This is a genomic window from Microbacterium paludicola (genome assembly GCF_015235415.1).
GTDB lineage: Bacteria > Actinomycetota > Actinomycetes > Actinomycetales > Microbacteriaceae > Microbacterium > Microbacterium paludicola.
The window spans coordinates 1-55435 of record NZ_JADGLL010000014.1; the positions used below are offsets into that span (position 1 = coordinate 1).

The window sequence follows — 55435 nt, forward strand, 5'->3', positions numbered from 1 at the left end:
CCGGCGAGGCGGACCACGTGGAACGGGTCCATGACGGGGACGGCGTCGGGGAGTTCCTCGGCGGCAGCGGTCTTGAACCCGGCGAAGCCGTCCATCGCGACCACCTCGATCCGCTTCGCCCAGTCCGGAGCAGTGCGGAGACCGGCAAGGCCGATGCCGATCGAACCGGGCCCCGCCTTTCGGGTGATCTTGTCGAGCGTGGCGCCGAGCTCGCGCGCTTTCGGGGACGGTTCGAACAGGTCGAGCATCGGCTGGACCGCGACCGGTTGAAGCCCGGTGAGCATCACGCCGGCGCGCACGTATCGGTAGCCGGGGATCATCCTCGGCGGCAGCACGGCGATCGCGGCTTTGGCAATCAGCAGCGGGTTGTCGGTCGGTTCCGGGAACGTGACCGTGGCCACTGGGGAATGGTGCTGCTGCCCGAATGGCGACGTCGACGCGAAGACGGTCATCGTCTTGGCGACCGATCCTTGCCGGCGCAGACGGCCCGAGGCATGCTGTGCGTAGATGCTCATGACCTGCGTCATCCGGTCGGCGGTGGTGACCGGTTCGGAGAAGGTGCGGGAGAACATCAGCTGCTGCTTGGTGTGGTGCAGCGGGTCCGGCGGGATACAGGGGATGCCGCGCAGCTCAAGGACCGTGCGCTCGAGCACGATCGAGAATCGCTTGCGGATCATCTTGGTGTCCGCGTCCCGGAGATCTCGCATGGAGTGGATCCCGAGGGCGGCGAGCTTCTTCCCCGTGCGGCCGGCCACGCCCCACAGGTCGGTGACGGGGTGCGCTGCCAGGTGGGCGTCCAGCCATCCGGCCGGGGCATCGTCGAGGGAGACCACTCCCCCGTGCGCGGGGACTCGCTTGGCCACGTGCTTGTTGACCAGCTTGGCGAGGGTCTTGGTCGGCGCGATGCCGATCGACACCGGGATGCCGAGGTTCTGCAGCAGGGTCGCGCGCAGCTGCCGGCCGATCCCGACCGCATCAGAACGAGGCCCGAGGAAGGCCCACGCTTCGTCCACGGAGTACGGCTCGACCGCCGCGGCCGCCTGGCCGATGATCGCGTGCATCCGGTTCGAGATCACGCCGTAGTTCTCATAGGCCGAGCTCTTCGCCACGACGCCGTGCCGCGCGGCGCGCCCGGCGACTTTGAACCAGGCGGTGCCGGTCTCGAAGCCGAGCGCCTTCGCCTCCGAGCTCGCGGCGACGATCGCGCCCTCCCCGTTGGAGAGCACCACGACGGGACGATCGGCCAGCGCAGGGTCGAGAGATTTCTCCGCGGAAGCGTAGAACGAGTTTGCGTCGACCAGCGCGATGCGGCGGCTACCGGCTGGTGAAGACATGGAGGCTCGTTCTCACGACGCCGTAGATCGACAGCGCGGACAGCTCACCGACATGCAGGTCCGGGTAGCGCGGGTTGTCGGCGTGAAGGGTGACGCCGCGAGGCGAGATCCAGAGCCGCTTGACCGTGAGCTCGCCGTCGAGGACGGCGATCACGATGTCGTCGTGCACGGGGCGGAGGGAGCGGTCGACGATCAGGACGTCGCCGTGGCTGATCCCGGCCGGCTCCATGCTGTCCCCCGAGACACGAACGAACATCGTTGCCGTTCGGTCCTTCACCAGGTGCTCGTTCAAGTCGAGCTCATCGGTGATCCATCCCTCGGCCGGGCTGGGGAACCCCGCCGGCACGGCCACCGGCGCCAACGGCAGCGGGCGCAGCGGCGCCAGCAGCGCGGCTCTGCCCACCACGACGACGCGAGACATCCGCCACCCCCGTGCCAGCTTCGAAGATTTGTTCAGTGGACGACTGTAACCCCGGGCGATGACGTCGACCAATCCCCCCGGCGTGGCGACCGGCGGCCACTTGGGGTTGTGCGCTGCCACGGTCGCGCGTATATTTGTATCTGTCAGAGATATCTATATGCGCTTACGCATGATCGGAGGCTCGCATGACCTCTCTTCCTGCCGGCACCCGTCACGGCCGCGCCGTGGTGTTCTGGGCCGGATACCTGCTCGCCCTGGCCGCGTTGATCGTCGGAGCCGTCGTCCTCGGCACTCGCCTGTGGCACGTGCTGCTGATGACCTTCCTCGCGATCCTGCTCCTCGTTCTGTGCGCCGTGCTCGTCTGGGCGGGCGGCGCCCTGTTCCGCGACCTGGAGCCATGACCCGTTACCGCGTCGATCTGTCCAGCGCAGTCCGGGTGGCTGCGCAGGTCGACGTCGAACTCGGGACGGTCGCCGCGTGGCTGGTGCGGTCCGGACGCGCCCGGACATTGGTCGAGGGCCTGCCGCGCCCGGCCGCGGATCAGGCGGCGGTGCAGCAGGCCCTCGAGAGGAACCCGCATCTGCGTGAGGTGGCGCTGCAGCTGTGGGCTGCAGACCAGCTGCGCAGGCGGCCGGCTTAGAGCCGGGCCACGAGCTCGTCGATCTTGTCTGGGCGGAACCCGGACCAGTGCTCCTCGTCGGTGACGACGACGGGCGCCTGCATGTATCCGAGCGCCTTGACCTGCTCGAGCGCAGCGGGGTCCTGGGAGAGGTCGTGGACCTCGTAGTCGATGCCTTTCGAGTCGAGAGCGCGGTGCGTGGCCGTGCACTGGACGCAGGCGGGTTTCGTGTAGACGGTGATCGTCATCGGTTTCTCCTTTGTGTGGTGGTCAGAGGTGGACGGTGGACGGTTTCTTCTCCTCTCGTTCCTCGAGGGTCAGCGCTTCTTGTCGAGGCGCCGGTGGATGAGCGTGCCGCCGAGCACGAGCAGCAGGGCCAGACCGCCGCCGAGGATGAGCAGCTGCGGCAGGCCGAGGCCGACGCCGTCGACGATGGGCACGATCACCGCATCGCCGAGGGCGAGCAGCCCGTGCTGGACGGCCCAATCGCGGGCGGGTTCGAGGAACATCCCCGCGAACATGCCGCTGCTGACAGCGCCGGAGAGCAGCATGAAGAGGGTGATCAGGTCGTCGTCGTTGTCGCGCATGCGCTCTCTCCTGTCTCAGTCGCGGGTGGGTCGGCGGACGGTGACGGCGGCTGAGTCGGGCAGCGAGACGCCGCCCGGTTCGCCGGTTTCGAAGTGGCGGTAGTCGATGCAGAGGTAGTCGTCCTCGACGATGTCCTCCTCGATGGACTCGACCACGCCCCACATCTCGAGGTCCTCGTCGACGACGATGAGATCGCCGATCCGGATCTGGCCGATCGGCTCCTCCAGCGCGGGCCCGTACCCCTCGAACAGGTCTGCCTCGGTTGCAGGCTCGGCGTCATCGACGTCGGGCTCGCTGGGCTCGAAGCGGATCTTGGCGGGGATCGGCACGACGTTCGACGGCAGACCGTGTCGTGAGGCCGGCGTGGCCGGGAGGTCCGGCAGCTCGTCGGTGAGGCTCGGTGTCCAGTCGACGATCGGAGCCGAGACCCACTCGGTGTAGGACGGCATGGCGAGCTCCTCGCCCTCGTCGTCGTAGACGGGCTCGGGCGGGCGGATCGCCTTCCGGGTGTAGGTGACGATCGTTGCTTCTCGGATCCGGGCCAGGTGCGCAAGATCCTCGGTGTCGTCGGCACCAACCTTCTGCGGATCCGGCGTGTAGAACGCCTGCGCCTCGACCGGCAGCGACTCGGCATTGAGCGTGACACCGCGCCCCTGCTTGTTGCGCGGGATCGCGACGCCGACGGCGAAGCTGTCCCACATCATGTTCGCGCCCTGCGGGGAGAGGCGGCCGAGCGAGTAGCGGGCTCCGAAGTTGTCTCGCATCTCACCGCCGACGAACTCGACGTCGGGGCGCTGCAGGCCGAGCACCAGGTGGATCTTCGCGGAGCGCGCCAGGCGGGCCAGGTCCGGCAGCAGATCCAGCACGGGCGGCTGAGTCGGGTCACCCTTCTGCTTGACGGTCTTGTACCAGCGGATCACGCGGGCCTTGAACGTGGCGTACTCGTCGATGATCACCGCGAGGGGCTCGAAGTCAGCGACGGTGGCCTTGCCCTCCTCGATCAGCGAGTACCGCTCCTCCATGAGCTCGTGCGCCGCGTGCAGCATGCGCACCTGGTCCTCGATGCGGGAGGCGACCAGCTCGACGTTCGGCCAGTCCCGGAACCCGGCGAACTCGATTCGCTTGCCGTCCAGCACCCAAATCCGCCATCGGGCGTTGGCGAGGTGGGTCAGGATCGTGTGCTCGAGCGACGTCTTTCCTGAGCCGGTACCGCCGGCAATGAGGAAGTGCGGCGAGACGGACGGCTGCCAGCACTGCGTGCGTCCGTCCTCGTCGACGCCGATGGGGATCTTGAACGCCTTGTAGACGGCGTGGGTCTGCTTCTCCTGCGGGCCGTCGACCTCGTGACGGACCATGTCCGGCAGCTCGGGCCGGATCTCGAACATCACGGTGTCGGCCTCGAGGTCCCAGCGCGCGCGCCACCGGCCGGGGAGCATCTGGCTGAGGGTGCGTTCGATCTGGCTGCGGCGGGCGCCCTGCGAGATCCGCGGGCCCACGTTGTGCTTGACGTCGATGCGCTGCAGCTGCCCGAACGAGTCGAGCGTGATCTTGGTGGAGGCACTCTCCCCCAGCAGCGCCGCGACGACCTTCTCGGCCCGCTCGTGCGTCTTGGTCTTCTTCTCGCTGGTGGTCAGCTCGAGCTCGAGGAGGCACCGGCGCACGTTGTGCCGGCGCACCTTGTACGAAAGGCCCATCCGGCGCGAGAAGCTCTCGACCACCCGTGGGACGAACCGCTCCTCGTCGTCGTCGATGTCCGCTGCGTACCGGATCAGCACCCGCTGCGGGTTGCCGACCCATCCCCGCGTCCATCGACGCACCTTGACGAGATCCCGACTGGGGACGCGGGCGCCGAGCATCGGCATGACCGCCTGGATGCCCGGCTCGATCCGGCTGCCGCGCATGAAGGTGCGCACCGCTGAACTCACCATCGCCGCCGCGAGCACGCCGGCGCAGATCCAGATCGGCACGATCCACTCGGTGTGCTCGTCGATCAGCAGCAGAACGCCGTGAGCGACGACGGCGAGAGCGAGAAGGACAGCCACACTGCCCAGGCCGGCGATCCGCCGCGGCGGGAGCACGCTCAACGGCTGCGCCTTCGGCGCGCGCGGGCGGGACGCGGTGAGGCTCATGCTCGGGCCCTCGGAGGAATGACCGGCTCCGGATCCAGCAGCTCGGCGATCTCCGCTCGCACGGACGCGAGGTCCTCCTCGAGCTGCGCCCACTCCGCGATCCTGCGCGCGGTGACGGTGACGGCTCGCTCGCGCTCACGACGCGCGATGTCGCATTCGACACGGAGCGAGCGCTCCCGCATGGCCAGGCCGGCAGCCTCCCAGATCGCCTCCGGGGAGGCATCCGGGCTGATGAAGTAGTCGCGAAGCAGTTCCGGGTCACGGAGCCAGGTGTCATCGCGGAGGCGTTCCTCGACGGGCTGGTCGACCTCGTCGACGCGGCGGCGGAGCCACCAGAGATACAGGGCCCCGGCGACCCACAGCATGAGGATTGCGCTCGCGACGGTCTCCAGCGCTGACCACGCACCCGAGGCGATGGACGTCAGGAGCGCCACGGCCGCGAGCAGAGCAGCCCCGTTCGCCAGTGGCGAGATCTCGCGTAGGCGCGCGTAGGGTCGTTCGAACCTGGCCCGGATCTTCGAGTACCTCGCCAGCAGCATCCGCAGATGCTTCTCGACGTCGGGGTTGCGGATCGCGGTCTCGGCCCGCTCCACCAGACTCGCCCGCAGCGGCGGGGCGCTCAGCGGGGCGGTGTACTCCTGGCGTCGACGCGACGTCGGCTTGAGCTCGTCCATCGAAGATCCTCCTGTTCGCTCACCCCTATAGGTGAGCCCGGAGGCCCCCGTCTGACAGCCGTTCAGAGATCCAGGCCTCGCCGCGCGCCGCGCTGTGATCAGGTGACGCAGGGGCGATGCAGGGTGGGCATCGGCCCTGCATCGCCCCTGCATCCGCCCGGCACCGGTGTCCCTTCTCACGGTAGTTGTCAGAATGTGAGACGGACGTCATGCGGGATTACGCGAGTGCGGTGACTGCCGTACGGGTCGATCCGTCTCACGAAAGTTGTCAGTAAACGATCGGACACGCGAGCGAGAACATCCAGGCGCTCACTCCATCGGCGATGCTGGGGCACTGACCATCGCGCGCGGGGACGCAGTCGCACCTTCGGAGTCGACGCATGGCCCGTGGCCGGTTGGGATGGAACTGACCTTGAGGCCGGCCACGTCTACGTCGCCATCGGCTCGGAAGCCAACGAGATCGGCTCTCAGCCGCCCGACCAGTACGTTCGGACGCTGGAAGAGCCCGGTGACGGATAGAAGCAGCGCTTCACCCCCCGCGCACGTGATCTCGTTGCCGCGGTGGCCACGCCATTGACTCAGTGAGTGACCACCCTGGCGCCGTTTCCTTGACGCGGCATCCATCGATGTGTCTGGAAACAGTTAGTATCTGTTGCATGTCAGTGTTGGACCGCGCTTCTCCCGACGATCTCGTCGGCTTGGATGCAGAGGACTTGGCCGAGCTGGGCAGGCGACTCAAGCGTGAGCACCTCCGTCGCCGCATGTCGTTTCGTACGTGTGAGCACTGCGGCCGCACATGGCTGGCGCGCGCAGATGCGCGCTACTGCCAGGCAAAGTGCCGCCTGGCTGCCTTTAGGGCGAGGAAGAAGGCCGTCGATGACTGAGGCCGTGAAAATACGTGCTTCACGCCGATACGGCACCCTCTCCCCCTTGCGCTACCCAGGGGGCAAGGCCGCTCTCGCTGGCCTCTTCGCAGACCTCATCTCTGACCTCGGAATCGTGAACGCGACCTATGTCGAACCGTACGCAGGGGGCGCCGGCGCCGGGATTGCGCTGCTGCGCGAAGACCTAATCGAGCACCTCGTCGTCAACGACTTCGATCCGGCTGTGCACGCCTTCTGGCAGAGCGTGACCACACGTACGGCGGATTTCGTGGATCGGATTGCCTCGGCACCGCTCACAATCGACGAGTGGCTGCGCCAGCGCGAGATCTACCGTGCCGCCCGAACAGCCGATCCGCTCGAGCTCGGCTTCGCCTTCTTCTACCTCAACCGAACCAATCGATCCGGCGTCCTCACCGGCGGAGTGATCGGCGGTCTCGCCCAGACCGGCAACTACAAAATCGATGCGCGCTTCAACCGCGACACGCTCATCGACCGCGTCAGTAGCATCGGCGCTCTGCGCGACCGGATCACTGTGCTCTCGCGAGACGGTCGATCAGTGATCCGCGACTACTCAGAGCGCTCCAACGCGTTCATGTACATCGACCCGCCGTACGTCCGAGCTGGCTCCCGGCTCTACCTCAACTCCTTCGAGCACCGTGATCACGCTGCTCTCGCGGACATCGTCAACGCGATTCAGTCCGCGCACTGGCTGATGACTTACGACGTGGCACCGCTCATCGAGAAGCTGTATGCTGCCCACTTCGTCTGCCGATACGAGCTGAACTACTCGGCGCGCTATTACGGGGCTGCCGACGAGCTTCTCATCGCATCCCCCGACGTTGCGGCTTCACTCATGAAGGGTCTGGCGAGGGTGCCGGCGTCAGCATGAAGCCGACGAAATGCTCGACACTCTGCCAAGCGTCGCGGACCGCTTGGTGGTCCACAACATGGTGCGCATCATGTGCCGCCATGTTGAACCAGTAGAGCGAACCGGCCCGGACGTTCTTGCCTGAACCATCCATCAGCAAGTCGATCACGTTCCTCAGCCGCTGCTCAGACTGATAATACGTCTCGCGCACAACCCTCATCACCGGACCCAGCTCACCGCTGGCGGTCTTCCCCAGTGGGCGGGTGGCGAAGTGCCACTTCACGCTTGCTTCGATCACACTGCGCATCAACACCGCGGCGGCGATCGGCCGATCTGCGAGTTCAAGGCCCCGAAGCTCGTTCAAGCGCTTCCGAATACCAATCGGAGCATGCTCGTAGGACAGACTCACGTGCAGGGTCTTAAGCGTGTCGGTGCCGTTCGGGCCGCGCCCTTGACGAGCCCCGTCTTCCCGACCACTAGCGGGGGGCGAATCGGGTGCTAGCCCACCGAAGCGGTCGTCGCGCGCAGAGCCCGTCGGGTTGCCGATGGACTCGTCGCTTTCCTGGCCCCGCGAAGGATCGTCGTCCGTCGACCCCGGTGATGCGGGCGACGCGGCGCTGCGCGGGGGGCGGTCGCCGGTCAGGTCGTAGAGGAGCGCCTCCATCTGCTCATCGAAGTCCACAGCGGTGCGCTTGGGGAACTTGCGTGAACTCAACTCGTTGCGGAAGTACTTCTCGACGAGGCGCTCGAGGGCCGCGACCTCCGCGGGGCTCGTCGGTGTTGAAACAGCTGCTCCGCTCTTGTCGAAGGCCAGACCAAGCACTCGTTGAATCTCCGGGCTCCCGTAGGCGTACTCGAACGCCGTCATCTTCAGTCTCGCGCTGGCGGCGTACTCCGCAAGCTTTGGATCGGAGAACGCGGCATCCTTGAGGATCCGGCGCACGTGGAATTGACGGACGAATGTCGACGGGTTCTTGATGCCCGGAAGCTCGCGCCGGATGTCGTCGATCGTATTGCCTGCTTCAAGCTGCGCGATGACGAACCGTGCTTGCTCATCGCGCCCCCATCCGCTCTTGGAGCGGCCGATATGCAAACGCGCCAGCAGCATCGCGGTCGACGGACGGTCAGGAGCCACCATCACTCGAACTCGCTCAGGCAGATCCTCAGCCTCGATCTCGTTGCGAAGCAGCAACCGCTCCAGATACTCGCGGGACTCACCAGGAGCGATGCTGGGATCGCGCAGAGCCTTCAGAGCCGTAACGCGGCGGTTGCCTTCCAAGACCACGTAAGCACCGTCCTCCTCCACCGCCAGGATGAGTTCGTTGTCGACATACCGCTCGATGAGGATCTGTCGCGCAAGCGCTGCAACATCATGCTCTGCGAACAGGTACGTGATCGCGGCGGACTCCGTCGGCAGGTCACCGTCGATTCGATAGTTCTGTCGATCGAGCCTGAGCTCCGAGATCGCAACTTCAACGATCGGGAACGGCGTGTACGGCATAAACCACTCCTGCAGATGGATGGATAGATCGAGTTCAGTATGTCTTGACCGAGCGACATCGGCATGTCAGCAGCGTGCCACCGGGCAGAGCCCAGTGAAGTCAGCGGTGATGCCTCGTCGCATCCATGCCGGCTTGGCTGAGCCCGCTTACGAGTGATGCTAGAGCTCCGGGCCCGCACCCCCTCGCCTACGGCCACGAACTCATTCCGAGCGCAGAAGCTCCAGAGGTTGCACGCGACTGGCCACCCACGCCGGCACGAGGCCGCCCACGCCGCCCACGACGAGCCCAATCAGGGGAGTGGCGAGGACGGAAGCCGGAAGCAGCATCTCCCACCCGGCGACCATCGTCACCGCACGCGCGACGAGCGCACCGAACAGAGTTCCTGTCACGGCGCCCACAAAGCCGAGAATGGATGCTTCCAGGAAGAACTGACTTCCGACACTGCCGGCCGATACGCCGAAGGCGCGTGAGACACCGATCTCCTTGCGACGCTCACCGATCGCGATCTGCATGGTGTTGCCGACCACGAAGATGCTCACCCCGACCATCACCCATGTCACAGCTGCAATGAGGCCCTGCGTCTCGGTCTCTAACCGCCCGCGCAGCTGCTGCGGGTCAGCCGGAGCAGCTGCCGATACGGCCGATGGATCCTGCGGCCAGAGCATCAGCGGCGCTTGCTGGGCAATCCACACGCTCAGATCGGTGCGGACGTTTGCTTCGATCACACGGACCGGAAGATTCGGAGTCAGGCTGGGCAATAGTTGAGGAGGAACGATCACTGCCGTTGTCAGCAGCGCGCTGTCGCCGTTCTCAGTGATCACACCGGTGACGGTGGCTTGGCGCCCATTGAGTGTGACGCTGTTGTCGCCGGGCCGGGCGGAGACTCCCAGCGCCTCCGCGATACGTCTACCCAGAACCACCTGAGCTGGGTCCTTTTCCAGCACGGTCACCGACGGGAACCCTCCTCCGTCGATCAACGCGATGTCGCGACTGAGGAGGCCCTGTTCCGTTGCGACCGCGATTGACGTCGTTACGGGGGCGGCACTTGCGCTCGACGTCAGCGTTGCTGACACTCCGGTGCTGTCGGAACTCGTTATCGTGCCCCCGCCGAGCACGCCCTCGGTCGAGAGCAGGCGGCTCATGAGGTCCAGTTCTGGGATGCTCCACGATGACGGCGGCAGAGCCAGTTGCACCCGGCTAACGTCTCCGTTCCCAAGTGACCGCAGGATGGCGTTGCTCGAGCCAAGTGAGAGGGCGAGCATCACAACAAAGCTGGCAGCGCTGAGAGCCACCGCCACAACGACCAGCAAGTTCCTTCGCCACCGCCCCCGGACGCCGTTCAAGGCCCGTTCGATGATGAAGATCATCGGATGCGCTCAATCGTGCAGCCGTCACTCACGGTGATCACTCTGGAGCATGACGCCGCGACGTCCGGGTCATGAGTGACGATGATCATCGCGCCTTCGGGTGTGCGTTCCTCGGTCAGGAGCGCAAGGACGGAGGCGCTGTTCCGTGAGTCGAGATTCCCCGTGGGTTCGTCGCACAGAAGCAAAGCTGGACGAACGGCAGTCGCCCGCGCTATGGCAACGCGTTGTTGCTCTCCACCAGACAGTGTCGATGGATACGCGTCACTCCTGTGATGCAATCCGACTCGGGAGAGAGCCCTTTCCGCTCGTTCCGCCGCCACGAGCTTGCCCATGCCACGCGCCCGGAGACCGAGCTCGACATTCTGACGAGCAGTGAGGTGCGGCACAAGGTGAAACGCTTGGAATACGAAGCCGATCGCGGTCCTGCGCAAGGCCGTCTGCTGGGACGGAGCCATCCGGCGAACATCATGCCCCATGAAGACGTGCTCGCCGGATGATGCCGAGTCGAGCAGGCCGATCAGCGACAGCAATGTCGACTTGCCCGCTCCACTCGGCCCGACCAAAGCGAGCGTTTCACCCCGCCCAAGCTCAAGAGAAGCGTCCCGTAGCGCAACGATGCCATGGGGAAATGACCTGCTCAACGAGCGTATAGACAGCAACGCGTCACTCACGGGCGCTCATCCGTCCGTCGGGAGGCGCCCCGACAGTACGACCTTGGTTCCTTCGGTCACACTGTCGGACAAGAAGGTGCAGTATCCCGAGGCACAGATGTCCAGATCGATCTCGACTTCTGCCCCGGTGTCGAGCAAGAGCACTGGCCGCCCATCTCCCTCAGGGTCCCTGACGGCCGCACCTTCGATGCGAAGCGCACCGGGAGCGGACGCTGCGATGATGACTCGTCCAGTTCCGTCGGTGCCCGGGGCCGGATCGGTCGCATCGCCGATGTCAACCGCGAACCGCGCGAGGGACGCCACTTCCGACTCGCCTTCTTCCCCCTGCTCCTCGGCTTGAAGCCTCGGTCCCAGAGTGGCGGTGGGAATGCCTTCGATGTCGGTCTCAACCCGCATCCCTGTCTCGAGACGCTCAGCATCGACCAAGGCAACCTCTAGGGTCACCGAGCTGGGCTGCGCGGCGAGCATGCACAGAGGCCCGTCTATGACTTCGCCGACGGCCCCACATTGGTCCATGGGCACGGCTGGGAAACCAGGAACGAAGACGAACTGGCCTCGTGGCACAGTTGTCCTCGCCGGATCCACATCAACGGCGCCGCCGGCGTCGTCTACGGGCGTGGCGTCATGATCGACGAGGAAGGCATAAACTCCCTCAGCCGTCGCGTCTCCGTACACGCCATCCAACGGCCCTACGTTATAGCCCATCGCGTTCAGTGCCGTCTGAAGCTGCAACACGTCGGCGCCCACCGAATCGTGCGCGATGTGCCGGTAGATGGGCACATCGCCCTCTAACGCGAAGATTGGGGACTCGTCCACCGTCGCCAGCACGGCCCCGTTCTCCACAACTGGGACTCCCGCCTTGCTCCCTGCCCTTGTCACGACGCCTGAAGCGGTGACGCTGATCATCGAATCAGCTTGCACGTCGACTCGCCCGCTCACCTCATCGGCCAGAACATCGCTTGTGACCGCAGCCATGACGAGGGCTTCCTCGCGATCCGCCGGCTCCTGTGCGGCACGAGCCTGAAGCGCGAGCCCGACAACGAGCACGCTGACCACCGCGACGACAACGATTGCCGCTCCGGCCAATGCCGTCAGGAAGACTCGCGCGCGGCTCATGTCAACCCTCACCTCGAATGACCGCTTGCGCGTTCTCGACACTTTGCTTGACGAGCTCCTGCAACTCCAGGATTCGGGCCTCATTCTCGAGTAGCCAAGAGCCGATGGACCGTGCCGCCTCACGACGTATCGCATCGGCAAGTCCACTGTCGACCTGGCAGCGGTAATCGGCGACAGCCAAGTTGCGCTCAGGCGTGTCAGGCGCCTGACCGTACTGGCGGTACTGGCCGAACTCCTGCTCAGCGAGCAACTCGGCCCCCAAGCCCTCCACTTCGTAGCCCTGCCCGACCATGCAGGCCTCATATTCAGTGGTCTCCGCCTGAACCGGTAGATCGGCCACCTTCTCCGCCATGACCGCGTTCACCTCGTTGACGAACAGCTCCGCTTCCATCGCGCGTTCGAGGGAACCAAAGATATGCTCGTCGCTCTGCGCCTCGCATCCCGTGTCCGAGCGCGAAAAGGTTGCCCCGTTGGCGGTGGTGTACTCGGCCAGGGAGGTGCCGTCGCCCCGGAGGACTTCGTAGAAGCGATCTGCCGCCGAGTCACTGAGCGTCGCGGCGTACGCATCAAGAGGATGTTGCACGTCGGGGGCGTACGTCGATGCGTAGCCGCTGGATCTGGCCTGCTCCTCGCTACCCCAGACGCCGACCACGGAGCCGTATTGCGCGCGTGAGCTCATAGTGGTGACCGCGCCGCGGGGCATCTCGAACCCGGCGTCACGGACGCATTGCTCCCGAAGGATCGTGCGGGCGGCGGTGATGTCGCCAGGGAGCGCGGAGAGCGTTCCTACGGCGGACACCACTCGATCCGGGGGCTCGGGCTGGGCGGCGCCGCAACCAGACAGCAGAAGGCCAATGGCCAGTGCCGACACTGACGCACCGGCGGTCACAACCCGATTCATGTTGCCCATCGTCGCGCACGCTCGAAGGAATTACAACATGGTGTGTATTGACTGGGAATCGGCTGATCGCAATACTCAGCCTTGGGTGGCTCCCCCGAGCCTCCTGACCACCCAACGAGAAGGAATCAACTCATGAAGAACATCAAGACCAGGGCCTCCCTCGGCCTGCTCCTCGCCGCCGGGCTCACGCTCGGCGGCGGCGTGGCCGCGAACGCGGGCGTCCTGGACGTCTGGGACCGCCCCAACTTCACGGGCACGCTGATCGGCAGCGGCACGACGGCGGTCGTCGACGTGCCCGACGACCGTACGCGTTCGGCGCGCAACGGGTCCGGCTTCGGGTACTCGGCGCGCAAGTGGGTCGTGGCGCCGATCTCGTCGACGGAGTTCACGTACATCCCGCACGGCTACCAGCTGTCGGACTTCGGCTCCGGGAACTCGGTCGATCACTTCGACCGTGTGATCTGAGCCGGCACACCGAGCCTGCCAGTGGGGCCTGAGACGGAGTCGTCTCAGGCCCCTCCAGCGCCTTACAGACGGGGAGCTATCGACGCCGCGTTGCCGCACACGACGCCATCCTGTAGCGCTCCGTCCTCGATCTCTTCCTTGGCATCCCCGTCAAGGAACTCCTCCGCCACGACCCGGAGAACCACGTTCTTGGTCACCGCGGGGTCAATGGCTGGAGTGTCGGCACAGATCGCCACGATGATCCAGCCAGTCTCGTCAGGGCGCACCTGGTTGGCGTCGCGGGGCAGTTCCCCCAGTCGATCGTCCTGCGTGAGGCTCAGCGTGTAGACCTCGTCCTTCACAGCTGGGAATGTCTCGAGCGGCGTGCCCAAGTGGGTCGCGAGGGTGTTCTCGACGGGCGCGCAGGCGCTGACAGTCACCAGCGTTGCGGCACCGAGAAGCATTACAGCAGTCACCCGAAACTTATTCATGCGGCCATGATGCCATCTGAGCAGGGATGAGCCAATGGGCCAGCGCTGCGCCGATCACAACAACCGTCAGCGCGGCGCGATACCAGGCTGTGCGATGATGTCCCGCAACGAGATCTTCGACGATCGGGGACGCGCCCCTAGCGTGCTACCCCCGGTTACGTCCAGCGCCGTTCCTGTGGTCCGCCCAGCGTGAGGCGAGAGCAGGAAGGCCACCGCGTCCGCGACGGGAGCCGGTGATGCGATCCCTCCGAGCAGCGCGTAAGTGCTGACATACTCGCGCACTCCGGGCACAGCCAAAGCCGGATGTCCGTTATCCGTGAAGCCCGGGATCACCGTATTGATGCGGATGCCTCGAGGAGCGAGCGCCTCGGCGGCGTTGCGTGTGAGTGACTCCAGCGCAGCCTTGCTCATCGCATACACGATGTCGCCAGCACTTGAGAAGTGGGCGCCCGCAGAGGACACATTCACGATCGAACCGCCAGAGGACATGCGCGCGGACAGTTGTTGTGTCAGGAACAGCGGCGCCCGGGTGTTGAGTGCGAAGTAGAGATCGAATTGTTCCGGTGAGGCGTCGTCGAAAGACGGCCCCAAGAGCCGGGCTGCGTTGTTCACCAGCCCGTGAAGGCTTAGTCCGGGAGTAGCCTCGAGGATCTGGTCGACATGCGCGACGAGGTCGCCGACTCCAGATGGTTCTGTCAAGTCCGCCTGTGCGATGAACGCTCGCGCACCCCCCGCTCCGATCTCCTCCGCGAGGGTGCGCGCTGCGGACTCGTTGCGGTGGTAGTGAAGCACGACTGCGTGGCCGGAGGCGACAAGTCCGCGTACGATCGCCCGCCCAATACCACCGGACGCGCCGGTAATGACGACAAGATCCTGAACTCCGTGATCGCGTCCAGTTGGGGTTGTCACGCGAACTCCACGACGAGTTCGAGGATGTCTGATGCCGTCTGCGCCAGCATCTCGGGCGCGGAGTCCCAGTCGCCACTGAACGCGATCAGGTCCTTCGTTCCCATCCCGGAGGCGACGATCAACCACGTGCCGCGTTCGATTCCAATCGCGAGGCGGCGCCCCGCAGCCAACTCCTCCTCAAGTTGTCCTCGTACGAACGATTGCCAGGTCTGGAAGGGATCAATTCTCCGATCGGGGAACTGCTCGCGCGACTCGCTGGCGATTCTCACTCCAGCTCGCACCACGATGTCTGCGGCGAGGTTTTCCCCTACGAGGCGGAACGCCGCGACTATCCGACGAACCGGGCTGTGCTCCAGCTCGGCACGACGCTGGACGTCGCGCATGCTGGCCCGCTCGTGATCGAGAACGTCAGCCGCCAGTCGGCGGATTGAGGGGTAGTCGTTCGCGACCTCCTCCAGCGTGACATCTGCGGCCTTGGCGACGTCGGAGAGCTGAACTGAGTTCAGCGGATGGCGCGCCAACAGATCGGCACCGGCTGTGAGCACCGCCATCCGCGGGGTCGATTCAGTCGACACGTCAGTAGTCACCGCTCTCGCTCGGTGTATGCCAACGTCGCGCCGGCGACGACGCCTGTAGATGCGACGGATTCCACGCGCACGTCGTGGATGCGCCGATCACCCCGCGAGACGACCGTGTCGCGGACCAAAGTGGTCGCTGTGCGGTATGCCGAGGGAAGGGGCTCGGGGCGTGCCGGGAGATCGATCGACATCGTTCGCATCCAAAGGTTGTCGATGCTGGCTCGGGAGCGGCGGCCGGCCTCGTATATCACCGCCTGAGTGAGTTGCCCCATCGTGACGAGATAGTCAATCGCAGTAAGGGACGGCCAGAAGGCGCCCTCGATGCCGGCAGCGACACTGCTCGCAAGTTCGGAAAGCTGCGCTTGGTGCTCACCCTTGAGCGTGAGGCCGACCGCGTCCCAGGACACCAGGGTCGATTCGGTTTCGATCGACTGGTAGAGGTCGCCGTACACCGATTCAGAGATTGGAGCGTCGGCGGCTTCAGAGATTGGAGCGTCGGCGGCCGGGAGCGAAGCGTCCCCGGGGGCGAGCCCCAGCGATGCGCGGATGTTCCCCACGAGGGCGTGGACGGTGGGTTCGCGAGGACCGATCTCCAAGCTGATCGGCACGTGCTCGAGTTGGGTCCAGGGCTCAGCGCCAGCCCGCAAGCGCACGCTCCGCAAGACAGCACGTCCTTGCGACGCACGAACCGCCTCCTGCCGCGCGAGGAGAGGCAGGATGATCGCATCCACGGAACTCAGGTGCGGCTGACGCGGCGTTCCCTTGCCGTCGACCGACCAGCCTTTCGGATACACAACCTGCCCGATCGCCGACAGGTGTTGGAGCGGCGCGAGGGGAAGTCCGATCTCGCGGATCCGGTGACGCACTCCTCTGTAGCCTGCGGCGAAATAGCGTCCACGAGCGGGGCCCAGTGCTCCCTCGAGGGTGAGCTGTCGGAACCCAACGTCTGACCTGTTCGGCACCATGGCGCTCACATTACAGACCCAACTGTATGTGTGGACAGTTCCAGTCGAGACAGACGCCTCGCTGATACGGTTGCGGGATGGCGACCAAGACAGTGGGACGTCCTCCGCTTCCCGAGATCACGGATGCGCTTCTGCGCGCGGCCGAGCGGATTATGGAGTCGGAAGGATTCTCGAAGCTCACTGTCGACCGGCTTGTCACCGAGGTAAGGACGACCCGCCCGACCTTCTATCGCCGCTACCCGAGCATCGCGCACGTCGCTTTCGACGTCATCAAGATGCGCTTCGGCACGGGAACGCCCGTGGGCACCGGCACCCTGCGGGGCGATCTCCTCAAGTTGCAGCGGGAGGACGTCGCGATGTTCTCGTCCCCGCTGCTCCGCAACAACCTACCGGGGCTGCTCGAATCCGTCCGCACGGACCCGGACGTCCGCGACCTGTACCGCGACAGCTTCATCATGCCGCGCCGCGCGAATGTCGGGGACGTGATCGCGGAGGCCGCGCAACGTGGCGAGTTAGACGCATCCGTCTCGCATGACGTCGAACTTGTCTGCGACACCCTGCTCGGGCCAGTGCTCGCGCGGGCCGTCCTGCCCATCGGCCAGCCCCTGGACGACTATCTCGCGCGTGAGACTGTTGATCAGGCACTCCGCTACCTGAATCGAACCGACGTCTGAGCAGGCCGACCGACTCTCCGACCGCACGACACCAACACGGACAACAATCCGACACAGTTCGAGCCGGTGACAGGGACATGCGCCTCGGCGCGCGGCATCTACACGCGGCTCCGCCGGTTGCCTCGCTCGAACGCACCGGAATGTCACGCAGGCCGCATCTCCAACATGGTGTCAGTAGGAGGTTCCGATGACGCCGGAGAGTGATGCAGATGCCGTCGGTAGCTTGCGCGCCGGCGACGCGCATGCATTCGACCATCTGATGCGCAAGCACCTTTCGACGGTCTACAAGTACGCGTGGGCGATTGCCGATTCACCGGATCAGGTCGATGACGCGGTGCAGGACACGTTCATGACGCTCTGGCGGCGCCGGAGGCGTGTTGTCGTCCATGGAGAGACGCTGTTGCCTTGGCTGCTGACGACGTGTCGTTACACGCTGTTCAACGCAAACAGGGCGCGGCGGCGGCACGCTTCGATTCCGCTAGATGCGGTCTCGTGGATCGCCGCTGAAGGATCGGATCCCCAGAGCAGCCAGCTGCGGTGGATTCGTGACGAGATTGCCTCGCTGCCCGAGCCAGATCAACGGCTGATCGAGGCGTGTGTTCTGCGCGGCGAGTCCTACGACCAGGCCGCCATTGCACTCGGGATCACCGCACCCGCTGCACGAAAGCGAATGCAACGGATTCGAGCAAGACTCCGCACAGCTGAACTGGAGGGATGACGATGGACAGCCTGCCGAGCTCGCTCGAGATCGGGCACCGAACGGATACTGTCCGAGGGCGAGCCATGAAGCACGTCGCACGGGCGCGTAGCGCGAAGCGCGCAGGTATCGGTGCCGCCGCAATAGCGGCCATCAGCATTGCCGGCATCGGCGGCGCCAGCGTGGCGACCGCGTTCTACCCGACGAGCGTCGCCATGCAGGGCGTGGTCAAGAGCCAGTATGTCGACGCGTTCATCGTGTGCAGCGAGGACGCGGGCGTTGAAACGGTCATCCTCACAGGGCGGTCGGCGACCGATGTTCTTGCCGGCTGGCCGGGCGCGGATGATGCTACTTACAAAGTCGTCGAATCCCGCATGGACAGTCGGGATCAGGGCCGACTCGGCCGGGCGATCACAGGATGCCAAGCAGAACTTGAAGCACGGTTCGGCGAGCCGATCTCCTAGTGCAGACGGAGTGCAGCATCGCATTTGACCGCGGGCCAGAGACTCTTCGGGGGACAGACATAGGTTCGCGGCGTAGTGGGTGCGGCAACAATGCCAAGCCGCTCCGGGCAGGTTCGCCGCGATCGCCTCGTCCAGCCCGGCGTGCGCGTCGGAGGTGACGAGACGGACCCCCGGACAGGCCGCGGGCGACGAGGTCGGCGAAGAACCCGCGGTGTCCGTGTCGCACGGCAGACTGACCGCATGAACGAGCAACTGCCGCCGGAGATCGAAGCGATCAGGGACCGGATCCCCGAGGCGTGGGGAAAGTGGATCGATGCCGGCCCCGGGTGGTTCCCGCTGCTCGCCGGTCTCGACCGCGAGCTCGCTCGGATCGCACCGGACTACGAGGTTCATCAGTGCAAGGCGAAGTTCGGCTCGCTGCGCTTCTATGCGTCCGCGGAGTTCACGAGCGACGACGATGCCGAGCGGTTCCATGGGCTGATCCGCACCGCCGAGACGGCCAGCGCCGGAATCTGCGAGGAGTGCGGGGAAGAGGGCAGGCTCGTGGACGTGAAGGGCTGGATGTGGGCGCTGTGCGAGCGGCACGAAGAGGCCAAGCGCAAGGGCGGCCATCGATGACCGAGTCGGAGCCGGAGCTGTCGTTCGATGAGCTGCTGGCGGAGTCGCGCGAGCTGATCGAAGACTTCGACAGCGTCCCGTGGCCGCAGATGACGGCGATGTTCTATCAGCACGCTTACGAGGAGCTGCGGCTTCACCTCGGGATGATCCTCGATGCGCTCGAGTCGGATCGCCCAGCGTCCTGACGATTCAGCGCGACTTGAATGCGTCGGCTGACCGTTCGCGATCCCGACGGGTGCTTCACGTCCGTCACCGCGGGCGCGTGCACGCGCACCTCGTCGACGTGCCGCAGCAGCGGCGCGTCGTGACGGTAGGCGGCTTCGATCATCGCCTTGGGGCGCGGTGCTCGGCGCACTCTGGCTCGTTTCGACGAGGGCATCGAGAATGCCTCCTGCAGTGCGGCGCGCGTCCGCTCGATCTGGTCGACCGCGAGACCGGCGAGCTCCGAAGTGGGGGCGCCGTCGCAGGCGCCCGCCGTGAGGCCGATCAGCATCTCGACCTGCCTCTCCTGCGACTCCCGGTGAGTGCACAGGGCACTCGCGACGGCCCGGTCGGTGAGAGCGCAGGCGAGGTGCATGATCTCGGGGTAGTACAGGAGCAGCGGCGTCGCGGCGGGGTCGCCGTCGTCGAGTCCGAGTTGTGCGAGCCGGTGTTGACGGCGGTGGCCGTCGTCGTCGGTGAGGGCTGAGGTCACGAGCGTGGTGGCCAGGTCGATTTCGCCGGTGTGCAGTGTCACGCCGTGGAACCATAACCAGCCGGATGCCATGGCCTCCGCGTGTGCGTAGGCGGGCAGGTGTGAGACGCCGATGTCATTGCCGTCGTGTCGCCAGCGACGGTGACGCACGCACACCGCGCCGCCGCGGGTGAAGATCGTCGTCGGCGCATCGGGAGCGCAGCGGCGACATCCGCTGCGCGGGGAGTCGACCAGGTCGCAGGTCCCGCAGCGCCCGCGCGACCAGCCGTAGTGGTGGCAGACCGTGAACAGAAGATGTCGGCGGCGGGCGACTTGGAAGTGGCTCGGCCGGAGCCCGGCGGCGCGTTCGAGCCCGCGGATCATCAGCGGACGCCGGAGCGTCCTGACCTCCGCGGGTGTGAAGGAGGCCTTGAGCTCCGGCCAGGTCATCGCGTTCGCAGTGGCGAGGCGCCCGGCGAAACCTTCCGGTGTCTCACCGCTGAGCGGCGTGAGGCGCACCGGCAGCGCAGCCCCGGGAGGCAGCGCGACATCGGCTGACGCGCCGCGCCGCCGCCGTGGCATTTCACCACTCCAGGAGAGATGTGCCGCTCGGGCGCACCGCGGGCGAATCACCGGCCCGGTCGCGTTTGGCGTGCTCACGCCGCAGTGCCTCGAGGTAGCGACGCACGCGGCGTCTGGGTTCGTTGATCGCCCTGAGCGGATCGCCGCTGACCCAGTCGCTCTGCTGCAGGACGGCGGCTCGGATGGTGGGGAGGCGGTGCCGCAGCCGCACGGTCGCCTCGTCGGGCTCCGCGACGCGGACCGAGCGGATGCGCTCGATCCGCTCGCCGGCGGGCATCCCGTCTGCGCTGGTACCGATGAGCGCCGCGAGCGCGTCGGATGCGTCGCCGCCGACGCGCACTGCCGATGCAGTGCCTTGCAGGAGTGTGGCGATCGTGAGGGAGTTGAGTGACCGGTCGGCGAGGATCCCCGCGAACGTGGGAGAGGTCAGTTGCAGCAGCAGTGCCACCAGAAGCGGCAGCTCTTCGATCTGCTGCTCGAGGCTCAGCTGCGCATCCGAGTCCCTCGCCGGTTCGTGCCAGCCGTGCAGCAGGTCTCGTGCGCATGCGGCCGCGTTCGACCGGTACGCGACCGACCGCATCCGCAAAGTGCCGTTCAGGCGCCGCTGCGCCGCGAGTTGAGGCTCCAAGCCGCTGATGTCGATGTCGGCGCCGCCCGCGTGCCAACGCTGGTGCTTGACGCAGATCGGCCCGACCCGCTGGTAGAGCTCAACGGTCTCGCCACGGGCGCATCGCCGGCACATCGACGACGCACCGTTCCCGCTGCGGCAGCCCGCGCAGCGACGCACCCACACCGCCGGATCGTGCGCGCAGGGCCGATCGGTGCCGTCCGTGTCCAAGTAACGCGCGGGCAGCCCGCCGAGGGCGGACAGAACGTTCGGCGCGGCTCTCGGCGACACCGCGAGCGGCAGGCTCGGATCGTCATGCCGCAGCTGCAACCAGAGATCCCGCTCCGAGATGCCGTTGGCGGCGCACAACCGCCGATAGAAGCTCGTGACCGTCTCCGCGGGGAACGGCAGTACCCGCACCGGCAGTCGCCGCACCCGCTTCATACCGTCGCCCGCGGCTTCCGCGCGCCTTGACGGGCGGCCACTTCGCGGGAGAAGTCGGCGAGGTCGAGCATCTCGGTGCCGTCGTCGATCGCGTGCAACGCGGCGAGCTGCAACACGTCTTTCAACAGGCCGATCTCCCCACCCGTGAGCCGGTGCAGGTCTTTCGCCGCGTCGAGGATCGCGCCGGAGCGCTGGTTGAGCAGGCACAGCGAGTCCTCGAGTGCGAGCAGCAGGTCGCCCCAGTCTGCGCGGCCCTCCTTGCTGGTGATCTGGAACGGGTGCGCCGTGTGCAGTTCGAATCGTTTGCTGACCTGACCGCCGCGGCTTCCCGACAGCAGCCCGCTGTCCTCGACCGCGATGCCCGCGTACACGAACGTGCCCCCGCACCGCTCCGACAGCTGCTTGAGCATGTCGGACGCTTCGATGTTATGCCGGTACTGCAGGTCCAGATGGTGCACGTCGTCCAGCAGGATCAGTTCGGTCGAGCAGCTGCGCAGCGCGTTGGCCACCATGGTCAGAAGGTTCCCGAACGTCATCCGCGTGAGCACCGGCAGCCCCACGAACCGCGCGAACTCCTGCAGCAGCGCCTTCGCCGAGCACTGCGCCGGCACCGCGACGTACACGACGGGGAGCTTCCCCTTGCCCGCCGAGGCATGGCCCGTCTCGCGGCGACGCAGCTCGTGCTCCTTGCCGATCTGCAGCAGCGTCGTCGTCTTCCCCTGCCCCGGTTCGCCCGAGACGATCACGCCGAGCTTGCCTACCTGCCGGTAGCGGTTCAGCATCACCCGGTCCCGCACCACGGCCTGCACGGTGCGGAACTGCGGGGTCTTCACGAACGCGCCAGCCTGCGTGTACTGGGCCCTCGCCTGGTTGTACAGCGCGCGGTCCCCGAACGACATCGCCGCGAGCTCCTCGGTCGCGACCGGGATCGGGCGCTCGTACGCCTCGTCGACGTACTCGCGCCATCCCTCCTTGGTGCCGATCTCCATCAGCCTTCCAACCTCTCCCTGATCTCGTCCCACTGCTCACCGATGAACCCGAACCCGCCACGGTGCGGCCACGCCTCGTCCTCATCGACCTCGACCACCACCGCTTCGGCGACGGCCGTGGCCTCCTGCTCCAGATCGCCGCGTGCGGCACTCGTCGGATTCATCGGGTCTGCGGCGACCGCGCTCGCCCGGGCTCGCTGCCGGGCTGCCTTCGCATCGTTGCCTCGCGCCGCGAACCCGCGCATCGCTCCCACGAGATCGTCACGCCCCGCCGCGTCGTCCGGGCCCTTCTGCCGGTACTCATCGCGGGCGTGCCGCCACACGTCGCCGAGCATCGGCATCTCGTGCACATCGTTGGCCCAGCGCAGCGGGATGAACTCACCGTCCGCTTCCAGCCACACCACGTGCAGGTTGTACGGGTCCACGCGGATCGGCCACCGACCCTGCTTCGCCTTCTCCGGAGACTGCCGGCGGCGATACTCACCCAGCCGATTCGAGTCGTACTCGCGGTGATCGATCGTGACCCCGTACCGGTTGATGCGCCGATGCACGACCGGCAGCAACGCGATGAAATCGTCGCGCGTCAACGGGACATGCAGCTCCGGGGCGACATGACGGAACGCCCGGCACATCTCGTTCGGTGAGAGCGCGATCGTCGGATGCAGCGGATCACGCAGGCTGTCGTGGCTGCGATTCTGCCACTCCACCGCGATCCAGTCCTCCAGCAGCTCCTGCATCTGCCCGATCGTCAGCAACTGCTCCGACTGGTTCAGCACGTCCTTCCCGCGATGCTCGACGCTGCGCCCCACGTACCCCTTCGCGTACTGCAGGAACAGCGACGCGATCGACTCGAACGTGCGCTCCACATGCGGCTTGTCGGTCGGGGTATGCGGCGCCGCGGTGATCAACGAGATCCCGAGCGTCTCGCACGCGCCCCGGAAATGCTTCGACAGATACGTCCGGCCGCGATCGGTGGTGATCGTCTCCGGGAAGATGAACGGCTGCGCTTCCCGCAGCCGCTCATACCTCGCTTGATCGATCAGCATCTCGTCCGCCCACGCCGTCGAGATGAGCTGCCGTGTCTCCCGCGCCCCGTCGGGACGGCGCGCGTAGGGCACGAGCGCGCGGGCCAGCACGACCACCAGATCCATGCTCTTGGTGCCCTCCGGACGCAGGACTGCGGCGAGGATCGAACGCGTCGCCACGTCGAGCATGATCGTCAACTCCGGGCGGCCGATCGTCGCCTCGTCGATGCGGACCATGACGTCGAGGCGGGTCGTGTCGATCTGCACCTGCTCGCCAGGACGCAGCGCAGTGCGGCGCCCGAACGCCCTGTCGGGTGCCAGCGCGAGCGATTCCCGGGTCTTCGCCGACCCGAACGAGAACCTGCCGCGGTCGGCGGAGTCGAAGAGTCGATAGAACGTCGCCCGGCTCGGCAACGGCACCTCATCACCGAACTGGGTGCGAACAAGACGCGTGACCTGCTCAAGCACGACCGCTTTGCTTGTGGTGGATGCACGGGAACGACTGCCGAGAATCTGGTTGATCGCCTCGACCACGCGCGGGTCGACGCCGGTCCCGGCCCGGCCGCGCAGCTCCGCCGCCCGACGATCCATCAGCCCCGGGGCACCCTGCTCCTGAAAAGCCTGGAACCGGCGATAGACCGTGCGCACACCGATCGGGCGCCCCAGCTGACGGGAGAGCCGCTCGGCTTCGTCCGCCACCACCTTCGACTTGCTGCCATACGTTGCGCCTGCGGCGACGATCCGTTCGATCGCTTCCCGCCATGCGGAGATCTCAGAGGTGGCCTCGTCGCCACGTGCGATGAGGGCCACCACGCGTCCGCGCAACATCGGCTCGACGGGCTCTGCCCCATGGTTCAGCTCTTCGAGCGAGACCTCGAGCTCCGCACCGCTCTCGTCACGGAGGATGACCGCGAGCGCTCCGACCATCACGACATCGAACGTGCTGCCGCGCCACGCGAGCCGGCCTCCAGCCTTGACGTTCACAGCTCTCCCCTCCAGGTCACGGCACTGCGCGGTGACAGCGGCTGTTCAAGATCGGCGATGATCTGCCCCGACCACATGAGTGCGTACGCACGGCCGAACGCTTCCGCGCGATCGCCATCGTCGATCACGTCCGCGAGTGCGCCGAGCGCGCCGCGGAACCCGGCTGCTCGCGCCGTGATCTCGGCAGACCTCCATCGCGGTTCGCGGTAGCGCAGCAGGAATCGCAGGTTGGCGTCACGGATCGGCGAGTCCGGGGCGTAGACGGCGTACCGCCAGCCCTGTATCCGGCAGAAGATCGCAGTGCGGTCGAACTGCACTCGCGCCGCATCGTCGATGCGCTCCCGCGGACGCACGTCAATCAGCGCACCGGTGCCGTCGCTCAGGCGCACGAAGTAGTCGGGGGCATGCTCGCGCGGCGACCCGTCTCCCCAGCGGATCCACATCGGCTGACTCGCAACTCCGGTCACCCGCGGGTCGCGATCCAACTCGATCAGACACAGCCGCTCGGCGAGCGACTCGAAGGCGACGTGCCCGCGCACGCCCTCCATCCACAGCGACCCCGAGTAGTGTCGCTTGCCCCGCCAGGCAGGGAACTCCCGCACCGCCGTCGCACGCTCGAACGGGAGTTCGGACACGTCCACCGCGTCGAGCTCAAGCCGCTTCCCGTCGAGCTCGAACTCGACACGGCAAGCATCCACTGCTGCGGAGGGCTCAGGGCCAGTCCACAACGAGGTCTCGATCATCAGGGCACCTATCGCACGACGGGATCACGATCCGTGTTCGACAGACGGCCTGACGCCTCGAGGAGTGGTTCCGCCCTATATCGAGTGCCCTGACACGCACTCACGACGAAAGCTAGGGACTGACGAGCATGCGCTCCGGCGACACGCCGAGGTTGCGACAGAAACCTGAGACCGCGACAGGTTCTCCGAGAACTTGTGACAGGTAGGTGAGACTTTGACAGGTTCCGTGAGACGGGACAACCGGTCGGGGCATCGCTATGCGCGCGCCGCGCGCCCCCTTGACAGGCCTGTTAGGATCAGGGGCGACGGCTCCCTCTAGGGAGTAAGGAGCCCCTGACCTCCCAGCCCTCCCGGGGTTTTTCAGCCGGCCCTGCACTGGCCCTGCACCGCCCCAGCGCAGGGTGAGACCTCTCCCCGCGCCGATCCTGCGCTGTCCTGTCTCAGGGGAGTTGCGGGATTCTCATCCGAGTTGCGATGCGTCTCACCAGACCTGCGATGTCTCATCCGAGTTGCGTGACGGCCCCGCGCCACCCGACCTCTTGGCGGTCTGACTCGTCAGTCGGTGGGCCGCTGGCGGCGCTGCTGTCGGATCGCTGCTGCCTGTCGCGCGACGCCGTCGCGGTCGACGCCGCGGGCATCCTCCGGGGCCGGCGGGAACCGCTCGCCGTCGTTGTGCAGTGATTCGAGTCGCTCGGCCTCGGCGATCATCAGACGTTCCACCAGGGCAGAGAGGGAACCGGAGCTCCCCTCCTCCTCGCGGGTCCACCACCAGGCGGCTTTCAGTCGCTGGTGCGTGTTCTCGTTGTGGATGTAGTACGCCTGCGAGCGGTATCCGGTCGAGCTCGTCTGGGCAGGCGTGCGTGCGGTCATCGAGGGAAAGTCCGTTCGGGTGTGGGCCTTGAAAGACACCGCCAAACGATGTCTTTTTCGAGCGGGGGATATCCCACTACCCCAGCAGGTCGGCTCGCGTCCTGCAACCGGCTGTCGCGCTCAGCCGCGGTTGACGGTGCACCACTCGGCCGGGCAGAGGTCCAGCCCGTAGAACTCGATCATGAAGTCGTTGGGCTCCACGTAGCCCCACGCGCTCGGCGGGGCGCCGGCGTCCTTGCTGGTCGGGAACGCGGCCATTGCCTCGTCGGTGGTCCCTGAGACGTCGATGCGCAGGTCGAGGTGGCAGCCGTACGACGGAGGCATGTCGCCCATGTCTCCGATGTGGTCGCCGATGTCGACGACGTCGCCGAGGCCGACGAGCCGGTCCTCCGGCCAGATGTGCAGGTACTCGTACTCGACACCGGTGGCAGGGTCCGTGATGCCGAGGTAGGGGCCGGCGTCGGTGGTGACCGTGCCGGGCCGAATCGCGTAGATCGGAGCTCCGCAGCCTCCGGTGGCGAAGTCCCATGCCGGGTGCCAGCAGGACATCGCGCCGTAGCAGCCACGGGGGCCGTAGTCGCTGGTGACCTGGTAAGTCTGCGCATCGAGCGGCAGGACCGCCTCGCCGTTGTCCTGGCTGCCGCAGCCGCTCCCGCTGCCCGGCCCGACGGCGGCGAGGAGCGACTCGGCCGCGTCCTCCCACTTGTCGTAGGCGGAAGGGAACGCTGAGACCTGGACCTTCTGAGCCGCTTCGCCGCGGGTCAGATCCTCCCAGCCCGGGATGTCGAACAGGCCGCGAGGACTGCCGCCGTTGGGTCCGTCCGTGCCGCCGAAGAACGCGCGGGTGGCGTAGTCGACGTCCATGAGCTCCTCGATGCTGCCCCAGTTGGCCGAGGGCCGCTGCTGGAACGGGTTCACGCTGTCGTGGTCGCTCCCGACGCCGTCATTGGGATACTCCAGCGACTCGGGCACGGTCGAGTTCGCGAGGTTGCGCAGGGTGGACTCCTGCAGAGCCGTCATCAGCGCGATCGTGATCGCATCATCTGTGGCGCCCACCTCACGGGCGGTGCCGACGATCTGGCTGGCGACCTCGAGCTGGCGGGCGTTGAGGGTGGCCGTTCCCCCGCCGACGGGAACCTCGAGCGAGTCGGGAACTACGGCCGGGTCGTTCCCGTCCGGGGCGGGCGCAAGCGTGCTCTCGGGACGATCAGGCCAGCCGGTCGGGGGTGTGGACCATTCGGCCGGCAGCTGCTGGCCGGGTGTGCAGCTGTCCGGGTTCTCGATGGCCTCCTGTGTTCCGCCGGCGGCGGCCGCGACGGTCATGATGAGCACGAGAAGCCCGCCGCTGGCGACGCTGAGTGCGGCCAGGGCGGCGCCGATGCCGACGGCGAGCTTCTTCATGCCTTGCTCGGGGTCTTCGCCGACTGCATCTTCGCGCGGAGGCGGGCGAGCATCTCCCGGCGGTCCTGAGCGCGCGCGCTGGCTTGCGGGGCGCGCGGAGGCAGGCTCGAGATGTTGTGGATCATGACGGAGTCGGTGCGGCGCACGCGGGCGCGGCCATCCCTGTCGATCTCGAACCGACGGTGACCGGGAACCTCGATCACCTGCGCCGGGGTGGGCTCGCTGGCGTTGTTCTCGGCGGGGCCGGTGACGATCGCCTTGGCGGCGGTCTTGGCCTTGGCGGCGGCCTTGGACTTCACCGCATTGGCGGCCCTCTGGGCGACCAGCTTGCCGGCAGTGAGGACTAGGCCCGGTGCACCGCCCCTGGCGCCCTTGGCGAGCTCGACGGCGTCCCTTCCGACCTTGAGCGCCTTGGGCGAGGGCGACGGCTTGGGTGTCGAGGGCACCTGCTCCAGCCTCATCGGCTCCGCCGCCGGCGTTCCGGTGGTGAGCTGCTTCTGCATCGGGGCCGGCTTCGACGGGGCCTTGGGCTCCTGCGGCTCCTGCGGCGTCTCCGCCGCGGCCGAGCGCGGGCGGCGAGAGAACGCCTGCTGGGCGAGGTCGTATCCGGACTTGAGGGTCGCCATCTTCACCAGCGGGTGAGTGCTCGAGGAGGATCCCTGCATGCCCAGGCCGATCCTGGCGAGGCGCTGCGCGATCGCGTGGCCGGCCTTGAGTGTTCCCCGCCGCATCCGGACGATGATCACGATCCCGAAGATCATCGCGAAGACGATCAGCATCACCCGGAGGTTGTGGGGCAGGCGCAGCACCTCGTCGAGGCCGAGGACGTACATCAGGAACTTGAGGTACATCGACAGGCCGCAGGTCATGACGACGATGCCGAACACGCCCATGACCATGTCGGAGACCGCCTTCCACAGCGGGCCGCGGTCGACGGGGAGGATCGCGATCGGGCCGAAGATCATGGACTTCACGCCGGCGATGAGGAACCCGCCGACGGCGATGATCAGCAGGGCGCCGATCGCGAGCGAGACCGCCAGCAGCACGATGATCGCGATCGCGTTGGAGACCGAGAAGATGATCGCCAGGAAGCCGGCGATCGAGCGGGTGAAGTCGATCGACTGCTCGGCGCCGTTCGCGCGCATGCAGTCCTCGAGCGCGCCCTTGGCGTCCTCACCGTCGATCTTGAACGTGGTGAAGGCCTCCTGGCAGGCGTCCGGCAGCACCTGGCCGTAGGAGATCGCCTGGTTCGGGATCCGCACGAAGACATCCATCATCGCGGCGGTCACGCCGGAGGAGAGGGTTGCGCCCGTGCCGGTGGTGATCTCGTACTCGGAGTCCTTGTCGATGACGATGCTGTTGGCGATCTCGCCGCCCCACTGCTGCGCCTGGGGCAGGAGTCCGCTGGGCTCGGCGACGAGGCTGGCGACGGGGTTGGCCAGCATCCCCCCGACCAGCGCGGCGACGATCGCGGCCATGAACGCCTCCGAGAGACCCGCCGCGGTGCGGCCGCGCATCACGGCGATGCCGGCGAACAGTGCTGCGATCGACAGTGCGAACGGAGCCCAGTGGATCTCGCCGAACATGCCCTCGAGCCATTCGGCGAACACGGTGACCGGGGTGGAGATCCAGTCGACCCATCCGAAGCCGAGCATGAAGTTGAGGAACCACAGCGTCAGGCCCGTGACGACCCACAGGATCGCCCAGATCAGCTGCGCGAGGAACTGGATGAGGATCGCGTGGATCTCCCACGGGGCAGGCTCGTTGAAGCTCAGCGCCACGTAGCTGTCGAACGGGACGCCCTTGGAGTCGCGCAGCTCGGTGTCTTCGGGCAGCAGCCAGCTGGCGTGCGCGGCCTGCTGGGAGGCGAGGACGATCCAGGCGATCACGAGCAGGGTGATGATCACCTTGGACGACCGCGGGTGCTCAGCGCACCAGAACCGGATCCGCCAGGCGAGGTCGTGCATCCCATGCAGCTGTCGGGCGTAGAACGCGATCATGCCGTCGCCTCCTCGGGCTTCTTGGACGGGGTCGACAGGACCGCCAGGCGCCGCTCGGGACGGTGAGGGAGGATCGTGCGGATCCTGCCGTAGCGGCCGCGCACGTCGCGCATGATCGCCTCGCCGCGACGGTCCATCGGAACCGTGCCGTCAGGTCCCATCGGGGAGGTGTCGGAGGTGATCGTGGCGACGGTCTCGGGTTCGACGGGCAGGCCGAGCCACTTGATCGCCCGCTTGGCGAGCGTCTCGTCGGTCTGGCGCATCACGAACCGGATCTTGATCAGGCCCCGGGTGCGCTCGTCGCCGAAGTCCTCCGGGTCATGGGAGGCGACCGCGGCCGCAGCCCCGTGCTTGCGGCCGTCGCGGAAGAACGTGCGCAGCTCGTCCTGACCGTCGCGGGAAGCGGTGATGTGGTGGCACTCGTCGAAGAAGGCCACGGCGAGCTGGCTGGGGTCGGCGAAGCAGACCTCGCGGGCGATCTGCACGAGCTGCGCGTACATCGCCCGGCCGAACACCTGGTCGATGGTGAGCTGCTTGAAAAGGTGCTCCTGCTCGACCTGCTCCTTGTCGGGCAGCTCCATGCCGTGGGTGCAGAAAACGATGGCCTCGGCGTTCAGATCCAGCGGCGGCAGCGTCTCGTCGAACAGGACCCGGCCGATGTCCTTGGTGGACACCACGCGGATCAGACGCAGCAGCTTCTTCGCGATCGGGTCCTGGTCCGCGATGGTCTGCAGATGGGCGACCAGGGTGCCCAGCGACCGGATGCCGTGTTCGGTCATGTAGTCGGGGGCGAGGATCTCCGACAGCGCGATCCCCTCGTCGTCGAAGCTGTTCAGATTGAGCAGCATCGAGAACAGCGACTGCACCATGCGCGCGCCCTGGGCGGGGCCGAACACGCGCAGCGGATCGAGGGACCATTCGGGGGCGAGGATGTCGACGATGCGGGTGCTGGCCTGCGGCAGCGACTTGGCGAAGATCGCGTACTCGCGCAGGTGGGTGCGGTCGATGACGACGATGCGGCCGCCGCGGTCGACGACAGAGCCGGCGACGATCTTGAGGAGCACGCTCTTGCCGGCGCCGAGCTCGGCGACGATCCCGAACGAGCCCGAGGCGTCGGCGGCGATCGACCCGTACAGGTCAAGCAGGCATGGGGTGTGCCGGCCGGTGGTCGTGTTGTCGGCGATGCGGATGCCGCGCTCGTCGCCGAGCGCGCTGGTGACGATCGGCAGCCCGGAGGCGAACTCTCTGCCGGTGGTGATCTGCGACAGCTCCCGGACGATCCGGGAGGTGGGGATGCCAGGCTGCATCGCCCACCACAGCTCCTCCTGCCCGCCGAGGGGTGCCTCGAGGAGGAAGTCGCTGGCCTTGAAGTCTGCTGCGACGAACCGCGCCTGCTCCACCGCGAGCTCGGGGCTGGGGGCCGCGACGGTGTACATGATCGTGCCCTGCACCTCGACCTCGCGGTCGGAGGAGTTCAGGGAGCGCTGGTAGGCGGCGAGGGTCTCGGCGACCTCATCCAGCTCGGATCCCGATCCGGTGATCGCCAGGGTGCCGGACTGCTGCTTCTCCTGGTCGACCAGCTGCTCCTCGGCCCGCTTGTTGCGGCGCTTGACGACCTCGGCGGAGCTGATCTGCATGCGGATCGCCCAATCGACGTCGATGCCGTAGTGGTCCACGCGGGAGATCCACTCGACTCCGGGCACCTGCCATCCGGCCTTGGGGCTGCCGACGAGCGCCTGGGTGATCTGGTAGGACGGGGCCGAGTCCATGTGCGAGGACTGCACCTTGAGGTAGCGGCGGTTGAACGGGACGTGCCGGCGGATGCTGTTGCGGGTCAGGTCCGACTGCCCGCCCTCGTCGATCCACGGGCGCGGCATCGCGGTGGGCGGCTGTGTCGCCGGGACGCCGTCGATGCCGGGCTGCTCGTTCTCCCCCGGCACGGCGCCGTCCGTGTACAGGCCGCGCTGCTGGGCGTGCAGCGCCATCCATACGTGCTGTGCGGGCGTGGCCGGGCGGGGCTGGAACACCTTGGGGATCTTCTGCTGGATCAGGTCGGCCGCCTGCATAGCCTCGGCGATCTCGGCCTTGGTCGGCAGAGACCGCGGCAGAGCGAACTGCTCGCGGACAAGCGAGTCCCCCGCACGCAGTGCAGCGAAGGCGCGCGACTTCCAGTTGCCGGCTGCGAGCGGGACGCTCAGCCAGAAGCCTCGCTCCCCCAGCGGCACCTCCTCGAGGGAGTCGAGGGTCAGCGCGGTCTCCTCGGCCCACCCCAGCGACTCGTGCAGGTCGACGCCGTCGAGCATCCGGTCGACGATGTCGGCCGGATCTGTCGAGGCGCACAGACCCATCAGCAGCGCCTCGCCGCGGAGCGACTGGAACAGCGCCTGGTGGCTGGCCAGGACCGCGCCCTTCATCTCGTCGGTGCCGAGACCGTAGGGCAGTCCGCGCAGGCGCCACGTCGCCCACACAGTGCCCCACCTGCTCCACATCAGCCCTCCGGAGAGAGCGACCGCTGGCATCCGCATGACGTGCTCCTTACTTTCCTGATGCCTGCTGCAGCAGGCGCTCGACGGCGCTCACGGGCTTCTTCGGTGTGCGCGCGGGAACCGGGGCGGCCGGGATCTCAGGGGAGATCTCCGGTTCCGGCTCGGCGGAGGCTGGGGCCTCCTCGGTGGGCTGTTCGAGGGGACGGTCAGGTGCCGGCGCGCTGGGCGGCAGCGGCATGGCGGTCTTGCCTCCGACGTAGTGCGGGGACCGGATCCGGACCGGGGATCCGTTGACCGTCCCCTCGAACGGCTTGAGCATGGCTCCCAGGGCGCCCATCGCCCAGGAGCCGATCGGTCGACGGGTCACCGGGATCAGTCCGACGAGGAAGGCCGACCCCCAGGTGATCCCGACGATCATCGGGATCTCGAAGAACAGATTGCCGTCGGGCGACCACAGCGGCTTGCTCACGAGCAGCGCGAACAGCACTGCGCCGGCGACCCCGAACTGGGGCATGGAGTAGGGCCCGCCCCAGATCGGGGTGCCGTCGAGCAGGCGGCCCACCATCTTCTTGAAACGGCGGGACCGCGTGTAGAACCGCGCGATCTCCTGAGCCATCGGTCACACCGTGGTGTCGGAGATCTCGTGGACGATGGCGAGCTCGTTGTCGACGCCCTGGGAGAACCAGCCCAGCCCGTCCATCGTGACGCCCCAGATCATCGCCCCGCCGACCACGAGAGACAGCGCGGTCGCCGCCCACGCGAGCTTCGTCTTGATGGCGGTGACGACGACAAGGGTGATGGCGGCCAGCACGGCGGCGCCGCGGATGACCGTGGTCCAATCAGCGATCAGCTGGTTGGCCTTGTCGGAGATGCTCGCCTCGACGAGGCTCGGCTGGGCGGTCGCTGCGAGGTTGGTCGCCTCGACGGCGAGAGAAGCGATCTGGTCGATCATGTTCGTTCCTTTCAGTTGGTGTTGGTGGTGGGACTCGGAAGAGGGGCTGGGGTCGACGTCGACGGAGCAGATCCGGGCGTCGAGGTCTCGTTCACGACCGGCGCCGTGTCGATCGCGCTGACTTCCCAGCGGCCGTCGCGGCCGTTGAGCGTCAGTGCGTACGTGGCGGTGAGTTGCTGGTCGGCGACGTTGACGAGCTCGACGGTCGCGAGGGTCCGCACCTGCTCCCCCGTCGCGGGCGTCTCGGACGGATCGACGTCGACGGCTGCCTGCGTGACGGTCACCGCGGCGTACGGTGCCGGGTCGACCGGTCGCAGCGGCGAGTCAGGCGAGGTGACCCGGGACAGGTCTCCGTTGCCCGTCAGATAGGCCAGCAGGAACTGCTGCACCGTCGTCATCGCCGGCGAGGTGGTGGCCAGCGTGCGCGGGTACTTCAACGTCACCTGGTCGGTGAGCTGCTCGGGCGCCGCGACGGGAGCGGGAAGACCGACGGCGGCGACACCGCCCTCGGTCGCGCGGATCACCGTCATGAAGTACCGGCGCTGCCACACCTCTGTGGGCTCCTGCTCCTCTTCGGAGACCGCCGGCTCAGCGACGGTGGCGGCGACCGTGACGGTGATCAGCCCGTCGTCGTCGGCCGGCGCGATCGACGACACCGCCAGGTCGCGGTACTTCCAGGCCTGCTCGGTGATCTTCCGCAGCTGCGACGTGTCGATGTAGGCGGCCAGCTCTCCCGGATCGTCCTTCGTGGCGTCCAGCCACGCAGCTACGTATGCGGCCGCGTACTCCCCTGCTTCCTGCTGCTGCACGCTCAGCCCGGGCTGGACGTCCACCTGAGCGACGGCGGGCTGCTCCCCCGCGCCGAGGGCACTGACGACCAGCGCGGCCGGACCGCACAGCACGAGCCCCCAGAACGCAGCCGCCGACCCGATCGCCAGGTATGCACGCCCCTGGGTCCAGGAGCTCCCCTGCGCGATCGTCTCCTTGGTCTCGTCGACGTCGGGCTTCGGCTCTCGCTTGAACAGGCCCATCACGCACCTCCCGCATCAGGCAGGGCCGCAGCCGTGAGACGGCGAGCCACAGGGACGACGGCGCGTGCCCGGTCGACGACCTCGCTCACCCGCTCGAGCACTCCCTCGTCGAAGGGAGAGTCGAGCAGCTGAGGCACTGCCTCCAGCAGCGCGTCTTCCACCCGCAGCACCTCTGCCGCATCCGTGACGACCTCATGCCAATGCAGGTCGTGCTCGAGCTCGCCGTTCGACATTCGTCAGCCCCTCTCGTACGTCGGGACGGTCGCCCCTCACGCACATATAGGTGCGGCCGAACGGGGTGATCTGACAGCAGCGTCGAGAATCTTCGGCAGAAATCTCAGAAGTTCTTTTCTGCCTTTTCATCTGGTTATTTCATGCGCTCAGTGACCCCTTGACCGAAGCAGTTGCGGCTCGGCCGCCACGTTTTCTAGCTGCCGATCTAGGGGTGCTGAGGATCGTCGCCTCTCGTCCAGACCCACGTGCTGACGAGAGGCCGACTCATGACTGCACACAGCGCACTCCTCGAGACCATCCACACCGACTGGGACCTGCTGCACGCCGATGCCGAGCACACCTACGGGGCGCTCGGCACCCTCTCCGGTGCAGCCGTCCTCGAGCTCGTCCAGCGGCCGCAGAGCCGCGAGTCCCGCGACGCCGTGCTCCATGCCCTCATCGCGCTCAGCCAGTCCGGGCACCAAGCCGCCAACCGCGTGCTGATCCGCGCATTCGCTCCCCTGGCCGTCCGGCAGGCGCGCACGACTGCAGCACTGTCCGACCTGGAGCCCGGCGATGCGATCGCCACCGCGATCGGCGCCCTCTGGGAGACGATCGCGACCTACAAGCTCGAGCGCGTCTCGTCCGTCGCCGGCAACATCCGAGGGAACATGCTGAGCCTGCTGTGCTCGATGTCCAAGCGCCACCGAAACCAGACCTGGGGCGAAGTCGTGCTCCCCCACGAGGACCTCACCATCGCAGCAGAGAACATCGATCCCATGCCCTCTGAGCCGACCGTGACCGACACCTACCGCGATCTCGTCGACGTGCTCACCTGGGCCATCGAGAACGAGACGCTCACCAAGGACGAGGTCTCTCTCCTCGTCCGCTTCGAGCTCACCGACGACGACGCAGCCCTCGAACGAGAGCAACTGGCCGAGCAGCTCGGCGTCTCCCGCGCCGCGCTGTACCAGCGCGTGTCCCGCCTGCGTCGCCGAGTCACCGCAGCCATCCAGGAGCACGTGCGCACCCACGGTCGCTGGTAGCCGCCCCTCCCCCGATCAACGACGCCCCTGGTCGGCCCCAGGGGCGTCGTTCTCTGCCTAGGACGGGTCAACATGCCGGGCAACGCCTCTCGTCGCGTTCTAGACGCCACAGAAGGGCCGCTCAGGCCGGGGGAAGCCCCCTCGAGCACCGAGGGTTACTCTGCACCTGGCTGGGCACTTCTCGCCGCTGACCCTGCTGCCACCCTGCGCTGGCCCCGCATCGCCCCTGCAACCACCCTGCACCCCCCCCTGCGCATTGCTGATGCAGGGGGGTTGCAGGGTGATTGCAGGGTAGTCGCTTGGTGGTTGCATGGTCACTGTCGCCTGGGCGCTTTGGGTGTTATCACCCTGCGCGTACCCCGTACTTACCCGGTGCACGGTACGCATTCACCGATGCTCCGATCATGCACAGCCCTGCGCAGAACGTCACATATCCCTGCGCTGGCAAGGCATTGGCTCAATGCTGACTGCGCGCAGGCTGGTTGCCTGGCTTGCGCTATCTGTGCGCGTGGACACGCACAGTTTGGTACTTGCCATGCGCATGGCCTGCATATAGCCTGCTGCCATGCAGATGACTAGCAGCAAACGGACCAGCGCACGGGGTGCGCGGTGCTGAGCACAGGCGTGCGCGAGCGGCTCAACCGCGTCGGCGCAGTGATGACCCGCAAGGGGGGCGTCGGTAAGACCACGATCACGGACAACGTCGCCGGGCTGCTCGCCGCTCAGGGGCTCCGGGTCTTGGTGATCGACCTCGACCACCAAGGGCACGTCGGCATCGACTTCGGATTCCGAGACTCGGACGTCGACGACGACGGTGAAGCGCTCTACGACAGCCTGACCAACCGCAAGCCCCTGCGCCCCCTCAAGAACGTCCGCAAGAACCTGGATGTCGTCGCCGGGGGCTCAGCGATCGAGGACCTGCAGCGAGAGCTGTACCGAGCTGAGTTCGGGGGAGAGGACACGACCCCCTGGCTCGCCGAGTCTCTCGCTCCGATCGCCGGCGCGTACGACCTCGTCCTCATCGACTGCCCGCCAGGCGTCGGCCCCGTGCAGGAGATGGCCGCGTTCGCATCACGGTGGATCCTGGCAGCCACCCAGGCCGACGACGCTTCGATCCGAGGCATCGAAGACCTCGGCTCCCTCCTGGAGTCCACCCACCAGAAGGGCCACACGGCCCTCACCATGCTCGGCGTCGTCCTCACGATGATCCCCAGCAACTTCACCCGCCGCATCAACGACGCACGCCAAGACCTCCACGAACTGGGGGAGGGCGTGTACGTCTTCGACGCGATCGTGCCCGATGCCGCGGCCGCCGCGATCGACGTGCGCAAGACCGGTCAGCTGTTCCACGAGCTCAAGGCCGGGGCACAGCAGCAGGCGCAGCAGAAGATCTGGCTTCGCGTGCGCCGCAAGGAGGTCTCGTCGACCACCCTGATCGCCCAGTCCGTCGTGACCCTCGCCGAGACGATGGAAGACCTCGCCGCGGAGGTCGTGGAGCGGATCGCGAGCCTCGAGCAGAAGAAGCCGGCCACCCGGCGTGAGATGAAGGAGAAGGCAAAGTGAGCGCACTCGGAGATGGACCCAGGGAGAAGCGCAAGCGTCGCACACTCAACACAGCGCTGCTGGCACCGGTGACGAATACGCCCGCCGAGGATGACGAGCGCGACCTGCAGAGCTCGGAGGAGGCCGACCAGACTCCCGTAACCGTGTCCGACCCGGTGCCGGCTCCCGAGCGCGTGCGCGCTCCTCGCGCAGCCAAGGAGCGGCCGGTCACCCCGATGAAGCCGGCCACCGACGAGACGAGGAAGAAGGAGTCGATGAGCGTCGAGCTCAGCGCTCCCGAGTCACTGAGCGCCCGCATCAGGGAGTTCAAGTCATCCACGAAGGTGTCGATGCCGACCCTGGTCCTCGACGCCGTCGAGGCCACCGTCGACGACCTGCCGCAGCTCATCGCCGAGCGCCTCGGCGTGCAGCACCCGAAGGCAGCGCAGCGCAAGCTGTTCGATCGCCCCGCGCCCACGGTCCGGATCTCCAGCCGGGATGAGAAGACGGAGGCGTACCCGATGCGCATGCGAACGGACCACGTCGCCGTGCTCGACCAGCTCAAGGACGAGGTGGGAGCGCCCAGCCGCAACCTGCTCATGGTCGTGGCACTCGATGCATACCTGCCGGGCGGTGACGACGAGAGCTGAGGCTCCCGGTCAGATCTGGCAGGTGACAGACACCTATACGGGCAACCATCACCACGAGGGGGAAGACCAGATGACTCAGGTAGAGACCGTCGAGCGCACGGACGCGAAGCGCGGTCGACGAGCCGGCAAGGAGCCGGCCGAGGAGACCGCCAAGGGGCCGAGCCCTGCAGCGCCCAGGCCGGTCAAGTCGCGCCGTCGCACATGGGTGATCGCGCTCGGCATCGCCATCGCGCTCGTCGGCGGGCTGCTGACGTGGACCATCACCACGCAGCTGTCGGCGACCGAGACGCTGTTCACCACGAACAAGCCGATCGCTCGAGGCGAGATGATCGACGCCGACGACCTCACCACGATCGCGATCGCGGGAGGCCAGAACACCGAGGCGATCCGGGCGGACAACCCCGGCGACGTCGTCGGGAAGGTCGCCGCTGTGGACCTGCCCGCCGGCACCTTGCTCACGCCGCAGTCGTTCACTGAGAGCCTCCCCGTTCCGGAAGGCGAAGCCGTCGTCGGCCTTGCACTCACCCCCGCGCAGCTGCCGAACCATCCGCTGGTCGCCGGCGACAACGTCCGGGTCATCGCCACGCCGGCTGTGCAGGCCGAGGTCACTGGGGAGCCGAAGACGTACGAGGCGACGGTCTACACCACGCGCTTCGACCAGGCGAACAACCTGTGGGTCGTGGACGTCATCGTGCCCGAAGAGGATGCATCCCTGATCGCCGCTCAGGTCGCGACCCAGCGTGTCGCGGTCGTGCTGCTCGAGTCGTCGGGGGAGTAGGCCGTGGCGATCGTCTACCTGACCAACGCATCCGGTGCGCCCGGGGTCAGCACCCTCGCCACGGCACTGACGTTGAACTGGCCGAAGCGAGCCGTGCTCCTCGAGGCGGATGTGACGACCACGGGCCACGTCCTCACCGGCCCCCTGCAGGGCCAGGTCGGGCACAGCATGGGCATGACGGAGCTCAACGTCGCCCACCAGCACGCGCCGCTCACCGGCGAGGACCTGTGGGCGCAGCGCGTCGGCCTCTCGGAGGGCAAGGACGCCGTACCCGGCTTCCGCACCCTCGCCAACGCACGCGGCGCCTCGGAGGACTTCTGGGCCGGGATCCTCGGCGCCGTCGACCAGCTCGGCACCGTGGTGGGGGAGGAGGTCGACGTGATCGTGGACGGCGGCCGCTACCAGGTGCACGACCCGCGCTCGGCTCTGATCGGGCGGGCGGATGCCGTGCTGATGCTCACCGGCCAGACACTGCCGGACGTCGCCTCCGCACGCGTGGCCGCCAGCGCGCTCAAGTCCTCGCTCGACAACATCGGACACAGCGAGTGGCTGTCGCTGGTCACCGTCGGAGCTCCCCGCTACTGGGAGAAGGCGGACGTGAAGGACATCGCCAAGGTCGTCGGCGCGGACGTGCTCGGATCCCTCCCCTGGGACCCCCGAGGCGCCGCTCACTACTCGCACGGCAGCGACATCGTCGGCCGCCGGCGCACCAAGTACCAGCGCGCACTGGAGGCTCTGACCCAGTCGGTCACGGCCCTGATCGAGCAGCGCGCCTACACCCCCATCGTCCAGGAGCAGCGCGCATGAGCAGCGATCCGAAGCCCGCAGACATCTCGAACCTGCCGATCTTCGCCGACCCGGTCGAAGAGCCGCCGGCCAAGCCCGCCACCAGCCCGGCCCGCCACCTGCTGCGCGCGTCCAGCCGAGCCGCGGCCGAGGAAGCCGCGGCAGTCCCTGAGCCGACTGTGGCAGCTCCCTCGCCCGCCCCGACGGCACGCGAGAGCGCCGAACAGGCGGAGCCGGTGGTGGAGACCAGTGAGCTGACCGCCAGCGCCGAGATGTGGCAGGCGGTGGCGCAGATCCGCGACGCCGTGGCCACCGACCTTGCCGAGGCGCTGCAGGCCCGACCGGACATGAGCGTCCAGGAGCGGGAGACGCTCGGCTCGCAGCGGATCAGCGAGATCATCCGCAGCAACGTCAACGACACCGTCGCCCGTCAGGGCAGCGCGGCCGCGTGGAGCACGGCCATGCAGACCGAGATCCGCACGAACGTGTTCAATGCGCTGTTCCGTCTCGGCCGCCTGCAGCGCCTGGTCGACATCCCCGAGGTGGAGAACATCGATGTCGTCGGGCACGACAACATCTGGCTCACCTTCGCCGGCAACGTGAAGAAGCGCTACCCGTACCCCATCGCCGCCAGCGATGAGGACCTGGAGCGCGAGATCAACTTCCTCGCGACCAGGCGCGACGGAGGCGGCCGCTCGTTCACCCAGGCTCGGCCGAGGCTGCGTCTGGACCTGCCCGGTGGCGCCCGTCTGCAGGCGACCGCCAAGCCGGTCGGTCACCGCACGATCCTGTCGCTGCGCATCCACCGTCACATCCACATCACGCTGCCCGAGCTCGTCGAGCTCGGGACGCTGTCGGTGCCGGCCGCGCACTTCCTGCGCGCCTCGGTCGAGGCGGGGCTCGCGATCATCACCAACGGGTTCGCCGCGAGCGGCAAGACGACCCTGCTGCGCGCCCTGGCCGACTGCATCCCCGAGCACGAGGTGATCATCACGATCGAGGGCGAGCGGGAGCTGTACCTGCACGAGCGTCCCAACCATCCGCTGGTGAAGTCCTTCGAGGCCCGCCCCGGCGAGGGGGAGAAGGGTGCCGATGGGCGCCGCCCGGGGGAGGAGACCACCCAGGATCTGCTCGAGGATGCACTGCGACACAACGCGCAGCGGATCATCGTCGGTGAGGTGCTCGGGCCTGAGATGGAGGCCATGCTGCAGGCCATGCAGGCGGGCCTCGGCTCGATGAGCACGATCCACTCCCACAGCCCGGACGCAGCGATCGAGCGCCTAGTCACGCTGATCAGCCGCACCAACTCGAACCTGACCTACGCGTACCGGCAGATCGCGCAGAACATCGATCTCATCGTGCAGATGTCGGTGATCACCGACAAGGTCACGGGGAAGCGACGTCGCGTGGTCAGCAGCATCAGCGAGGTGCAGCAGGGCGAGTCGACCTCGGGCGGACGCCCGGTGGTGGGGGAGCTGTTCCACTTCAACAAGCGCACCCAGCAACTCGAGGTGAAGAACCTCCCCAGCCCGCGGATCCTCGAGCGTCTCGAGGAGGTCGGATACGAGCCGCCGCGCCTCGCGGGCTCCTACCCGGAGGAGGGTGCGGCATGAACGACGCCGGCCTGACCCTGTCGATCCTGCTGGCCGTGGCCGGCGTGATCATCGCGATCCTCGCCGCGGCCATGCCCGAGTCCGGACGGAAGCTCGCGATCCCGGCCAGCATCCGCCACATGGTCGAGGTCCGCCTCTCGCGTCAGCAGCAGCTCGGCGCCCTCGCCGGCCTGGTCGCCGGCGTCGGATACGGGATGTTCACGGGCTGGTGGATCATGATCGCGATCGGCGTCGGGGCGGGCATCGTCATCCCCGTACTGCTCGGCAAGGGCGACGCACCTCAGCGCATCGCGCGCCTGGAGGCGCTGGAGACCTGGACCCGCGGCCTCGCCGGCCTCACCGTCGCCGGTGCCGGCCTGGAGGCCACGCTCGAGGCATCGCGGCAGTCGGCACCGGAAGCCATCCGCGAGGAGGTCACCGCGCTGGTCGCACGCATCAACGCCCGCTGGCCCACCAAGGCCGCGCTGCAGCGGTTCGCTGAGGACCTCGACGACGGCACGGCCGACATGGTCGTCGCCCACCTCCTCATGAAGGAGAGCGCCCGCGGCGACGGACTGGCAGAGGCACTCGACGACCTCGGCGAGATCATCTTCGAGGAGACCAAGGTGCGTCGGCAGATCCTCACCGACCGGGCCAAGCCCCGCACGCACATCACCGTGGTCGCCGTCGGCATCCTCGTCGTCGCCGCGGCGCTGCCGCTGCTGGGCAATCTCACCGCCTGGTACCTCACCCCGCTCGGCACGGTCGTCCTGGCGGCCTGGATGGCGGCGTTCGTGGCCCTGGTGGCATGGATGCGCAGCATCAGCCGCGAGCGAGCCGTCGCGCGGATCTTCACCACCGACGAGAACGGAGGCCTGCGATGATCGCGCTCATCCCCGGCCTGATCGCCGGCATCGGCATCGCCCTCGTGATCGCGGCTGTCGTCCCGCGTCAGCCGCAGCTGGCCGCCGCGATCGAGCGCGTCGAGTTCGGCACCCCCGAGACGGCGGTCAGCGACGCAGAGATGGACTTCCGCACACGCGTCGGCACCTGGCTTGCCAAGCGACTTCCCGCGAGCACCGTGCCCCGCGAGGATCTGCGCCTTATCAACAAGTCGGTCGAGTCGTACTACTACGACAAGGCCCTCAGCGCCGTCACCGGATTCGTGATCCCCATGCTCAGCGGCCTGGCCGGCCAGGCGCTCGGATACATCGCGTTCTACATCCCCACCATCATCGGCATCCCGCTGGCCGTGGTCATGTGGCTCAGCGTCGACCAGGACATCAAGAAAAAGGCCGCCGATGCCCGCCTCGAGTTCGCCCGAGGCGTCGCGGTCTACCTCGAGCTGTTCGCCGCCCGCAAGCGCGGCACCACCGCCACCGACGCACTCGAGAGCGCCGCCGAGGTCGGCAACAGCTGGGTGTTCCGCCGGATTCGCCAGGCCCTGCACCGCGCCCGGTACGCCGGCGTGGCCTCCTGGGACGCGCTCGAGCAGCTCGGCGGGGACATCAATGTCCCTCAACTAGTCGAAATGGCGAAGATCGTCCGGTTGAATGGGGAGCGAGACGCATCCGTATATGAAACTGCTCGAGCGAAGGGGAAGAGCCTCCGACATGAGCTTCTCAACCGCGAGCACGAGCAGGCCAACACCGACAGCGAGCGGCTGCAGGTCCCGCTCGCACTCTCACTCGGCATCTACGCCGGGATCATCCTCACGCCGATGATCATCAATCTGTTCACCGCGTGATGTCAGATTCAGCACCACCGCAACACCTATACGAACGCCACCACAACCAAGGGGGATCCATGGACAAGGCAATCGAGGCCATCAAGGCCCGCTACGACAAGGTCATCGAGACCGGCGAGAAGGGGCTCGAGAGCGCGGAGAAGGCGCTGCTGATCGCGCTCGGCTGCGGTATCGCGGTCGTGCTCGGCGGCGCGATCTCGGCGTTCGTCGCGAGCCAGACCGGCAGCCTGCCCTGACCTGGGCCGGCATCCAGGAAGATCGCCGTGCGCTCGATCCGCAGTCGCGTTTCAGATGATCGAGGACTCTCCACCGCGGAGTCCTCGATCATCTGGAGCGTGTTCTTCCTGGTGGTCCTGACGATCCTCCAGGCCGCGGTGTACCTGCACGGCTACAACCTCGCTCAGGCGGCCGCCGCCGTCGCCGTCGAGGAGACCCGGCTCTACGACGGCGGCACCGGCGACGGCTACGCCGCTGCCTCGAGCACCGCTGCGAAGTCCGGCGGCATGCTCAACAACATCAGCGTCAACGTCTCCCGCTCAGCCACGCAGGTCTCTGCCACGGTCACCGGAGACGTTCCGCTGCTCGTTCCCGGGATGAACCTCACAGTCACCGGCACCGCGAGCGGCCCGGTCGAAAGGTGGGTGGACTGATGCACATCATCCGCCGCCTCCGCGATCGCCTCCGCCGGGACGAACGTGGCCTGGACAGCGCAGAGTTCGTCATCCTCGTGCCCCTGTTCGGCATCATCCTCGGCCTGCTCATCGCCGGCGGACGCCTCGGCCTGGCCGACATCAATGCCCAGGGCGCCGCCTCGGCAGCTGCACGCGCCGCCAGCCTCGCCGCAACGGCCACGGCCGCTCAGGGCGAGGCCCACGCCGCCGCTCAGTCGCAGCTCGCCTCCGCCGGCATCAGCTGCGCACCCCTGGACATCGTCGTCGACGCCAGCGGCCTGAACACCGCGATCGGTGAAGCCGGGACCGTCAGCGTGCAGGTCACCTGCACGGTCCCGCTCGGCGACCTGCTCGTGCCCGGCCTGCCCGGCAGCCGCACCATCGCTGCCAGCGCCAGCAGCCCGATCGACCCATACAAGGAGAGGGGATGACCATGCTCCGCAGCATCCTGCAGCGACTGCGCGACGATGAGCGCGGCTGGGTCGCGCCCATGTTCGTCGTGCTCGTGCCCGTCTTGATGCTCGCCACCGGGCTCGTCGTCGACGGCGCCGCGAAGATCCAGGGCAACGTCCACGCCGACCAGGTCGCCGCCTCCGCCGCCCGCGCCGCGACGGCCGCCGTCAGCGGGGGAGCGATCCGCAACGGCGCCATGAACCTCAACGGCTCCGCCGCCTACCAGGCAGCGATGGACTACGTGAACTCCTCCGGGTTCAGCGGGTCCGCAATCGTCTCCGGCAACGAGATCCGCGTCGAGGTCTGGTCAGATGTAGAGACCATGTTCCTCGGCACGTCGCTGCCCATCAGCGGATCCGCCACCGCGGCGCTGATCACCCAGTGAAGGAGATCTCCATGAAGCTCAACCGCACGACCGTCGCCAGCATCACCCTCGGCGCGATCGCGCTCGGCCTCCTCACCGGGTGCACCACGAGCGCCCCACAGGCCACTGAGAGCCCCTCGCCGACGCCCACGCCCACGGAGACCGCCCGCGGACCCGTCGCGCCGCCCGAGAGCGAGGAAGAGGCTATCGAGCAGGCCGACGCCGTTCTGACCGAATGGTTCGAGACACGAGGCGCCGTGAACGCGACAGCAGGCACCGCCCTCGATACGGCACCCCTCGAGGAGCTGTCGACAGGACGAGCTCTCGAGTTCTCCGTCAACGATGCGACCCAGATCTCGACCGGCCCGATCCTCAACGTGGACGAAGTGAACGTCGAAGGTCCTGGGACGTCTGAGGGGGCGATGACCTTTGAGACGCGCAACGCCTATGGCCAGGAGTGGGAAGGCATCGAGAACGGCCTCGTGACCATCAACGCATGCCAGGACGCCAGCGATTACCAGGTGTACGCGAGTGACGGCTCCGAAGCGATGATGCACCCGGACCCTCGACAGCTTTTCGACTACCAGGTCGTCTATGACGCCGACCGCGAGGCCTGGCTGGTTTCCGACCTGATCAGCCTGGGTCAGACCTGCTGATCATGACATCTCGGGGGGAGATATGACCAAGCGCTTTCTCACAGCGCTCATCGGGGTGATCGCGGTTGCTATCGGGCTGACCACAGCCGTAACCGCCCCGGCCAATGCGGCCGGTGGCGTGTGGTGCGACCCCGGCAGCGGCCGCTGCTACGTCACCCTGGCGTCTCCACCTACCGATCCGGCTTACAGTCCCGACTCCAACGGTTGGACCGCGGGGGCGCCAGAGTGCTTCGTCGAAGTAACCCGAGAGCTTGCGGAGGATTGGGGGCTCTCCACCGATGAACTCAAGGTGATCCCGATCAGCGCGACAGCGGCGCGCTGGTTCATGTCGATCTCCTGCGGTGACGGGCAGTCGTATTGGTCGAACAACCGCCAGTGCTACATCAGCATGGCTCCTCAGCCGTGGCCGCCCCGAGGCGGTTACAGCGACGAGGCGGGCTACTACCAGTGCATCAAGCCTGCACAGTTTGGGCCCGGCGTCTGGTCCTACTTCTGGTCAGAGACCATCCCACCCGGGCTCCAGGTCTACACGCCAGGTATGGCGGCGCTGAAACTCATCGAGACCTTCCAGCTGCGCGGTATCGACATCGGCATGGCCCCCGAGGTGAACCCGGACTGGGGGCACCGGCGCTCATACGTTGGCATCCCGGTCTGGCTGTGGGTCGAGAATCCTCAGCCGCTGACCTGGGGTCCATACAGCGAGACGGCGACGCTCGGCGGGCAGACGATCACTGCCACGGCGCGAGTGTCGTCCGCGGTGTGGAACATGGGTGACGGCCGTACCTTCGCGTGCGGGGCCGGCACCGCGTACAACGAGGGCTACGGACTGGCCGACTCGCCGACCTGCGGTCACCGCTACCTGCAGACCTCGGAGAACCAGCCGGGCGATCGCTACCGGGTCAGCGCGACGACTTACTGGGTCATCGAGTGGACATCACTTGCCGGCGTTGGAGGCACCGTGAACCTGTCCACGACAAGCGACACCATCGAGCTCGAGGTCAACGAGCTGCAGTCCGTGAACGTCAAGACGAACGGAGGCTGATGATGATCAAGCGCATCGTCGTCGCATTGGGGGCTCTGGCCCTCTCCGCCCTGCTGCTGGCGGGGATCCCGCTGCTGCTCATCGATCTGGCCGGCAACCCGATCCCGTCGTGGGATCGTCTCGTCGAGGCGTTCACGATGCCCGACTACGGTGGCCGGTTCCTGATCGGCACGGTCATCCCGGTGGCGGCGTGGATCGCCTGGGCGACGTTCGCGATCGGGTTCCTCGCCGAGATCCCCAACCAGCTGCGTGCGCTGCGCGGTTCCGCGTCCCCGCGGCACCGCGTTCGTGTGCCGATGCTTGGTGCGCAGCAGAAGGCTGCGGGCGTGCTGATCGCCGCGATCCTGGCGGTGTTCATGCCGTCGACGGCGATGGCCGCCGAGCCGACCCACGCGGAGACGTACGCCGCTTCGTCGACGTCGATCAGCCAGACCGCGGTCTACGAGGCCCCTGCTCCTGCCGCTCAACCCGCTGCTCAGCCCACGACCGCGGAGGCGGCGGCGGCGGACGAGCGGCGGGTGGTCGAGTCGGGCGACACGCTGTGGGCGATCGCGGAGGAGGAGCTCGGCGCGGGGGAGCGGTACTCCGAGATCTTCGAAGCATCCCGTGACTCGGTCCAGCCGGGTGGGCAGCACCTGAGCGACCCGGACCTCATCCTGCCCGGCTGGACCGTGACGATCCCGAGCGCTCAGCAGGCCGCGCCCGCGTCGGTGCCGGAAGAGGCCCCGGTGCCGCCGGAGCAGGCTCCCGTCGAGGCGCCGGTGTCGGAGGATGCCCCTGCCGTCGACGAGGCCCCTGAGGTCTCGGAGGCTCCGGCCAGCGAGACGTCGGCCGATGAGGGTACGGCGACTGAGGACGTGCAGGAGTCCGCGGGCCCCGGGTTCGTCACCGGCGGTGACGACACCCCGGCAGAGCAGTCCCAGGCTGACGATGAGGAGGCCTCCGTGGTGGCTGACGTCGACGAGGACGTGGACGAGACCGACTGGGTCGACGTGGTCACCGACTGGCGCACGCTCGGCGGCATCGGGGGAGTCCTGGCCGCCGGTCTGCTGTCCCTGCTCGGCCTGCGCCGTGCGAACCAGCGCCGCAACCGCAAGCCGGGCACTCAGGTGGCGATGCCGGACGAGACGATCAGCACGGTCGAGCTCGAGCTGCGCGCGGTGGAAAACCCCGAGGGCATGGACGCCGTCGACCACGCACTGCGTCTCCTCGGCTCGTGGGCGCAGAAGACGGGCCAGCCGCTGCCGACCCTGTACGCGCTGCGGCTGAGCGAGACCGAGATCAACGTGTTCCTCGAGGAGCCGGCCAAGCTGCCGGAGCCGTTTGTGGCTGACACCGACGACAATATGGCCTGGGTGGTCGCCCTCGACAAGATCGAGGCGATCGAGGAGATCCCCTCCTCCCCGTACCCCGGCCTGGTCACCCTCGGCAAAGACGAGACCGACGCGAAGCTCATGGTCGACCTCGAGCGACTGGGCGCGCTGAACGTGCTCAGCACCGACCCGCAGCTGCAGGCAGCTGCGCTCACCGCGCTCGCACTCGAGCTGGCCACCGTTCCGTGGGCGGACTTCGTGCGCGTCACGCTCGTCGGTGTTGCGCCGGAACTGCCCGAGGGTCTCGGCTCCGGGCGGGTGCGCCACGTCGACGACGTCTCCACGCTCCTGCACGAGCTGCGCGGCCAGGCACGCGAGATCGAAACCGCGCTCGCACTCGAGGGCGGCGAGGGGTTGCACCAGCGCCTGCAGTCGGAGGCGTGGGCACCTGAGGTCATCGTCCTCGGCGAGGTCCCGGAGGAGCCTGCGCGTTCCGAGCTCGCCGAGCTCGTCTCCCGGATCCCCCGCGTGGGCATCGCCGCCATCAGCGGCGGTCCGCTCACCGGAGCGTGGAACTACACCGTCGACTCCAAGGACGCTGCAAGCCTGGAGATCCCGGATGCGGGTGTCGCGCTGCCGCTGGTACCGCAGCTGGTCGGCAAGGACGACTACTCGCGGATCCTCGCTCTGTTCGGCGTCGCGACGGAAGGCGACGCGGTCGAGTACTCCCCGGCCTCTCCCGAGCTCGAGCTCGACGAGATCCCTGCCCCGGAGAGCCCCGTCGACGTGGAGGCTGAGGCCGCCGTCACCGCCGCCGTCGCCGTCGCCGCCGCCGCCGCGGCCGCGGCCGCGGCCGCGGCCGAGCCTGCCGCCGACGTCGAGACCGCCGCCAATGCCGAGGCACCCGTCGAGGCCGCCGCCGAGGATGCTTCGATCGACGAGAAGATCGCCGCGACGGTATCGCTGCGGGCGCCGCGGCTGCGCCTGCTCGGCTCGGTCTCGCTCACCGACCCGCAGGGCGAGACTCCGACGAACCCGACGACTGCGAAGCAGTGGGAGTCCTCGATCAGCCGAGCCACGGAGCTGATCGCGTTCCTCGCGACCCGCCCCACGGGCCAGGCGACGACGGAGGAGGTGCACGCCGCGCTCTGGCCGGGTCAGCAGCACGACACCAAGCAGGCCAAGCAGTCCCGCGAAGGCCTGGTCTCGCGCACCCGGCGCTGGCTCGGCAAGGACGCCAACGGCGAGTGGTACCTGCCCTACGCCACCGGCGGCATCTACACCGTCTCGGAGGCCCTCACCCGCGACTGGCAGGACTTCCTGCGCCTCGTCGGGGACGACCCCACCGTGGCGGACACCGCGGATCTGATCAAGGCGCTCGCCCTGGTGAGCGACCAGCCGATCAGCGGCGTCAAGAGCAAGCGCTACGGGTGGGCCGAGCAGCTGCGGCAGCAGATGATCTCCACCGTCAGCGACGCCGCGCACGAGCTCGCCACGCGCGCCCTCTCGGCCGGGGATACCCGCAACGCCCGCATGGCGGCCGCCGTCGGCCGGATGGTCGAGCCGGAGAACGAAGTGCTGTGGCGGGACGGGATCCGCGCTGAGCACCTCGCCGGCGATCGCGCCGGCGTCGAGCGCCTGGTCGACCAGCTGCGCCGCCTCAAGCGCTCCATCGACCCCGAGGACGACGAGCTCGGCGCCGAGACGCAGGCGCTCGTCGACCAGCTGCACGAGCGTTACGCGATGGCCAGCTGATCGTGACCACGATCGCGAGCACGCCCACCAGGATCCAGGCCGCAGGCTTCGGGATCCTCCTCGCCGCGGCTGCCGTCGCGCTGGGCGTGCTCGCCGGCCACCTGACCCTCAACGGCGCTGAGCAGGCGATCGGGTGGGCGGCCACCGCGGTGTTCGCGCCCTTGGGCCTTGGGCTGGCCGTGATCGACGCACGCGAGCACCGCCTGCCGAACCTGATCACCCTTCCGCTGGCCGCAGCGATGGCCATCGTGGTCACTGCCGGCGCGGGCGTCTCCGGACAGTGGGCTGCACTCGTGCAGGCGCTCCTGTCGGGCCTGGGGCTGGGAGTCGTGTTGATGCTCGTGGCGATGACCGGCACGCTCGCATTCGGGGACGTCAAGCTCGGCCTGTCCCTCGGGATCCTCACCGGGTGGTTCAGCTGGACCCTGCCCCTCACCGCGGTGTTCGCCGCGTACGTTCTGGCCATGCCACACGCACTGGCCCTGCTGGCCCGGAAGCGCCGCACGGAGGCTCCCGCGGCCGCGGGGCCGACGTTCATGCCGATGGGTCCCTACCTGGTCGCTGGCGCCCTCCTGGTGACCCTGGCGACGCTGCTGCTCTGACCGTGAGGAACCCGTGAACCCCATCGCCCAGCCCGAGACCAACTTCAACGCTCCGGACTCCGTCCTCGCCCAGACCATCGCCGCAGACAGCGGATGGCAGCAGGACGGCAGTGGGGCGGTCTACGACGAGCGCGGCGTGATCGTCGCCAGCAGCCTCGCCGACCTCGGCATCATCGGCCGCGAGCTCGGCTGGTTCACCCCGCGCGGTACTGTCGCCAGCGGCCTCGTCTGGGCGAAGATCCCCGACGGCTCCGCGACTCGCGCCGACCAGGCGCGCGCGGCCGCCCGTCGGCTGGGTCTCTGAGCGATCGGGCAGCCTGTCAGACGGCCCCCTCGTGGCGCACCTATACGGGTGAGCCACGAGGAAAGGGGCCCTCATGCAGAGCATCTCGACACCCGCAGCACACACCTGCACGTCGACAGCCGATCGAGCCTGGGACCAGGCGCACGCCTACGCCGTGGCCGCCGGCATCGACCAGGCCCAGGCGTTCGCGGACGACTACGCGTTCCTGATCGACGACCTGGTGCACGAGACCCGCTATCCGGACGTGCCGCTGCCGACGCCCGCTGAGCACGTCTGGCCCTAGCTCGAGCTCGGCGGGTTCATCAGCGGGCGCCGGCTGCTGGCCGCGCTCGTCACGGGAGTGGCCGGCGGCCTGGTGAGCTTGGCGATCGGGGGCGCACTGCTCCTGGTCCCGGCTCTTGCCGAGTCCGCCCCTGCCTCGGATGCACGGTTCGACGCCGTGGCCGGCACGCCGCCCTGGGTGCCGCCGGCGTTCTTCGCGATCTACGCGGCCGCGCCCGAGGAGATCATCTACCGGGGCGTGCTCCTCGGTGTCCTCGCGCTGAGCGTCGCGACGACCAGGAGCCGATGGGCTCGGGCCGTGGTGGAATCGGGAGCGCTGCTCATCGTGAGCGTGGTCTTCGGCCAGGTGCACCTCGACTGGTCGCTCCTGAACGCGGTCACCGCCGGGATGACGGGTGCGGTCTACGGCATCGTCGCGATCGCCACCCGGAGCCTCTGGGCCGCGATCATCGCCCACATGCTCTACAACGCACTGATCTTCGTGGTGTGAGACTTCCTCGCCTTCGGAGCGGGCAGTCTCCCTAACCGAATGTCAGAGCGGGGCGCCCCAGTAATCCTCGGCGTTCACCTCGAGCGCGAGGCGGATCGTCTCGACCTCGTCGTCGCTCGCGCCCGGGAGTGCCTGGGGGAGGGAGCTCAGCACTGCGGCCAGCGGGATCGGAACCTTGCCGTCATGGTCGAGGTGCCGGTTCACCGACGTCAGGTACTCCACGACGACGGCCATCGCATCGTGTGATCCGAGGCTGCGCAGCGCAGCCAGCGCCAGGCGTCCGGTGTCGTCGCCGATGTGGTGGTGCTCGCGTGCGAAGTTGCCCTGCTCGAACGCTGTGCGACCGCAGTCGCGCGCAGCGCCGTAGAGGGCGTTGCGGAGCGTGTAGTCGTCGATCGTCACGTCGGCCACAGTGGGTGCCTTCCTACCGCCGGCCGCCGTCGACCGTCGATGCCAGAAGGGTAGCCGTCCGCGACGACATCGCCGGTCAGAATCCGACCCGACGGAGCGCCTATACGGGTATGAGAACGCTCGACATCCTGGATGACTCATTCCCCCACGGCACGCCTCACGGCTACGCCGAGGGGTGCCGTGGGGCGGCTTGCCCGGCGGTGATCAGCTGCCGGGACGTGCACCGTCGCTACAGCGGCGACTGGGGCTTCAAACGCCTCGTCGACGCGGGGGCATCCCTCGAGGAGATCCTCGACCGCGACGCGGCCCAGCGCGCTGCAGCGCGCCAGCTAAGGAAGACCGCTGCTCGGGAGGGCGATGCTCAACCGGCGCCGACCGCCGAGCCGACACGTCCGCGCCCGAAGCCTGCTGCGCGGCCGGTGCCGGCGAGTCGAGTTCCACGGAAGGTATCTCAGCGGCCGACGTCCACACCCACGCCAGCTGCCGAGGATCCGGCTCCTGTGCTCGAGGCCGGCAAGCGCCACCCGGGTTACAGCTGGCTGGATGAGCAGCATGTCGACGGGCTCGATGAGGTCTCGGCGGCGCAGTGGATGGAGCAGCTCGAGGAGTACCGGGCCGCGCTGGATGAGCACGTGCGCCAGCTCGACGCCTGGAAGCGCGATCGCCTAATCCGCATGCGGGCCTTGTCTGCCGCGCAAAGGCAGCTGGCGCAGGCGAGGGTCGCCGAGAGCACCGGGCTGACGCTGGGCGGGGCGATCCCCGCAGCCGTCGCGGCCGCGGCCGCGGCGTACGAGCAGGCCGCAGCCGAGGCCGCACAGCTGAGCGACAAGCCGGCTGCACCGCGGAAGCCGCGCCGTCCGAAGAAGGGGACAGCGGCGACCGGATCTCGGGTGCTGCAGCCGCACGGCACGAACGCGTGCCGTGCCCGCGGGTGCGACCGACCTGAGTGCATCGAGGCTGGCCGCGCCTATTACCGCGAGTGGCTCGCGAACCGGCGCCGCCAGAAGATCCCTGCCGAGATCCACGGCTCCGCGTACGGGTACCAGCTCGGCTGCCACGACCGCGACGCCTGCCCGGCCGAGATCTCGTGCGCCGACGCCTCCCTGGCTGAGGAACGGCGGCGACGCAGGGCGGCCGGCATCCCCGAGCAGGCCCCGCGCGTTCCGGCCGATCCCGTGCGCGAGCACGTGCGCGCGCTGATGGCCGCCGGCATGGCGCTGTACACGATCGCCACGACGGCAGAGGTGTCCATGTCCGGGCTCAAGACGCTGCTCTACGGGCGCAGCGGAGCACGCAAGGGGGAGTACCCGACGACGATCGAGCAGCGAAAAGCCGAGCGAGTCCTCGCACTGCCCCTCCCGCACACCCGAGCGAAGACGGCGTAGCTGTCAGATCGGCAGCTCACTGATCACCTATACGCGCAATAGACCGGCGAACCGAAGGGGAATGGGCGATGGGATACAGCGTCTACGAAGACCGTGACGCGCACGATCATGGCGTGAGCCGGTGGGCCGGCTATGGCGTGCCAGCCGTGTGCGACTGGCCCACCTGCAGCACGGAGATCAACCGCGGCCTCGGGTTCAAGTGCGAGCGCCGCTACATGGAGACCGAGGACGGCGAGGAGATCGAAGAGGACGGCTGCGGCCTGTACTTCTGCATCGAGCACCTCGCCCTCGGCTGTGTCCCTGAGCACGACGGCTTCACGCCCAAGCCCGACACCGCGGAGTGGGAGCAGTGGATGCTCACGGACGAGTCCTGGGAGCCCTGGCGGCAGGAGCACCCGGAGGTCGTCGCGCAGCTGCGGCAGCGCCACGACCTGGAGAAGGCATCATGAGCCCCATCGTCTGCACCGGTGCCGTCCAACACCGCTCCTTCCGCGATCGCGTGGACCACATCCTCGCTCGCGCGATCCGAGGCCTGTTCTCCGGTTTCGTCCCGCTGATCTTGATGGCCTGGCTCTTCCTCGCCATCGCCGCGCTCAACATCGTCGTGCTCGCCCTCTTCGTCGTCGTAGCGCTCTTCACGATGGGCGTCACCGGGCGATGGGACGGGCTGGGGAACCTCGGGGTGGTGCTTCTCGCCGGCTTCGTCCGAGCGCTGCTGGTGCTGGCGATCACCGCAGCGCTGCTGTGGGTCAACGACCTGTCCGGCCGCCTCGCTGCTCCGCGGCCGCGACGCCACTAAGCCATATGCATATCTGCATATGGCTGGTAGCCTGGAAGTGAAGGAGGTGGATCATCATGAAGACCCTGGACAAGGACCAGGAGCTGCGTGAGCTGCAGTTCCTGCAGCGCCGTACGACGCTGAGCGCGCGCGACTTCGCCGCTCGGCTGCTCGCGCTGAACAAGCGGGGCATCCACCAGGACGAGCTCGCCGAGGCGACCGGCAAGAGCCAGTCGCAGGTGTCGCGTCTGATCCGCGATGCCGCCAAGCAGCACCCCGCCGATGGCGAGGAGAAGCCGGCCGCCACCGCGATGGAGCTCGTGCGCCGGCGCGCTCGAGGCGAGATCGCGCACGACCAGTTCGTCGAGCTACTCAAGACGTGGGACTACGACCCGTCGTACAAGACCGAGGGGCTGCACGACGATTGGGAGTTCGTCGACAACAGCTTCGACGCGGTCTCGGACGCGTGGATGAACTACGACCTGCTGACGGACGAGGAGTTCGAGGAGATCTTCGCCGCGGTCAAGGGCAGGTAGTGGACGACGCTGCACGCGCGCGCCATCTCGACGCGCTCCGGGCGCTGACCGCGCCTGGTGGGAGCATCGACCCCGAAGCTCCCACCGCCACGCATCAGCGTCCGGAGAACTACGTCGACGGCACGTGGACCATGCGGCGGCAGAAGCTGCACAAGCAGATCCTCGACGAGTACTTCGCCGAGAACCCTCACGTGGCGCGGGATAACCGCGCCATCATCATGAGCGGCCCTCCGGGCGCCGGCAAGAGCTCGGCGCTGAAAGAGAAGGTGCCGGACGAAGAAAAGCACCTTTGGCGGACGATCGACGCCGACGAGTTCAAGAAGCGCCTGGCGTCGAAGCTGCGCCAGACCGGTGAGTTCGAGGCGATCATCCCGCCGGATGTTCAGGCGCGCATCGACGCCGGAGAGACATTCACGCCGGGGGAGTTCGCATCCCTAGTCCACGAGGAGTCTTCCTGGCTGGCCGCGCGCGCTGCGCGCCGCTCGCTGCAGCGCGGTGAACGGGTCGTGCTCGACGGTGTGAACGGCTCCAAGGGAAAGCTGATCAGCCGACTCGAGGGACTGCAGGCCAGCGGATACGTCCACGCGGAGATCATCGCCGTCGACGGGCCGCGAGAAGTCACCAGAGCGCGCGTGGAGCACCGCTGGTACGAGGCGTACGCCAAGTATGTCGACGAGGGTGACGAGGACGCCGGCTACGACGCCCGGTACGTGCCCGAAGAGGTCACGAACGTCCTCTACGTCGAGACCGACCGGTTCTCCGCCTGCTCGCGAGCTGTCGGCGACCTGGTCAAGGACGGCCCCGTGCAGGGACTCGTCGTGAACGCGCAGATGTACTACGTCGACGAGCCGGCAGGCAAGCCGCAGCTGTGGCGCACCTTCCAGCAGGACGGCGACCGCTTCATCGTCACCAAGCACCGGCGCATCGACGCCCCGAGCTCCAGCGGTACCGCGGCGTCGACTACGGCGGAGCAGCCGGTGAGCTCGAGCGACAGCCAGGCAGCAGACGGCCCCGCGGCCGCGGGGGGTATCGTCGTCCCCGGCTATGTGAGGAAGGACGGCACGGTCGTCCGCTCGCACACGAAGAAGCGCCCCACCCGTCGGCAAGGCTGACCGACGGACGACGTCGACGCTCGGCCGCACCTGACCTGTCGGAGGGCCGTGATACTCCTCGGACCACGAACAGCCGACAGGAGGCGCGTCATGACAGAGACCACCACGACCACCGGATCCGGCCCCGTGCGGCTGGAGGGCTACGTCGGACAGACCGAGCTCGGCCAGGCTCTGGGGATCTCGTCCCAGAAGGTCGGGAAGCTGCTCGTCGGCCTCGGGCTCAAGGACGGCAAGGAACCCACGCCCTACGCGCTGCGGATCGGCGCAAGCAGCGAGCCGATGATCGGCCGGCACGGTGCCGACACGTGCGTCTACTGCCTCTGGAAGCCCGAGGTCGTCATCCCACTGTTGCGCAAGATCCTCTGACGGCACGAGGCCGCGCGGTCAGACGGCGGCGCTCGGATCTGACCGCCTCACCGCCGGCTAATACATCGCTGTCTGGCTAGGCTCGCGATGTGATTCCCGACGACCTCGCCTCTCCGCGGGACCTGATCTCGCGTTCACTTCGCGACGACATCCTCAGCGGGCAGATGGAGCCCGGCCATCGCCTCATCGAGGCGAACATCGCCGAGCGATTCGGTGTCTCCCGCGTTCCAGTGCGCGAAGCACTGTCGCAACTCCAGAGCGAGGGCTTCGTTGAGCTGGTTCGCTACCGAGGCGCCACTGTCTCCGGCGCCTCCCGCGCAGACGCACTGGAACTGATGCAGGTTCGACGCGGGCTCGAAGTGCTAAGCGCCCAGCTTGCGGCGCAGCGTCATGGGGGCGACGTCGCCGACGCGCTCTCCGCGATCGTCGATCGCGCCCGGCAGGCCCGCAGCACGGATGCTATGAATGCCGTTCCACCGCTGGTCTTCGAATTTCACGAGCTCGTCGCGACAGCATCCGGGAACCGCCAACTGGCGGAGATGCTGGATCGCGCCCTGCGCCGGGTGTCGTGGGTGTTCGATCGCCACCTCGAGGCGCGTGCGGACGCCGAATGGGACGACCACGCCGCCATCGCGCACGCGATCCTTAACGGCTCCCCCGTGCAGGCCGGCTACCTCATGAGCGAACACATTGCGAAGGACGAACTCCTCATTCGAGAACTTCACGCAGGCTAGTTGTATACGATCGAGCGCGCCGAAGGTGGTTTCTCTCGGCTCTAACACGGTTGATACGTGCACGAAACGTCGCTGTCACGCAGGTCGTATACAAAATGACCGCGACGTCACGTCGCGTGCCTCCCG

At 67.7% G+C, this 55435-nt stretch carries 63 protein-coding genes and 3 pseudogenes; 35 read left to right on the forward strand and 31 right to left on the reverse strand.

What is annotated here, in order from left to right; translation table 11 throughout:
* The 3 genes and pseudogenes from IR155_RS15925 to IR155_RS07405 form a co-directional block, all read right to left on the reverse strand.
* Positions 1-122: pseudogene (locus IR155_RS15925) on the reverse strand (transposase); the annotation flags it as partial.
* Between the two features lie 195 nt (positions 123-317).
* Positions 318-1334, reverse strand: a pseudogene (locus IR155_RS07400) (Y-family DNA polymerase); the annotation flags it as partial.
* Positions 1315-1755: a LexA family protein gene (locus tag IR155_RS07405; protein ID WP_135114212.1), complete on the reverse strand. Its 441-nt coding sequence runs from the start codon at positions 1753-1755 to the stop codon at positions 1315-1317. The gene IR155_RS07405 and the pseudogene IR155_RS07400, both read right to left, overlap by 20 nt.
* 185 nt (positions 1756-1940) lie before the next feature.
* Between IR155_RS07405 and IR155_RS07410 the strand changes: the two genes are divergently transcribed.
* Positions 1941-2156: a hypothetical protein gene (locus IR155_RS07410; RefSeq protein ID WP_135114213.1), complete on the forward strand. Its 216-nt coding sequence runs from the start codon at positions 1941-1943 to the stop codon at positions 2154-2156.
* A complete protein-coding gene (locus IR155_RS07415; RefSeq protein WP_135114214.1) occupies positions 2153-2395 on the forward strand; it encodes a hypothetical protein in 243 nt (80 codons plus the stop codon). The genes IR155_RS07410 and IR155_RS07415 overlap by 4 nt, the downstream gene beginning before the upstream one ends.
* On the opposite strand, the gene nrdH is transcribed toward IR155_RS07415, so the two are convergent.
* The 4 genes from nrdH to IR155_RS07435 all read right to left on the reverse strand — a co-directional run bounded on the left by nrdH (position 2392) and on the right by IR155_RS07435 (position 5765).
* Entirely contained in the window at positions 2392-2622 is a 231-nt protein-coding gene (nrdH, locus tag IR155_RS07420; RefSeq protein WP_135114215.1) for a glutaredoxin-like protein NrdH, read from the reverse strand. The genes IR155_RS07415 and nrdH overlap by 4 nt on opposite strands.
* Positions 2623-2691: 69 nt before the next feature.
* Positions 2692-2961 carry a hypothetical protein gene (locus IR155_RS07425; protein ID WP_135114216.1) on the reverse strand — a complete coding sequence of 90 codons (270 nt, stop codon included), beginning with the start codon at positions 2959-2961 and terminating at the stop codon, positions 2692-2694.
* A 15-nt stretch (positions 2962-2976) separates the two neighbouring features.
* Positions 2977-5091, reverse strand: a complete 2115-nt coding sequence (locus tag IR155_RS07430) for an FtsK/SpoIIIE domain-containing protein (RefSeq protein WP_135114217.1) — start codon at positions 5089-5091, stop codon at positions 2977-2979.
* Entirely contained in the window at positions 5088-5765 is a 678-nt protein-coding gene (locus IR155_RS07435) for a hypothetical protein (RefSeq protein WP_135114218.1), read from the reverse strand. Before IR155_RS07435 ends, IR155_RS07430 begins: the two co-directional genes overlap by 4 nt.
* 876 nt (positions 5766-6641) lie before the next feature.
* Between IR155_RS07435 and IR155_RS07440 the strand changes: the two genes are divergently transcribed.
* Positions 6642-7538: a DNA adenine methylase gene (locus IR155_RS07440; RefSeq protein WP_135114219.1), complete on the forward strand. Its 897-nt coding sequence runs from the start codon at positions 6642-6644 to the stop codon at positions 7536-7538.
* On the opposite strand, the gene IR155_RS07445 is transcribed toward IR155_RS07440, so the two are convergent.
* The 5 genes from IR155_RS07445 to IR155_RS07465 form a co-directional block, all read right to left on the reverse strand.
* Entirely contained in the window at positions 7501-9018 is a 1518-nt protein-coding gene (locus IR155_RS07445) for a hypothetical protein (RefSeq protein WP_135114220.1), read from the reverse strand. The genes IR155_RS07440 and IR155_RS07445 overlap by 38 nt on opposite strands.
* A 201-nt stretch (positions 9019-9219) precedes the next feature.
* Positions 9220-10386: an ABC transporter permease gene (locus IR155_RS07450; protein ID WP_135114221.1), complete on the reverse strand. Its 1167-nt coding sequence runs from the start codon at positions 10384-10386 to the stop codon at positions 9220-9222.
* Positions 10383-11057 carry an ABC transporter ATP-binding protein gene (locus IR155_RS07455; RefSeq protein WP_209306750.1) on the reverse strand — a complete coding sequence of 225 codons (675 nt, stop codon included), beginning with the start codon at positions 11055-11057 and terminating at the stop codon, positions 10383-10385. The genes IR155_RS07450 and IR155_RS07455 overlap by 4 nt, the downstream gene beginning before the upstream one ends.
* A gap of 6 nt (positions 11058-11063) precedes the next feature.
* Positions 11064-12173, reverse strand: coding sequence for a peptidoglycan-binding domain-containing protein (locus IR155_RS07460; RefSeq protein WP_167760726.1), 1110 nt, complete (start codon positions 12171-12173; stop codon positions 11064-11066).
* Between the two features lies 1 nt (position 12174).
* Complete coding sequence (locus IR155_RS07465; RefSeq protein ID WP_167760727.1) at positions 12175-13083, reverse strand: hypothetical protein; 909 nt, start codon at positions 13081-13083, stop codon at positions 12175-12177.
* Between the two features lie 123 nt (positions 13084-13206).
* Between IR155_RS07465 and IR155_RS07470 the strand changes: the two genes are divergently transcribed.
* Positions 13207-13539: a hypothetical protein gene (locus tag IR155_RS07470; RefSeq protein WP_135114223.1), complete on the forward strand. Its 333-nt coding sequence runs from the start codon at positions 13207-13209 to the stop codon at positions 13537-13539.
* Between the two features lie 62 nt (positions 13540-13601).
* On the opposite strand, the gene IR155_RS07475 is transcribed toward IR155_RS07470, so the two are convergent.
* The 4 genes from IR155_RS07475 to IR155_RS07490 all read right to left on the reverse strand — a co-directional run bounded on the left by IR155_RS07475 (position 13602) and on the right by IR155_RS07490 (position 16461).
* Entirely contained in the window at positions 13602-13982 is a 381-nt protein-coding gene (locus IR155_RS07475) for a hypothetical protein (protein WP_194210308.1), read from the reverse strand.
* Between the two features lie 93 nt (positions 13983-14075).
* Positions 14076-14918, reverse strand: coding sequence for an SDR family NAD(P)-dependent oxidoreductase (locus IR155_RS07480; protein WP_167760728.1), 843 nt, complete (start codon positions 14916-14918; stop codon positions 14076-14078).
* The gene (locus IR155_RS07485; RefSeq protein ID WP_167760729.1) at positions 14915-15493 is read right to left on the reverse strand and encodes a hypothetical protein; all 579 of its coding nucleotides are present in this window, start codon (positions 15491-15493) and stop codon (positions 14915-14917) included. The genes IR155_RS07480 and IR155_RS07485 overlap by 4 nt, the downstream gene beginning before the upstream one ends.
* Before the next feature lie 8 nt (positions 15494-15501).
* Positions 15502-16461 carry an AvrD family protein gene (locus tag IR155_RS07490; protein WP_228066814.1) on the reverse strand — a complete coding sequence of 320 codons (960 nt, stop codon included), beginning with the start codon at positions 16459-16461 and terminating at the stop codon, positions 15502-15504.
* A gap of 77 nt (positions 16462-16538) precedes the next feature.
* Here IR155_RS07490 and IR155_RS07495 point away from each other — a divergent pair, with 77 nt between their 5' ends.
* The 3 genes from IR155_RS07495 to IR155_RS07505 all read left to right on the forward strand — a co-directional run bounded on the left by IR155_RS07495 (position 16539) and on the right by IR155_RS07505 (position 18296).
* Positions 16539-17135: a TetR-like C-terminal domain-containing protein gene (locus tag IR155_RS07495; protein ID WP_135114227.1), complete on the forward strand. Its 597-nt coding sequence runs from the start codon at positions 16539-16541 to the stop codon at positions 17133-17135.
* Between the two features lie 187 nt (positions 17136-17322).
* On the forward strand, positions 17323-17853 hold the full coding sequence (locus IR155_RS07500) for an RNA polymerase sigma factor (protein WP_135114228.1): 531 nt from the start codon (positions 17323-17325) through the stop codon (positions 17851-17853).
* A gap of 65 nt (positions 17854-17918) precedes the next feature.
* On the forward strand, positions 17919-18296 hold the full coding sequence (locus IR155_RS07505) for a hypothetical protein (protein ID WP_135114229.1): 378 nt from the start codon (positions 17919-17921) through the stop codon (positions 18294-18296).
* A 4-nt stretch (positions 18297-18300) separates the two neighbouring features.
* Here IR155_RS07505 and IR155_RS07510 read toward each other — a convergent pair.
* Positions 18301-18501, reverse strand: a pseudogene (locus tag IR155_RS07510) (transposase); the annotation flags it as partial.
* Between the two features lie 35 nt (positions 18502-18536).
* Between IR155_RS07510 and IR155_RS07515 the strand changes: the two are divergent.
* Together IR155_RS07515 and IR155_RS07520 are read left to right on the forward strand one after the other, a co-directional pair.
* Entirely contained in the window at positions 18537-18914 is a 378-nt protein-coding gene (locus tag IR155_RS07515) for a hypothetical protein (RefSeq protein WP_135114230.1), read from the forward strand.
* Positions 18911-19099 (forward strand): hypothetical protein, encoded by a 189-nt coding sequence (locus IR155_RS07520; protein WP_135114231.1) that lies wholly within the window; start codon positions 18911-18913, stop codon positions 19097-19099. Before IR155_RS07515 ends, IR155_RS07520 begins: the two co-directional genes overlap by 4 nt.
* On the opposite strand, the gene IR155_RS07525 is transcribed toward IR155_RS07520, so the two are convergent.
* The 13 genes from IR155_RS07525 to IR155_RS07585 all read right to left on the reverse strand — a co-directional run bounded on the left by IR155_RS07525 (position 19048) and on the right by IR155_RS07585 (position 33934).
* Positions 19048-20169, reverse strand: coding sequence for a hypothetical protein (locus tag IR155_RS07525; RefSeq protein ID WP_194210309.1), 1122 nt, complete (start codon positions 20167-20169; stop codon positions 19048-19050). The two genes, IR155_RS07520 and IR155_RS07525, sit on opposite strands and share 52 nt — an antisense overlap.
* Before the next feature lies 1 nt (position 20170).
* Entirely contained in the window at positions 20171-21220 is a 1050-nt protein-coding gene (locus IR155_RS07530) for a TniQ family protein (RefSeq protein ID WP_135114233.1), read from the reverse strand.
* Complete coding sequence (locus IR155_RS07535) at positions 21217-22209, reverse strand: AAA family ATPase (protein WP_135114234.1); 993 nt, start codon at positions 22207-22209, stop codon at positions 21217-21219. The genes IR155_RS07530 and IR155_RS07535 overlap by 4 nt, the downstream gene beginning before the upstream one ends.
* On the reverse strand, positions 22209-24218 hold the full coding sequence (locus IR155_RS07540) for a Mu transposase C-terminal domain-containing protein (protein ID WP_135114235.1): 2010 nt from the start codon (positions 24216-24218) through the stop codon (positions 22209-22211). Before IR155_RS07540 ends, IR155_RS07535 begins: the two co-directional genes overlap by 1 nt.
* Positions 24215-24961: a TnsA-like heteromeric transposase endonuclease subunit gene (locus IR155_RS07545; protein WP_135114236.1), complete on the reverse strand. Its 747-nt coding sequence runs from the start codon at positions 24959-24961 to the stop codon at positions 24215-24217. The genes IR155_RS07540 and IR155_RS07545 overlap by 4 nt, the downstream gene beginning before the upstream one ends.
* A gap of 555 nt (positions 24962-25516) precedes the next feature.
* A complete protein-coding gene (locus tag IR155_RS07550; RefSeq protein ID WP_135114237.1) occupies positions 25517-25831 on the reverse strand; it encodes a ParB family protein in 315 nt (104 codons plus the stop codon).
* Positions 25832-25951: 120 nt separating this feature from the next.
* Positions 25952-27232, reverse strand: coding sequence for a M23 family metallopeptidase (locus tag IR155_RS07555; protein ID WP_135114238.1), 1281 nt, complete (start codon positions 27230-27232; stop codon positions 25952-25954).
* Complete coding sequence (locus IR155_RS07560) at positions 27229-29232, reverse strand: hypothetical protein (RefSeq protein ID WP_135114239.1); 2004 nt, start codon at positions 29230-29232, stop codon at positions 27229-27231. The genes IR155_RS07555 and IR155_RS07560 overlap by 4 nt, the downstream gene beginning before the upstream one ends.
* Complete coding sequence (locus IR155_RS15930; RefSeq protein WP_228066808.1) at positions 29229-31757, reverse strand: ATP-binding protein; 2529 nt, start codon at positions 31755-31757, stop codon at positions 29229-29231. Before IR155_RS15930 ends, IR155_RS07560 begins: the two co-directional genes overlap by 4 nt.
* A 10-nt stretch (positions 31758-31767) precedes the next feature.
* Positions 31768-32334, reverse strand: coding sequence for a hypothetical protein (locus IR155_RS07570; RefSeq protein ID WP_135114240.1), 567 nt, complete (start codon positions 32332-32334; stop codon positions 31768-31770).
* 3 nt (positions 32335-32337) lie between these two features.
* The gene (locus tag IR155_RS07575) at positions 32338-32670 is read right to left on the reverse strand and encodes a hypothetical protein (protein ID WP_135114241.1); all 333 of its coding nucleotides are present in this window, start codon (positions 32668-32670) and stop codon (positions 32338-32340) included.
* Between the two features lie 11 nt (positions 32671-32681).
* A complete protein-coding gene (locus IR155_RS07580; protein ID WP_135114242.1) occupies positions 32682-33701 on the reverse strand; it encodes a conjugal transfer protein in 1020 nt (339 codons plus the stop codon).
* The gene (locus tag IR155_RS07585) at positions 33701-33934 is read right to left on the reverse strand and encodes a hypothetical protein (RefSeq protein ID WP_135114243.1); all 234 of its coding nucleotides are present in this window, start codon (positions 33932-33934) and stop codon (positions 33701-33703) included. Before IR155_RS07585 ends, IR155_RS07580 begins: the two co-directional genes overlap by 1 nt.
* 267 nt (positions 33935-34201) lie before the next feature.
* Here IR155_RS07585 and IR155_RS07590 point away from each other — a divergent pair, with 267 nt between their 5' ends.
* From IR155_RS07590 to IR155_RS07680, 19 genes are all read left to right on the forward strand, one after another.
* On the forward strand, positions 34202-34960 hold the full coding sequence (locus IR155_RS07590; RefSeq protein WP_135114244.1) for a hypothetical protein: 759 nt from the start codon (positions 34202-34204) through the stop codon (positions 34958-34960).
* 654 nt (positions 34961-35614) lie between these two features.
* Entirely contained in the window at positions 35615-36523 is a 909-nt protein-coding gene (locus IR155_RS07595; protein ID WP_267899514.1) for a ParA family protein, read from the forward strand.
* A gap of 68 nt (positions 36524-36591) precedes the next feature.
* Positions 36592-37152: a hypothetical protein gene (locus IR155_RS07600; RefSeq protein ID WP_194210310.1), complete on the forward strand. Its 561-nt coding sequence runs from the start codon at positions 36592-36594 to the stop codon at positions 37150-37152.
* A 70-nt stretch (positions 37153-37222) separates the two neighbouring features.
* Positions 37223-37930, forward strand: a complete 708-nt coding sequence (locus tag IR155_RS07605) for an SAF domain-containing protein (RefSeq protein WP_167760731.1) — start codon at positions 37223-37225, stop codon at positions 37928-37930.
* 3 nt (positions 37931-37933) lie between these two features.
* Positions 37934-38737, forward strand: coding sequence for a hypothetical protein (locus IR155_RS07610; RefSeq protein ID WP_135114247.1), 804 nt, complete (start codon positions 37934-37936; stop codon positions 38735-38737).
* Positions 38734-40329, forward strand: coding sequence for a CpaF family protein (locus IR155_RS07615; protein ID WP_135114248.1), 1596 nt, complete (start codon positions 38734-38736; stop codon positions 40327-40329). Before IR155_RS07610 ends, IR155_RS07615 begins: the two co-directional genes overlap by 4 nt.
* A complete protein-coding gene (locus IR155_RS07620; protein WP_135114249.1) occupies positions 40326-41192 on the forward strand; it encodes a type II secretion system F family protein in 867 nt (288 codons plus the stop codon). The genes IR155_RS07615 and IR155_RS07620 overlap by 4 nt, the downstream gene beginning before the upstream one ends.
* Entirely contained in the window at positions 41189-42055 is an 867-nt protein-coding gene (locus IR155_RS07625; RefSeq protein WP_135114250.1) for a hypothetical protein, read from the forward strand. The genes IR155_RS07620 and IR155_RS07625 overlap by 4 nt, the downstream gene beginning before the upstream one ends.
* Before the next feature lie 59 nt (positions 42056-42114).
* Positions 42115-42291 carry a hypothetical protein gene (locus IR155_RS07630; RefSeq protein ID WP_167760732.1) on the forward strand — a complete coding sequence of 59 codons (177 nt, stop codon included), beginning with the start codon at positions 42115-42117 and terminating at the stop codon, positions 42289-42291.
* 27 nt (positions 42292-42318) lie between these two features.
* Positions 42319-42705, forward strand: coding sequence for a TadE/TadG family type IV pilus assembly protein (locus IR155_RS07635; protein WP_409366551.1), 387 nt, complete (start codon positions 42319-42321; stop codon positions 42703-42705).
* On the forward strand, positions 42705-43157 hold the full coding sequence (locus IR155_RS07640) for a TadE/TadG family type IV pilus assembly protein (protein WP_135114252.1): 453 nt from the start codon (positions 42705-42707) through the stop codon (positions 43155-43157). The genes IR155_RS07635 and IR155_RS07640 overlap by 1 nt, the downstream gene beginning before the upstream one ends.
* The gene (locus tag IR155_RS07645) at positions 43154-43564 is read left to right on the forward strand and encodes a hypothetical protein (RefSeq protein WP_135114253.1); all 411 of its coding nucleotides are present in this window, start codon (positions 43154-43156) and stop codon (positions 43562-43564) included. Before IR155_RS07640 ends, IR155_RS07645 begins: the two co-directional genes overlap by 4 nt.
* An 11-nt stretch (positions 43565-43575) precedes the next feature.
* Entirely contained in the window at positions 43576-44199 is a 624-nt protein-coding gene (locus tag IR155_RS07650) for a hypothetical protein (protein WP_135114254.1), read from the forward strand.
* Between the two features lie 22 nt (positions 44200-44221).
* Complete coding sequence (locus IR155_RS15935; RefSeq protein ID WP_228066810.1) at positions 44222-45241, forward strand: hypothetical protein; 1020 nt, start codon at positions 44222-44224, stop codon at positions 45239-45241.
* Positions 45241-48309, forward strand: a complete 3069-nt coding sequence (locus IR155_RS07660; protein ID WP_135114255.1) for a LysM peptidoglycan-binding domain-containing protein — start codon at positions 45241-45243, stop codon at positions 48307-48309. The genes IR155_RS15935 and IR155_RS07660 overlap by 1 nt, the downstream gene beginning before the upstream one ends.
* A 2-nt stretch (positions 48310-48311) precedes the next feature.
* Entirely contained in the window at positions 48312-48911 is a 600-nt protein-coding gene (locus IR155_RS07665; RefSeq protein ID WP_167760734.1) for a prepilin peptidase, read from the forward strand.
* 13 nt (positions 48912-48924) lie between these two features.
* A complete protein-coding gene (locus IR155_RS07670) occupies positions 48925-49215 on the forward strand; it encodes a hypothetical protein (protein ID WP_135114257.1) in 291 nt (96 codons plus the stop codon).
* A gap of 73 nt (positions 49216-49288) precedes the next feature.
* Entirely contained in the window at positions 49289-49498 is a 210-nt protein-coding gene (locus IR155_RS07675) for a hypothetical protein (RefSeq protein ID WP_135114258.1), read from the forward strand.
* Positions 49499-49654: 156 nt separating this feature from the next.
* The gene (locus tag IR155_RS07680; RefSeq protein ID WP_167760735.1) at positions 49655-49987 is read left to right on the forward strand and encodes a CPBP family intramembrane glutamic endopeptidase; all 333 of its coding nucleotides are present in this window, start codon (positions 49655-49657) and stop codon (positions 49985-49987) included.
* Between the two features lie 42 nt (positions 49988-50029).
* On the opposite strand, the gene IR155_RS07685 is transcribed toward IR155_RS07680, so the two are convergent.
* A complete protein-coding gene (locus IR155_RS07685; protein WP_135114260.1) occupies positions 50030-50398 on the reverse strand; it encodes a hypothetical protein in 369 nt (122 codons plus the stop codon).
* 500 nt (positions 50399-50898) lie between these two features.
* On the opposite strand from IR155_RS07685, the gene IR155_RS07690 reads away from it, so the two are divergent.
* The 7 genes from IR155_RS07690 (at position 50899) to IR155_RS07720 (ending at position 55309) form a co-directional block, all read left to right on the forward strand.
* On the forward strand, positions 50899-51783 hold the full coding sequence (locus tag IR155_RS07690) for a hypothetical protein (RefSeq protein ID WP_135114261.1): 885 nt from the start codon (positions 50899-50901) through the stop codon (positions 51781-51783).
* Positions 51784-51896: 113 nt separating this feature from the next.
* Positions 51897-52232, forward strand: coding sequence for a hypothetical protein (locus IR155_RS07695; protein WP_209306751.1), 336 nt, complete (start codon positions 51897-51899; stop codon positions 52230-52232).
* A complete protein-coding gene (locus IR155_RS07700) occupies positions 52229-52582 on the forward strand; it encodes a hypothetical protein (RefSeq protein ID WP_135114263.1) in 354 nt (117 codons plus the stop codon). Before IR155_RS07695 ends, IR155_RS07700 begins: the two co-directional genes overlap by 4 nt.
* Before the next feature lie 56 nt (positions 52583-52638).
* A complete protein-coding gene (locus IR155_RS07705; RefSeq protein WP_135114264.1) occupies positions 52639-53097 on the forward strand; it encodes a helix-turn-helix domain-containing protein in 459 nt (152 codons plus the stop codon).
* Positions 53097-54209 carry a zeta toxin family protein gene (locus tag IR155_RS07710; RefSeq protein ID WP_135114265.1) on the forward strand — a complete coding sequence of 371 codons (1113 nt, stop codon included), beginning with the start codon at positions 53097-53099 and terminating at the stop codon, positions 54207-54209. The genes IR155_RS07705 and IR155_RS07710 overlap by 1 nt, the downstream gene beginning before the upstream one ends.
* Before the next feature lie 90 nt (positions 54210-54299).
* Entirely contained in the window at positions 54300-54575 is a 276-nt protein-coding gene (locus IR155_RS07715) for a hypothetical protein (RefSeq protein ID WP_135114266.1), read from the forward strand.
* Positions 54576-54664: 89 nt separating this feature from the next.
* Positions 54665-55309 carry a GntR family transcriptional regulator gene (locus IR155_RS07720; protein WP_032495311.1) on the forward strand — a complete coding sequence of 215 codons (645 nt, stop codon included), beginning with the start codon at positions 54665-54667 and terminating at the stop codon, positions 55307-55309.
* The last annotated feature ends 126 nt before the right edge of the window (positions 55310-55435 follow it).

Excerpts from the sequence above, each read along its gene's own strand:
- IR155_RS07405 (WP_135114212.1), bottom strand. The coding sequence starts at position 1,755 with ATGTCTCGCGTCGTCGTGGTGGGCAGAGCCGCGCTGCTGGCGCCGCTG.
- IR155_RS07410 (WP_135114213.1), top strand. The coding sequence starts at position 1,941 with ATGACCTCTCTTCCTGCCGGCACCCGTCACGGCCGCGCCGTGGTGTTC.
- IR155_RS07415 (WP_135114214.1), top strand. The coding sequence starts at position 2,153 with ATGACCCGTTACCGCGTCGATCTGTCCAGCGCAGTCCGGGTGGCTGCG.
- nrdH (WP_135114215.1), bottom strand. The coding sequence starts at position 2,622 with ATGACGATCACCGTCTACACGAAACCCGCCTGCGTCCAGTGCACGGCC.
- IR155_RS07425 (WP_135114216.1), bottom strand. The coding sequence starts at position 2,961 with ATGCGCGACAACGACGACGACCTGATCACCCTCTTCATGCTGCTCTCC.
- IR155_RS07430 (WP_135114217.1), bottom strand. The coding sequence starts at position 5,091 with ATGAGCCTCACCGCGTCCCGCCCGCGCGCGCCGAAGGCGCAGCCGTTG.
- IR155_RS07435 (WP_135114218.1), bottom strand. The coding sequence starts at position 5,765 with ATGGACGAGCTCAAGCCGACGTCGCGTCGACGCCAGGAGTACACCGCC.
- IR155_RS07440 (WP_135114219.1), top strand. The coding sequence starts at position 6,642 with ATGACTGAGGCCGTGAAAATACGTGCTTCACGCCGATACGGCACCCTC.
- IR155_RS07445 (WP_135114220.1), bottom strand. The coding sequence starts at position 9,018 with ATGCCGTACACGCCGTTCCCGATCGTTGAAGTTGCGATCTCGGAGCTC.
- IR155_RS07450 (WP_135114221.1), bottom strand. The coding sequence starts at position 10,386 with ATGATCTTCATCATCGAACGGGCCTTGAACGGCGTCCGGGGGCGGTGG.
- IR155_RS07460 (WP_167760726.1), bottom strand. The coding sequence starts at position 12,173 with ATGAGCCGCGCGCGAGTCTTCCTGACGGCATTGGCCGGAGCGGCAATC.
- IR155_RS07465 (WP_167760727.1), bottom strand. The coding sequence starts at position 13,083 with ATGGGCAACATGAATCGGGTTGTGACCGCCGGTGCGTCAGTGTCGGCA.
- IR155_RS07470 (WP_135114223.1), top strand. The coding sequence starts at position 13,207 with ATGAAGAACATCAAGACCAGGGCCTCCCTCGGCCTGCTCCTCGCCGCC.
- IR155_RS07475 (WP_194210308.1), bottom strand. The coding sequence starts at position 13,982 with ATGCTTCTCGGTGCCGCAACGCTGGTGACTGTCAGCGCCTGCGCGCCC.
- IR155_RS07490 (WP_228066814.1), bottom strand. The coding sequence starts at position 16,461 with ATGGTGCCGAACAGGTCAGACGTTGGGTTCCGACAGCTCACCCTCGAG.
- IR155_RS07495 (WP_135114227.1), top strand. The coding sequence starts at position 16,539 with ATGGCGACCAAGACAGTGGGACGTCCTCCGCTTCCCGAGATCACGGAT.
- IR155_RS07500 (WP_135114228.1), top strand. The coding sequence starts at position 17,323 with ATGACGCCGGAGAGTGATGCAGATGCCGTCGGTAGCTTGCGCGCCGGC.
- IR155_RS07505 (WP_135114229.1), top strand. The coding sequence starts at position 17,919 with ATGAAGCACGTCGCACGGGCGCGTAGCGCGAAGCGCGCAGGTATCGGT.
- IR155_RS07515 (WP_135114230.1), top strand. The coding sequence starts at position 18,537 with ATGAACGAGCAACTGCCGCCGGAGATCGAAGCGATCAGGGACCGGATC.
- IR155_RS07520 (WP_135114231.1), top strand. The coding sequence starts at position 18,911 with ATGACCGAGTCGGAGCCGGAGCTGTCGTTCGATGAGCTGCTGGCGGAG.
- IR155_RS07525 (WP_194210309.1), bottom strand. The coding sequence starts at position 20,169 with ATGCCACGGCGGCGGCGCGGCGCGTCAGCCGATGTCGCGCTGCCTCCC.
- IR155_RS07530 (WP_135114233.1), bottom strand. The coding sequence starts at position 21,220 with ATGAAGCGGGTGCGGCGACTGCCGGTGCGGGTACTGCCGTTCCCCGCG.
- IR155_RS07535 (WP_135114234.1), bottom strand. The coding sequence starts at position 22,209 with ATGGAGATCGGCACCAAGGAGGGATGGCGCGAGTACGTCGACGAGGCG.
- IR155_RS07545 (WP_135114236.1), bottom strand. The coding sequence starts at position 24,961 with ATGATCGAGACCTCGTTGTGGACTGGCCCTGAGCCCTCCGCAGCAGTG.
- IR155_RS07550 (WP_135114237.1), bottom strand. The coding sequence starts at position 25,831 with ATGACCGCACGCACGCCTGCCCAGACGAGCTCGACCGGATACCGCTCG.
- IR155_RS07555 (WP_135114238.1), bottom strand. The coding sequence starts at position 27,232 with ATGAAGAAGCTCGCCGTCGGCATCGGCGCCGCCCTGGCCGCACTCAGC.
- IR155_RS07560 (WP_135114239.1), bottom strand. The coding sequence starts at position 29,232 with ATGATCGCGTTCTACGCCCGACAGCTGCATGGGATGCACGACCTCGCC.
- IR155_RS15930 (WP_228066808.1), bottom strand. The coding sequence starts at position 31,757 with ATGCGGATGCCAGCGGTCGCTCTCTCCGGAGGGCTGATGTGGAGCAGG.
- IR155_RS07570 (WP_135114240.1), bottom strand. The coding sequence starts at position 32,334 with ATGGCTCAGGAGATCGCGCGGTTCTACACGCGGTCCCGCCGTTTCAAG.
- IR155_RS07575 (WP_135114241.1), bottom strand. The coding sequence starts at position 32,670 with ATGATCGACCAGATCGCTTCTCTCGCCGTCGAGGCGACCAACCTCGCA.
- IR155_RS07580 (WP_135114242.1), bottom strand. The coding sequence starts at position 33,701 with ATGGGCCTGTTCAAGCGAGAGCCGAAGCCCGACGTCGACGAGACCAAG.
- IR155_RS07585 (WP_135114243.1), bottom strand. The coding sequence starts at position 33,934 with ATGTCGAACGGCGAGCTCGAGCACGACCTGCATTGGCATGAGGTCGTC.
- IR155_RS07590 (WP_135114244.1), top strand. The coding sequence starts at position 34,202 with ATGACTGCACACAGCGCACTCCTCGAGACCATCCACACCGACTGGGAC.
- IR155_RS07605 (WP_167760731.1), top strand. The coding sequence starts at position 37,223 with ATGACTCAGGTAGAGACCGTCGAGCGCACGGACGCGAAGCGCGGTCGA.
- IR155_RS07615 (WP_135114248.1), top strand. The coding sequence starts at position 38,734 with ATGAGCAGCGATCCGAAGCCCGCAGACATCTCGAACCTGCCGATCTTC.
- IR155_RS07620 (WP_135114249.1), top strand. The coding sequence starts at position 40,326 with ATGAACGACGCCGGCCTGACCCTGTCGATCCTGCTGGCCGTGGCCGGC.
- IR155_RS07625 (WP_135114250.1), top strand. The coding sequence starts at position 41,189 with ATGATCGCGCTCATCCCCGGCCTGATCGCCGGCATCGGCATCGCCCTC.
- IR155_RS07630 (WP_167760732.1), top strand. The coding sequence starts at position 42,115 with ATGGACAAGGCAATCGAGGCCATCAAGGCCCGCTACGACAAGGTCATC.
- IR155_RS07640 (WP_135114252.1), top strand. The coding sequence starts at position 42,705 with ATGCACATCATCCGCCGCCTCCGCGATCGCCTCCGCCGGGACGAACGT.
- IR155_RS07645 (WP_135114253.1), top strand. The coding sequence starts at position 43,154 with ATGACCATGCTCCGCAGCATCCTGCAGCGACTGCGCGACGATGAGCGC.
- IR155_RS07650 (WP_135114254.1), top strand. The coding sequence starts at position 43,576 with ATGAAGCTCAACCGCACGACCGTCGCCAGCATCACCCTCGGCGCGATC.
- IR155_RS15935 (WP_228066810.1), top strand. The coding sequence starts at position 44,222 with ATGACCAAGCGCTTTCTCACAGCGCTCATCGGGGTGATCGCGGTTGCT.
- IR155_RS07660 (WP_135114255.1), top strand. The coding sequence starts at position 45,241 with ATGATGATCAAGCGCATCGTCGTCGCATTGGGGGCTCTGGCCCTCTCC.
- IR155_RS07675 (WP_135114258.1), top strand. The coding sequence starts at position 49,289 with ATGCAGAGCATCTCGACACCCGCAGCACACACCTGCACGTCGACAGCC.
- IR155_RS07700 (WP_135114263.1), top strand. The coding sequence starts at position 52,229 with ATGAGCCCCATCGTCTGCACCGGTGCCGTCCAACACCGCTCCTTCCGC.
- IR155_RS07705 (WP_135114264.1), top strand. The coding sequence starts at position 52,639 with ATGAAGACCCTGGACAAGGACCAGGAGCTGCGTGAGCTGCAGTTCCTG.
- IR155_RS07715 (WP_135114266.1), top strand. The coding sequence starts at position 54,300 with ATGACAGAGACCACCACGACCACCGGATCCGGCCCCGTGCGGCTGGAG.